General features: G+C 36.7%; 47 protein-coding genes, 3 pseudogenes and 2 riboswitches. Of the genes and pseudogenes, 11 read left to right on the forward strand and 39 right to left on the reverse strand.

The genetic code is table 11. The annotated features are described in order from the left end of the window. Positions 1-136: 136 nt before the first annotated feature. Positions 137-1030 carry an SDR family oxidoreductase gene (locus LCM23_RS24480; protein WP_095370760.1) on the reverse strand — a complete coding sequence of 298 codons (894 nt, stop codon included), beginning with the start codon at positions 1028-1030 and terminating at the stop codon, positions 137-139. Between the two features lie 91 nt (positions 1031-1121). Here LCM23_RS24480 and LCM23_RS24485 point away from each other — a divergent pair. Continuing rightward, a pseudogene (locus LCM23_RS24485) lies at positions 1122-1278 on the forward strand (winged helix-turn-helix transcriptional regulator); the annotation flags it as partial. 96 nt (positions 1279-1374) lie between these two features. Here the strand turns inward: LCM23_RS24485 and LCM23_RS24490 are convergent. From LCM23_RS24490 to LCM23_RS24530, 9 genes are all read right to left on the reverse strand, one after another. Beyond that, positions 1375-1998 (reverse strand): queuosine precursor transporter, encoded by a 624-nt coding sequence (locus LCM23_RS24490; protein ID WP_224939150.1) that lies wholly within the window; start codon positions 1996-1998, stop codon positions 1375-1377. Further along, positions 1995-2495 (reverse strand): preQ(1) synthase, encoded by a 501-nt coding sequence (queF, locus tag LCM23_RS24495; protein WP_095370762.1) that lies wholly within the window; start codon positions 2493-2495, stop codon positions 1995-1997. Before queF ends, LCM23_RS24490 begins: the two co-directional genes overlap by 4 nt. A gap of 100 nt (positions 2496-2595) precedes the next feature. Continuing rightward, positions 2596-2643: riboswitch (PreQ1 riboswitch) on the reverse strand. A 69-nt stretch (positions 2644-2712) separates the two neighbouring features. Continuing rightward, positions 2713-3765 carry a hemolysin family protein gene (locus LCM23_RS24500; protein WP_224939151.1) on the reverse strand — a complete coding sequence of 351 codons (1053 nt, stop codon included), beginning with the start codon at positions 3763-3765 and terminating at the stop codon, positions 2713-2715. Positions 3766-3803: 38 nt separating this feature from the next. Then, positions 3804-5141 (reverse strand): hemolysin family protein, encoded by a 1338-nt coding sequence (locus LCM23_RS24505; protein ID WP_224939152.1) that lies wholly within the window; start codon positions 5139-5141, stop codon positions 3804-3806. A 38-nt stretch (positions 5142-5179) separates the two neighbouring features. Beyond that, entirely contained in the window at positions 5180-5551 is a 372-nt protein-coding gene (locus tag LCM23_RS24510) for a MerR family transcriptional regulator (protein ID WP_224939188.1), read from the reverse strand. A gap of 1397 nt (positions 5552-6948) precedes the next feature. Beyond that, on the reverse strand, positions 6949-8319 hold the full coding sequence (gene mgtE, locus LCM23_RS24515) for a magnesium transporter (RefSeq protein ID WP_224939153.1): 1371 nt from the start codon (positions 8317-8319) through the stop codon (positions 6949-6951). A 242-nt stretch (positions 8320-8561) separates the two neighbouring features. After that, positions 8562-8726, reverse strand: a riboswitch (M-box (ykoK) riboswitch). 95 nt (positions 8727-8821) lie between these two features. After that, positions 8822-10249 (reverse strand): aldehyde dehydrogenase family protein, encoded by a 1428-nt coding sequence (locus LCM23_RS24520; RefSeq protein WP_224939154.1) that lies wholly within the window; start codon positions 10247-10249, stop codon positions 8822-8824. A 363-nt stretch (positions 10250-10612) separates the two neighbouring features. Further along, on the reverse strand, positions 10613-11632 hold the full coding sequence (locus tag LCM23_RS24525; protein WP_224939155.1) for a DUF3231 family protein: 1020 nt from the start codon (positions 11630-11632) through the stop codon (positions 10613-10615). A gap of 117 nt (positions 11633-11749) precedes the next feature. After that, positions 11750-13126 (reverse strand): UDP-N-acetylmuramoyl-tripeptide--D-alanyl-D-alanine ligase, encoded by a 1377-nt coding sequence (locus LCM23_RS24530; RefSeq protein WP_224939156.1) that lies wholly within the window; start codon positions 13124-13126, stop codon positions 11750-11752. Between the two features lie 174 nt (positions 13127-13300). Here LCM23_RS24530 and LCM23_RS24535 point away from each other — a divergent pair, with 174 nt between their 5' ends. Next, positions 13301-13708 (forward strand): NUDIX hydrolase, encoded by a 408-nt coding sequence (locus LCM23_RS24535; protein ID WP_224939157.1) that lies wholly within the window; start codon positions 13301-13303, stop codon positions 13706-13708. 25 nt (positions 13709-13733) lie between these two features. Here the strand turns inward: LCM23_RS24535 and LCM23_RS24540 are convergent, their stop codons facing one another. The 14 genes from LCM23_RS24540 to LCM23_RS24605 form a co-directional block, all read right to left on the reverse strand. Further along, on the reverse strand, positions 13734-14999 hold the full coding sequence (locus tag LCM23_RS24540) for an MFS transporter (protein WP_224939158.1): 1266 nt from the start codon (positions 14997-14999) through the stop codon (positions 13734-13736). Positions 15000-15086: 87 nt separating this feature from the next. Beyond that, entirely contained in the window at positions 15087-15689 is a 603-nt protein-coding gene (locus tag LCM23_RS24545; protein ID WP_224939159.1) for a TetR/AcrR family transcriptional regulator, read from the reverse strand. Positions 15690-15775: 86 nt separating this feature from the next. Further along, complete coding sequence (locus LCM23_RS24550; RefSeq protein ID WP_224939160.1) at positions 15776-16648, reverse strand: acyltransferase; 873 nt, start codon at positions 16646-16648, stop codon at positions 15776-15778. A gap of 282 nt (positions 16649-16930) precedes the next feature. Continuing rightward, positions 16931-17722 carry a 2-keto-4-pentenoate hydratase gene (locus LCM23_RS24555; protein WP_224939161.1) on the reverse strand — a complete coding sequence of 264 codons (792 nt, stop codon included), beginning with the start codon at positions 17720-17722 and terminating at the stop codon, positions 16931-16933. Between the two features lie 91 nt (positions 17723-17813). Further along, a complete protein-coding gene (locus LCM23_RS24560) occupies positions 17814-18668 on the reverse strand; it encodes an alpha/beta fold hydrolase (RefSeq protein ID WP_224939162.1) in 855 nt (284 codons plus the stop codon). A 14-nt stretch (positions 18669-18682) separates the two neighbouring features. Further along, on the reverse strand, positions 18683-19618 hold the full coding sequence (locus LCM23_RS24565) for a DODA-type extradiol aromatic ring-opening family dioxygenase (RefSeq protein ID WP_224939163.1): 936 nt from the start codon (positions 19616-19618) through the stop codon (positions 18683-18685). A gap of 67 nt (positions 19619-19685) precedes the next feature. After that, the gene (locus LCM23_RS24570) at positions 19686-21095 is read right to left on the reverse strand and encodes a PucR family transcriptional regulator (RefSeq protein WP_224939164.1); all 1410 of its coding nucleotides are present in this window, start codon (positions 21093-21095) and stop codon (positions 19686-19688) included. 210 nt (positions 21096-21305) lie between these two features. Then, positions 21306-22217 (reverse strand): 3-(cis-5,6-dihydroxycyclohexa-1,3-dien-1-yl)propanoate dehydrogenase, encoded by a 912-nt coding sequence (gene hcaB, locus LCM23_RS24575; RefSeq protein ID WP_224939165.1) that lies wholly within the window; start codon positions 22215-22217, stop codon positions 21306-21308. After that, positions 22214-22573 carry a non-heme iron oxygenase ferredoxin subunit gene (locus tag LCM23_RS24580; protein WP_095370776.1) on the reverse strand — a complete coding sequence of 120 codons (360 nt, stop codon included), beginning with the start codon at positions 22571-22573 and terminating at the stop codon, positions 22214-22216. The genes hcaB and LCM23_RS24580 overlap by 4 nt, the downstream gene beginning before the upstream one ends. Before the next feature lie 194 nt (positions 22574-22767). Then, positions 22768-23274 (reverse strand): aromatic-ring-hydroxylating dioxygenase subunit beta, encoded by a 507-nt coding sequence (locus LCM23_RS24585; protein ID WP_318247551.1) that lies wholly within the window; start codon positions 23272-23274, stop codon positions 22768-22770. An 89-nt stretch (positions 23275-23363) separates the two neighbouring features. Continuing rightward, entirely contained in the window at positions 23364-24716 is a 1353-nt protein-coding gene (locus tag LCM23_RS24590) for an aromatic ring-hydroxylating dioxygenase subunit alpha (protein WP_318247552.1), read from the reverse strand. A gap of 299 nt (positions 24717-25015) precedes the next feature. Further along, the gene (locus LCM23_RS24595; protein WP_224939166.1) at positions 25016-25180 is read right to left on the reverse strand and encodes a hypothetical protein; all 165 of its coding nucleotides are present in this window, start codon (positions 25178-25180) and stop codon (positions 25016-25018) included. Between the two features lie 154 nt (positions 25181-25334). Further along, entirely contained in the window at positions 25335-25961 is a 627-nt protein-coding gene (locus LCM23_RS24600; protein WP_224939167.1) for a hypothetical protein, read from the reverse strand. Between the two features lie 77 nt (positions 25962-26038). Continuing rightward, positions 26039-26665 (reverse strand): hypothetical protein, encoded by a 627-nt coding sequence (locus LCM23_RS24605; protein WP_224939168.1) that lies wholly within the window; start codon positions 26663-26665, stop codon positions 26039-26041. A gap of 875 nt (positions 26666-27540) precedes the next feature. Between LCM23_RS24605 and LCM23_RS24610 the strand changes: the two genes are divergently transcribed. Beyond that, positions 27541-28854: a hypothetical protein gene (locus LCM23_RS24610; RefSeq protein WP_224939169.1), complete on the forward strand. Its 1314-nt coding sequence runs from the start codon at positions 27541-27543 to the stop codon at positions 28852-28854. A gap of 1356 nt (positions 28855-30210) precedes the next feature. Here LCM23_RS24610 and LCM23_RS24615 read toward each other — a convergent pair. Then, the gene (locus LCM23_RS24615) at positions 30211-30411 is read right to left on the reverse strand and encodes a hypothetical protein (RefSeq protein WP_224939170.1); all 201 of its coding nucleotides are present in this window, start codon (positions 30409-30411) and stop codon (positions 30211-30213) included. A gap of 104 nt (positions 30412-30515) precedes the next feature. On the opposite strand from LCM23_RS24615, the pseudogene LCM23_RS26275 reads away from it, so the two are divergent. Together LCM23_RS26275 and LCM23_RS24620 are read left to right on the forward strand one after the other, a co-directional pair. Continuing rightward, positions 30516-30659 (forward strand): annotated as a pseudogene (locus LCM23_RS26275) (DUF4177 domain-containing protein); the annotation flags it as partial. Beyond that, positions 30654-31332, forward strand: a pseudogene (locus tag LCM23_RS24620) (IS3 family transposase); the annotation flags it as partial. The pseudogenes LCM23_RS26275 and LCM23_RS24620, both read left to right, overlap by 6 nt. Before the next feature lie 51 nt (positions 31333-31383). On the opposite strand, the gene LCM23_RS24625 reads toward LCM23_RS24620, so the two are convergent. Together LCM23_RS24625 and LCM23_RS24635 are read right to left on the reverse strand one after the other, a co-directional pair. Next, on the reverse strand, positions 31384-32130 hold the full coding sequence (locus tag LCM23_RS24625) for a sulfotransferase family 2 domain-containing protein (protein ID WP_224939171.1): 747 nt from the start codon (positions 32128-32130) through the stop codon (positions 31384-31386). A gap of 967 nt (positions 32131-33097) precedes the next feature. After that, positions 33098-33511: a hypothetical protein gene (locus LCM23_RS24635; RefSeq protein WP_224939172.1), complete on the reverse strand. Its 414-nt coding sequence runs from the start codon at positions 33509-33511 to the stop codon at positions 33098-33100. A 588-nt stretch (positions 33512-34099) separates the two neighbouring features. On the opposite strand from LCM23_RS24635, the gene LCM23_RS26280 reads away from it, so the two are divergent. Continuing rightward, complete coding sequence (locus LCM23_RS26280; RefSeq protein ID WP_404826637.1) at positions 34100-34348, forward strand: tyrosine-type recombinase/integrase; 249 nt, start codon at positions 34100-34102, stop codon at positions 34346-34348. A 137-nt stretch (positions 34349-34485) separates the two neighbouring features. On the opposite strand, the gene LCM23_RS24645 is transcribed toward LCM23_RS26280, so the two are convergent. After that, complete coding sequence (locus LCM23_RS24645; RefSeq protein WP_224939173.1) at positions 34486-34788, reverse strand: helix-turn-helix domain-containing protein; 303 nt, start codon at positions 34786-34788, stop codon at positions 34486-34488. 76 nt (positions 34789-34864) lie between these two features. Here LCM23_RS24645 and LCM23_RS24650 point away from each other — a divergent pair, with 76 nt between their 5' ends. Then, positions 34865-35092: a helix-turn-helix domain-containing protein gene (locus LCM23_RS24650; protein ID WP_224939174.1), complete on the forward strand. Its 228-nt coding sequence runs from the start codon at positions 34865-34867 to the stop codon at positions 35090-35092. Between the two features lie 146 nt (positions 35093-35238). On the opposite strand, the gene LCM23_RS24655 is transcribed toward LCM23_RS24650, so the two are convergent. From LCM23_RS24655 to LCM23_RS24665, 3 genes are read right to left on the reverse strand one after another with little or no spacing between them, the layout of a single operon-like run. After that, positions 35239-35640 (reverse strand): hypothetical protein, encoded by a 402-nt coding sequence (locus tag LCM23_RS24655; RefSeq protein WP_224939175.1) that lies wholly within the window; start codon positions 35638-35640, stop codon positions 35239-35241. A gap of 12 nt (positions 35641-35652) precedes the next feature. Beyond that, positions 35653-36198, reverse strand: coding sequence for a replication-relaxation family protein (locus tag LCM23_RS24660; RefSeq protein WP_224939176.1), 546 nt, complete (start codon positions 36196-36198; stop codon positions 35653-35655). Next, the gene (locus tag LCM23_RS24665) at positions 36170-37459 is read right to left on the reverse strand and encodes an FtsK/SpoIIIE domain-containing protein (RefSeq protein WP_224939177.1); all 1290 of its coding nucleotides are present in this window, start codon (positions 37457-37459) and stop codon (positions 36170-36172) included. Before LCM23_RS24665 ends, LCM23_RS24660 begins: the two co-directional genes overlap by 29 nt. A gap of 280 nt (positions 37460-37739) precedes the next feature. Between LCM23_RS24665 and LCM23_RS24670 the strand changes: the two genes are divergently transcribed. The 3 genes from LCM23_RS24670 to LCM23_RS24680 are packed head-to-tail and all read left to right on the forward strand — an operon-like array spanning position 37740 to position 38858. Next, positions 37740-37961 carry a helix-turn-helix domain-containing protein gene (locus LCM23_RS24670; RefSeq protein WP_224939178.1) on the forward strand — a complete coding sequence of 74 codons (222 nt, stop codon included), beginning with the start codon at positions 37740-37742 and terminating at the stop codon, positions 37959-37961. A gap of 47 nt (positions 37962-38008) precedes the next feature. Beyond that, entirely contained in the window at positions 38009-38581 is a 573-nt protein-coding gene (locus LCM23_RS24675) for a DUF5067 domain-containing protein (RefSeq protein ID WP_224939179.1), read from the forward strand. A 10-nt stretch (positions 38582-38591) separates the two neighbouring features. Then, entirely contained in the window at positions 38592-38858 is a 267-nt protein-coding gene (locus tag LCM23_RS24680) for a hypothetical protein (RefSeq protein ID WP_224939180.1), read from the forward strand. Positions 38859-38897: 39 nt separating this feature from the next. Here LCM23_RS24680 and LCM23_RS24685 read toward each other — a convergent pair whose 3' ends face one another. Together LCM23_RS24685 and LCM23_RS24690 are read right to left on the reverse strand one after the other, a co-directional pair. Then, positions 38898-39308, reverse strand: coding sequence for a hypothetical protein (locus tag LCM23_RS24685; protein ID WP_224939181.1), 411 nt, complete (start codon positions 39306-39308; stop codon positions 38898-38900). Further along, positions 39305-39967: a Panacea domain-containing protein gene (locus LCM23_RS24690; RefSeq protein ID WP_224939182.1), complete on the reverse strand. Its 663-nt coding sequence runs from the start codon at positions 39965-39967 to the stop codon at positions 39305-39307. The genes LCM23_RS24685 and LCM23_RS24690 overlap by 4 nt, the downstream gene beginning before the upstream one ends. A 182-nt stretch (positions 39968-40149) precedes the next feature. Here LCM23_RS24690 and LCM23_RS24695 point away from each other — a divergent pair, with 182 nt between their 5' ends. Next, positions 40150-40251 carry an anti-repressor SinI family protein gene (locus LCM23_RS24695; protein ID WP_263624430.1) on the forward strand — a complete coding sequence of 34 codons (102 nt, stop codon included), beginning with the start codon at positions 40150-40152 and terminating at the stop codon, positions 40249-40251. 14 nt (positions 40252-40265) lie between these two features. Here LCM23_RS24695 and LCM23_RS24700 read toward each other — a convergent pair whose 3' ends face one another. The 6 genes from LCM23_RS24700 to LCM23_RS24720 all read right to left on the reverse strand — a co-directional run. Then, positions 40266-41159 carry an N-acetylmuramoyl-L-alanine amidase gene (locus tag LCM23_RS24700; protein WP_224939183.1) on the reverse strand — a complete coding sequence of 298 codons (894 nt, stop codon included), beginning with the start codon at positions 41157-41159 and terminating at the stop codon, positions 40266-40268. Between the two features lie 48 nt (positions 41160-41207). Further along, positions 41208-41447 carry a phage holin gene (locus LCM23_RS24705; protein WP_224939184.1) on the reverse strand — a complete coding sequence of 80 codons (240 nt, stop codon included), beginning with the start codon at positions 41445-41447 and terminating at the stop codon, positions 41208-41210. Beyond that, the gene (locus LCM23_RS24710) at positions 41444-41713 is read right to left on the reverse strand and encodes a hypothetical protein (protein WP_224939185.1); all 270 of its coding nucleotides are present in this window, start codon (positions 41711-41713) and stop codon (positions 41444-41446) included. Before LCM23_RS24710 ends, LCM23_RS24705 begins: the two co-directional genes overlap by 4 nt. A gap of 35 nt (positions 41714-41748) precedes the next feature. Further along, positions 41749-41874, reverse strand: coding sequence for a hypothetical protein (locus LCM23_RS26005; RefSeq protein ID WP_263624428.1), 126 nt, complete (start codon positions 41872-41874; stop codon positions 41749-41751). Between the two features lie 50 nt (positions 41875-41924). Continuing rightward, positions 41925-42200 (reverse strand): hypothetical protein, encoded by a 276-nt coding sequence (locus LCM23_RS24715; RefSeq protein ID WP_224939186.1) that lies wholly within the window; start codon positions 42198-42200, stop codon positions 41925-41927. Between the two features lie 4 nt (positions 42201-42204). Beyond that, positions 42205-42417, reverse strand: a 213-nt coding sequence (locus tag LCM23_RS24720; protein WP_224939187.1) for a hypothetical protein, incomplete at its 5' end; no start/stop codon positions are given.

Genomic DNA, 42417 nt, shown 5'->3' on the forward strand with positions numbered 1-42417 from the left:
AATAACTATTAAAAGTTTGTCCTTTCTTTGCCATAGAAAAATCCCCTCCAAGTAGCATTCTTTCCTTCATGGTAACATGAAGGTTTTTTTGAATGTCTACTTAAAGGGGACATTAACAAGTCGCTCGGCTTTTTTATTAGGAGCCAACAAAATCTCCCCCGTTAACGTGGATGGTTTGACCGGTGATGTAAGAGCCGTCATCAGATGCTAAAAGGACATAAACGGGTGCTAATTCATACGGTTGCCCTGCTCTTTTCATTGGGACATCGAGACCAAATGTTTGGATTTGTTCAGGGGATTGACTGGCAGGTTGGAGTGCCGTCCAAATTGGCCCCGGTGCAACGGCATTGACACGAATGCCTTTGTCAACAACATTATTAGCCAACGCTCGTGTGAAGCTAACAATTGCACCCTTTGTTGCCGAATAATCAATGAGATCTTTTCTACCGATATAGGCATTAATTGAGGTTGTGTTAATAATGCTGGCCCCATCTTTCAAGTGAGGCATGGCTGCTTTTGTCATATAATAATACGACCGAATATTCACGTCAAAGGTTATGTTCCACTGATCTGAACTAATATTTGTAAATTCATCTTGCAAAAACTGTACAGCGATATTATTCACAAGCACATCACATCTGCCAAAGGTTTGGATGGTCTCTTCTACAATTCGTTTACAATGCGCTTCCTCCCTTTGATCACCTGGGATCAGAAGACATTTCCCACCATAATAAGCGATTGCCTGTTTCGTCTCTTCTGCATCGCGATGTTCATCATAATAGGCAATTACTAAATTCGCTCCTTCTTTAGCAAAGGCTACAGCTGCGGCTCTCCCTATCCCACTATCGCCCCCAGTTACAATTACTACTCTATCCTTTAACTTGCCGGTACCTCTATATTGCGGATTATCATATATGGGCCTTGGGACCATTTCGTATTCCATCCCTGGCTGTCTATTCTGCTTTTGTTTAGGAAAGCTAAATACAATTTCCTCACATTTTGTTTCTTTTCCGTAATTTCCTCGTTCCATAGGGCTTCCCCTCCTCTTCATCATATTATTTTAATTGAGAGAAGGTGGTGCAAACGAGAAAATACCTAGCTCTTAAAAATTTTAGGTACTAACATTGAGCACTCAACTTAAGGAGCTTGAAGCTGATGGGATTTGTTCGAAAGAAAGCGTATAGTCTCACAAAAAAAGCAGAAACGCTATTACCTGTTTTAGAGCAGTTATGTGAGTGGAGAGAAAAAACCGCAATAGTTTGTAAAATAGTCCACTAAACTCTCTCGTAATCTATAGAACCTTAAGTAGTGAACTGTATTAAAAAAGTCTTGCTCCAATTAAACGAAAGCAAGACTCTTGTATTTTTCATCAAATTACACTTTTTCCATGATGAATTCACGCTTACGAATCATATGCACAACTAAATAAACAAGTGGTGTGATGCAAATTGAGGCAATAAATTTAAATAAATATTGCGAGAGAATCAATCCCAATAATGCGGAAGTTGGAATCGTTCCGTAAAAGGCGATCGTAATAAATATCGATGTGTCGACGATTTGACTAATCATTACAGACATATTATTTCTGAACCATAACTTCTTCTTACCATGACGCATTTTTAGTTGATGAAAAACATACACAACAATATGCTGGCTAATAAAATAAGACACAAGACTCGCAACTATTACACGAAAGCTACCACCTAAAATCGCCTGAAATGATGCCTGTTCGCCGAATACGGGAGCAGCAGGTAATTGGATGGTGATCATAATAAAGATAATCGCCAATATTTGTGTGATAAGACCAGCTTTCACCGTTTGTTTACCAGCTTCTTTCCCATATAATTCGACGATAATATCAATGATTGGATACGTAAAAATAAAAACGACCACTGCTGCTGGAAGAATCGCTAAATCGCCAAGGCTGAATAATTTCACAGCAACTATATTAGCTAAAATAAGCAAGCCCACATAGATGCCGTTTAAATATAGAATCATCGATTATCCACTTTTTCTGGATAGAGATCATGGTTCATTAATCGATGCTCTGCCATCTTTTCGTATTTCGTTTCCGGTCGGCCATAATTGCACCACGGATCAATGCTAATACCACCACGAGGCGTAAATTTCCCCCAAACTTCAATATAACGGGGGTTCAATAAATCAATGAGGTCATTCATAATAATATTGACACAGTCCTCGTGAAAGTCGCCATGATTTCTAAAGCTAAAGAGATACAGTTTCAATGATTTACTTTCTACAATTTTTTCATCAGGGATGTAAGAGATATACATCGTAGCAAAATCCGGTTGGCCTGTGATGGGGCAAAGACTTGTGAATTCTGGACAATTAAATTTGACAAAATAATCTCTACCGCTATGTAAGCTGTCCACAGCCTCAAGTACTTCTGGTGCGTAATCTGATGGGTATTGGGTCTGTTGATTACCTAATAAAGTTAAATCCGTTAATCCTTGTTCTTCTTTTCTTCCTGACATAAAAAAAGCCTCCTTGAATCAATTTCGTTCAGGGAGCTAAAACCATCTGTCAACTAAGAAACAAAAAACCACGCCCGAATATGGACATGGTTTTTTTCATGCATCCATAGTTTTTTATAGAGGGTTTAAAGCTATGAACCTCTTCTGGATATCTTCCAGTCTATTCATTTACTTTTCTCAGTTTATATAAGCTTGTGATCACTGTCAATCTTTTCTGTTAGGCGTACACTTCGTTGCCATCCGATTCATCTTTAATTTCACCAACAATTTCAGAAAGAATATCCTCCATTGTTACTAACCCGACCGTTTTGCCTTGATTATTTGTTACAAGGGCCATATGTGTACGTGTTTGCTGCATTTTCAAGAAAACCTCTTTAATGGAGATGGTTTCTTTATAGCTTGGTATCTCATGCATAAATTCTTTAAAATCTTCCTTACGTCCTGCAGCTAAACTCGTTAACATTTCCTTCGTATTAATGAATCCGATATATTCCTTCGTCTTAGATGCAACAGGGTATCTGGTATATTCATATTCATCGATGACCTTTAACATACTATCCAATGACTGATTCTTCTGCAGTGTAATCATTTCTTCTTTCGGAATCATAATATCTTTTAATTGACGACCATCAAAGGCAAAGATGTTCTCCAAATAAGCAAGTTCTGTTTGGTTGATTTCTCCACCTTCATAACTTTGTGTGACAATCAACTTCAACTCTTCTTCCGAGTGCACAGTATCATGACCAGCTGGCTCAACACCAAATCGTCTTAAAATAAACGTTGCGGAACCATTTAATAAACTAATAACTGGCTTCATAATGCGACCAAACCAATATAAAGCTGGCGCCAGTAGAAGTGTCATTTTTTCTGCATATTGTATCGCTAATGTTTTTGGTGCAAGTTCCCCAATAACGACGTGTAAGAACGAGACAATAGTCAGTGAGATAATATAAGAAAGTATTGTCGCTACAGCGGCAGATACTTCAAATTCAATAAACAAAGGTTCTAAAATCTTCTGTACAGTAGGTTCACCTAAAGCACCTAAAACAAGCGCTGTAATGGTAATACCTAGTTGGCAGGCAGATAAATAATAGTCAAGATTATGAGCTACTTTTTTAGCAAGTACTGCTTTTTTATTTCCTTCTGCGATCAATTGATCGAGTCTAGACATACGCACTTTCAATATAGCAAACTCGGCACCTACGAAAAATGCCGTAAACAAAATAAATAATGCAACTAAAAACAAGTTTAATATGATTATACTGTCCAATTATTTCCCTCTTCCTGAGGGATTCACCTCCAAGATGATTACGATGATTGAGGGGTTTCCTCTGCTATTTGATCTTCTAAATATTGATGGAACATGACTTGTTTAATTTGATAATTATCCATTTCAGCCACTTCCCACACATGATTATCGTGATGAACCTCGTCACCCTGCTCTACTACTTCAAGATTTTTATATTGTATCCAACCAGCAATTGTGTCGATATCTTCACTATCTTCAAATGTTAGGCCAAACCGGTCTTCCAAATCAGTCAACAACACACGTCCATTGATGATATACTTTTGTTCACCTGCTGGACGGATATCCGCTACTTCATCCTCATCAAATTCATCGCGAATTTCGCCAACTAGCTCTTCAAGTACATCCTCCATCGTTAAAACACCAGAAGTTCCGCCGTACTCATCCATAACAACAGTCATATGGACTTGTTCTTGCTGCATTTTCAACAGCGCATCTTGTATACTTGTTACTTCTACAACAAATGGAACATCACGCATATATTGCTCTAACTTTACTTCCCTGCCACTCACAATGTGACTGAGCATTTTCTTCGCATTGACAACACCAATAATACGGTCTTTATCCCCATTTTCGACAACGGGATAACGCGTATAATTATGTTCATCTAAAATGGCGATCAGTTCATCTGGAGTCATATCCTTATCAATTGTCACAAGATCTGTTCTTGGAACCATGATATCTTTTGCTACTCTTTCATCAAAAGAAAAGACGTTCTCTAAATACTTCAGTTCTGTTTGATCAATTTCTCCACCTTGGAAACTTTGTGCCATAACGATTTTTAATTCTTCCTCAGTGTATGCCTTTTCTTGCGGAGCTGGCGCGACACCAAACATACGCAATAAAAGACGAGAAGCACCATTTAAAGCAAAAATAAACGGCGACATAATCTTACCGAACCAGTAGAGTGAAGGAGCAAGCATTAACGTCACTTTTTCCGAAAATTGAATAGCTAAAGTTTTCGGTGCCATCTCTCCGACTACCACGTGTAAATAAGTTACTAATGCAAAAGCAATTGCATAAGAAGCAACATCAGCAATAGTAGCAGAAATGTTTAACCAACTAAAAACAGGATACAACACAGCACTTACAGCCGGTTTACCTAATGCACCTAAACCAAGGGCTGTTACCGTAATACCAAGTTGACAAGCTGATAAATAATAATCCAGGTCCGCTGCTACTTTCTTAGCAAGAACCGCTTTTTTATTTCCTTCAGCAATTAACTGGTCAATCCTCGACATACGGAGTTTGACTACTGCGAACTCAGACGCAACGAAAAACGCCGTCAGAGCAAGTAAAATTACAAGCATTATTAAATTCGTAATGGTTATTATGTCCAATTATTTCCCTCTAACTGAGGGATTCACCTCCAAAATAGTTAACACTCATTCAATCGTTTGAAACAATCTGATAATTCTTTTTCAAGTAAGCGAAACACACGCTTTTTTTCGATTTCGGAACACTGTTGATATCGTTGTTCTACGATTTCAAGCTTCCCTTTTAAACGATTGATTTCCTCTTGGACCTCTATTACCATGGGGTCTACTCCTTGGTTATCCTGTGTATGAAGTACTCTCTGAATCTCTAGAATTGATAATCTCTCTTTCTTCAAAGCTTTAATCCTTTCTAACGTATTCAGGACATCCTCAGGATAAAGACGGTAGTTTGAAGAGGAACGTTCGACACTCAATAAATTCTTTTTTGTGTAATAATCAATCGTCCGTGATGTTAAACCGCTCAATTTCGCCACCTGACCAATTCGCAATAACGCCTTCCCAATGAAGTAACCCCCTTTCTATATTAAGTATTACGTTTCAGTTTTATTTAAAACCTATGTTTATAGGTTGAAACTTTTTAAGAAAAAACACAAACTATTACGTTATAGTTTATGAGAAAATTATATAATGGACTGTAACTGAAATCAAGTGGTAGCTTTTTCAGTCCACAACTCCCCATTCTCAATTATATTTTAACTGATAACAGCAGATATCTCAAAAAAAGAAACTTCATATTATATACCTCTCACTTGATAAAGAAAGATATGATTGATTATTTTACCTCTATGGTACTTTTCGGAGGATGATATAGAATGATAAACGGGCTGATGAGATGACGGTGCCTAAATTGTACTCAGCCGGAAATATTGCCTTGTTCTAGTGAACTCGAATCAGAATAGGCAAGCTAGCTTTTGTAATAGTTGGAAACGCGGCAATTATTTTGAACCTTCTACTATATTTGACTCGTTTAACAGACAAACGCTTCAAATTTTTCACCGCCTCAGAATCCTGACTCGTTCTTGCTGGAAACGTATCAAATAGCATAGGGTTACTCTATATTTGACTCGTTTAGAAGTAATCGCTCCAAAAATTTGGATATTCTGCAAATCTTGACCCGCTTTGGAAAGGAACGAATCAAACATTTGAACCAACTACTATTTTTGACTCGTTTAACAGACAAACGCTTCAAATTTTTCACCGCCCTCAGAATCCTGACTCGTTCTTGCTGGAAACGTATCAAATAAAAAGGGGGTACTCTATATTTGATTCGTTTAACAAGTAATCGCTCCAAAAATTTGGATATTCTGCAAATCTTGACCCGCTTTGGAAAGGAACGAATCAAACATTTGAACCTTCTACTATTTTTGACTCGTTTAACAGACAAACGCTTCAAATTTTTCACCGCTCTCAGAATCCTGACTCGTTCTTGCTGAAAACGTATCAAATAGAATAGGGTTACTCTATATTTGACTCGTTTAAGAAGTAAATGCTCCAAAAATTTGGATATTCTGCAAATCTTGATCCGCTTTGGAAAGGAACGAATCAAACATTTGAACCTTCTACTATTTTTGACTCGTTTAACAGACAAACGCTTCAAATTTTTCACCGCTCTCAGAATCCTGACTCTCTCTTGCTGGAAACGTATCAAATAGCATAGGGTTACTCTATATTTGACTCGTTTAAGAAGTAAATGCTCCAAAAATCGGTACGCTCAACAAATCCTGGCTGGTTGCGAATATACGGAAACACGCCAAGAATGGTACAAAGTTATCTTTCCCCGATTTCCTAATTATCTTTCTCCGGTTGCTTTTGTTTTGGATTTTCCCCATAAAAAAACACCTCCATTCTTTAAATGGAAGTGTTGGTTCTTTCATATAATTTTGTCCATCATGGTCGTTGCAATAGAGAAATAAATCAGTAGGCTAAGAATATCATTTAATGTAGTAATAAAAGGGCCGGATGCGATGGCTGGATCAATTTTTAAGCGGTTGATAATGAGCGGAACAACTGCTCCAATCACTGCGGCCATACTTAATGCTAAAAATAGTGAGGCACCGACGATAAAAGCAAGCAGCCAATTCCCTTGGTAGAATAGACCAATAATACCTGTTAATACGATCATACATACGACACCGAGCATCAAACCAGTACCCAATTCCCTTTTCACTATTTGCCATACACCGTTTTTCTCTACTGATCCAGTGGCTAATCCACGGACAGCCACAGCTAATGATTGTGTCCCTGTGTTACCTGCCGTTCCCATAATCAATGGCATAAATGCAGCGAGGATGACAATTTGTTGTAAAGTTTCTTCAAAGCGACCGATGATGTTAGCGGTAATCATACCGAAAAACATCAATAAAACAATCCACGGTGCACGCTTTTTTGCGGCACTAAAAGCCGTTAAGTTTAAATCTGTCGCCCCTTTAGAAGCAGCAAATTCTCCAAAATCATCATCTGTCTCTTCTTCTAGTACATCGATAACATCATCGACTGTAATAATACCGACAAGCTTTCCTTCTTTCCCAATGACAGGAACCGCTAGAAAATCATATTCTTTAATCAAACGTGCCACGTTTTCTTGATCTTCATTGACCGGTACAGAAACCACTTGTGTGCTCATAATATCATCAATGATTTGATTAGGCTGTGCAATAATCAAATCTCTTAAGGAAACAACCCCAGCAAGACGCTCCTCTATATCGACGACGTATAAATAGTAAATCGTCTCAGCAGCCATTGCCGTTTCTCTTAGTTCTTCAATGACTTGGGCGGCAGTGGACTCAACTGAAATGCGAATGAATTCTTTCGTCATAATGGCACCGGCCGTTCTCGGTGCATAAGTCATCAGCTCGATGACTTTATTGGCTTCTTCTTGATCCATGGATTGAAGGATATCATCTGCATTTTCTACTTCCATTTCAAGCAAAAAATCGGCCACGTCATCAGCAGACATATAATTAAACATCGCGACAGCATATTGAAAGCCTATATGAGTAAAAACCTCTGATTGATCCTCTAAGTCTAGCCCTTGGAAAATATCAGAGAACTCTTCGGGTGTCAGAAAAAGTAGTAATTGTTTTTGTAATGGCAGTTCCATTTCTTTAAACACTTCTACTTGGTCCGTCGGATGCAATTCAAGGAACGTCTCACGAAACATTTTCAAGTTACGTTCAGTGATATATTTTAATACTTGTTTTTGGTAATCTTTTTTTTGTTTTAATTTTAATAATTGGTTCATTTCGACTCCTCCATTTCGGAAGAAGAGCCTATTTATTCTGTATAAGATGAGTGGTGCAGAACAAATACCCTCCTCTTTTCTCCCTATTGATCAATTCCTGTTTACTCGACCTCGGATTGGGAATACTATCCATCCCGCACCACCTCCTTGTTTTTTTAAAATGAAAAAGCACCTCCAACTAACCGTGGAGGTGCATAAAATGCATAGAAAATACAACATGTACGCGTATTGTACAAGCAGTAATTACCCCTCCATTCGTAGAGCTTTAGCACTGTACAGCATAGGTAAATACCAGCTACATTAAAAACCACCTTATGTCGATGGTTCCTGTTGACCCATTGGCGTCTTTGGACATTTTTGGGCAGTAGCTTATCTCTATACAGGAGCCTCACCTAACGAGGATTCATATGGATTGCCATGTTCACTTTACATCTAGTGTTACATTCTGTCAACACCTTTAGAAAAATTAATAAAGGTCCCCGTACAAGGGAACCTATTAGATTTAAGCATAGTAGCCAATGATGGATTTAGGTTCTAAAAATTCTTCGATACCAAAGTCTCCCCATTCACGTCCAATGCCTGATTGTTTAAAGCCGCCAAACGGTGCTGAGAAATCAGTTTTTGAATTATTGACTTGGATTTGTCCAGCGCGAATGCCTTTGGCCACTTTTTGTAATGTGTCACGATCGCCACCGTAAACGTATCCAGCTAATCCATAAATGGTATCATTAGCGATTTCGATTGCTTCATCCAAGTTATCGTATGTGAGGATACTCATTACTGGTCCAAAGATTTCTTCTTGGGCAATCGTCATATCGTTTTTCACATTTGTAAAAGCAGTGATTTTCGTATAATAACCTTTCTCCAGTCCTTCTGGTTTTCCAGGACCACCGGCAATTAATTCTGCACCTTCTTCTGATCCTTTTTTAATATACGATTGTACCCTTTCCCATTGATCTGCATCGACAAGAGGACCAACTTGAACATCTTGACTTGTTGGATCACCGACTGGGAAGTTTTCAATCACTTCTTTTACAGCCTCAACGAATTCATCATGCATTCCTTTTGGAATGAGTGTTCTTGTTGCCGCTGTACAAACTTGACCTGTATTTCCTGCGACGAGCGCAACGGCTGTTTTTGCCGCTCCTTTAATGTCTGCATCATCTAACACGATAAGTGGTGATTTTCCACCTAACTCAAGAGAAACTTTCTTGATAGTTGAAGCTGCGTTTTCCATAATTTTCTGTCCGACTTCACCAGATCCTGTAAAGGATACGAAATCAATATCAGGATGTGAACTGATGCCATTGCCGATTGTTGAACCTGAACCTGTTACTAGGTTAAAGACACCTTTTGGCAAACCTGCCGCTTCGAAGATTTCGGCTAAAATCATCGCTGCAAATGGTGTATTAGATGCTGGTTTAAGCACTACGGTACTACCAGCAGCAAACGCACTTGCCAGTTTAGTAGAGGTTTGATTCGTAGGGAAGTTCCATGGTGTGATGAGTCCTGCTACACCAATCGATTCCTTGCGAACTAATGTGTTTCCTCGTTCTTCTTCAAATTTGAATGTTTTTAATTCCTCTACCGCTTGTTTAAAGTGTTGTAAACCCATTTGATAATGGACTTTATTGCTTCGCTTAACAGGAGAGCCTAGTTCTTCTGTAATCACTTCTATAATATCGTCTTTACGTTTTTCGTATTCTTGACAAATTCGCTCAAGTAACTCAATTCTTTCTTCCACTGATGTTTGAGAGAATGATGGAAATGCAGCTTTGGCCGCTGCCACTGCTTTATCTAAATCTTCTTCTGTTCCTGAACTAATTTTTCCCATTACTTCTTCCGTTGCTGGATTAATGACATCAATGGTTTTAGATCCCGTTGATGTGACCCATTCACCATTAATATAGTGCTTAGTATAATTTCGCATAAGTATAATCAAGCTCCTTTAGGGATATTATTGATTCTACTTAACCCATTCCCTTTCTCCCCTTTATTAAACATGTCACATTCGTCATGTAACTACCAACTTTTCATCTGTATAACATTTATTCTTTAGGAAAAGATAGGGCTACGTGCTCGTCACGTAATATCGGTGTGGAGGGATGGACGTTGGAATTTATTGCTCATTTGATTCATCTAATCCAAAGATGGTTAGTGAAACTAAACTACTCTATCTACAAGAGATCTAATCGCCTCCTAAGAATAAATAGAGCTAGGTCAATGGCGCAAAGTTAAACGTTCGGCCAATCACAGATAGTAAAAAGGTAAGCACCTTCTGATGCTTACCTTTTTATTCTTTTTCTTTACTTTTTGCCAGTTTTTCTTTATCCAACGTTCCAGGTGGTTGTTCAAGATAACCCAATTCCACCATTAAATTCGCTATATCCTTTGCATACTGACCCACTTCCATAGCTAAACGTTCATAATTGATGATCAGGTCATGCCTTTGACTTGCTGCAGCACCCGTCGCATAGTTTCCACTCCCGGCAGCTGTTAACATCCCTAATTGAAAAAGGATTAATTTATCCGAGAATACTTCGGCAGTTGAATTGGTAATACTAACATCTCCATCAATTGGTGCTTGAAGACCATTGTTAATCAAAGTAACAGCAAATAATTCCACATGTTTTTCTGAAATATCTTTGCCTTGTATACATATCTTTTGTACTTCTTTTCTTGGTGACATTTGGGCAAAGCTTGTAGCTAATTTTAACCCAACAACATTATTGAAAAAATTGAGATGGAGATGAGAAATTTCTACTACATTCAGTGCCCTTTTTCCTGCAAAAGGATTTAACCCTTTGAAATAACTTTTATCATCCACCATATCAATTTCTTTTGGATAAGGAATAACTGGCGATCGGACAAATACACCTTTATTGATTTGGATTTCTGAACTTTGCTCAAATAAATCAGCTGTCGCAAAAAGTGCCTTATTAAAAAGCTTTCTTATATCTTTTCTTGCACTTAACGCAAGAAATCCACTATAACTAAGCATGCCAGCTTTAGCCATGTGATGAATATAGGTCAGCATAAATATATCTGTATAAACTTTCGGTGCATCTCTATTTACATCAGCAGCAGTAAAACCTTTAGGAATAGGTATTTTCTCTTGTACAAAAACACTTTTTACCTTTGCTATATGGTCTTCTGAAATCTGACAAGCAGTTTGTACTAGTTGAGATATCGTCTTATCCTCCACGGTTTCTCGCAAATAACTTAAAAACTGAACGGACATCGTATTTTGCATATAAGATGTCCACAAAGACGCTAACTCCGAAGAAGAAAGGTTAATCTTTTCTTCTGTCATGCGTGCACTTCCCTTCACAATATTCTGACCTTACTATTTGTTATTGAAAGGAGAATTATACCAAATAGGAAAATAAAAAAGCAGCTCACTTAAATTTTAAGTGAGCTGCTTTTAGACTTAGATTAAGTTTTTCACTACTTCTTCTAATTTCATCTCCCTGGAACCCTTAAATAGAATGAGGGCTTCTTTCTTCACGATTTTATTTATAAATTGAACGATTTCCGATTTTGTATAAGGAGACACCACTTTGTCTTCCCCCATCATTTGTTTCGCTTCTTTAGCAATTGCAGAGGCTAATATTCCATATGTGACGACAAAATCAATTTCATTCGGGTCAATTGCCTTTGCCATTTGTTTATGGAGAGTTTCAGCACTATCACCTAGCTCTAGCATATCCCCTAGTACTAATATTTTCTGATGATAGCCATCCATTTCATGTACTGTTTCAATCGCAGCTTGTACAGAGTTCGGACTCGCATTCCAAGCATCGTTAATAATGGTGTATCCTTTTTTTGTTTGAATTGTTTCCATTCGCATGGCAGTCAAATCTAAATTCTTCAATCCAGCGATAATGTTTTCAGGCGTCACTCCCAATTCAAGAGAGACAGCTACCGCTGCTAACGTATTTTTCACATTATGTTTACCAATAATCGATACCTTTAGATCTTTAAATGACTGCTCTCCTGCGATATCAAACTCAAGATATCTTTTGTATTCTTTTACTTTTTCATAGTAGTAATTATTCGTTACTTCATGACCGAATGTTTTAACACGCATGGGTAAATTCACATTCGCTAACGCCTGCTTTAAGTGAGCATCATCGCCATAGTATATAAATAAGCCACCATCTCTTAAACCATCAATAATTTCCAGTTTAGCATTGGCGATATTTTCTTCCGAACCTAGTGTCGCAATATGTGCCAAACCAACCATCGTAATAACTACAACATCAGGCTGAGCAATGGTTGACAGACGATGAATTTGTCCCTTTTCACTCATACCCATTTCTAGAACAAGGACCTCTGTGCCTTCTTCGACATCAAGAATGGTAAGAGGCAACCCGATTTGGCTGTTTAAATTCCCTTTTGTCTTATGGACTTTATATGTCGTCTGTAAGATGGACTTAACCATATCCTTCGTTGTTGTTTTTCCATTACTCCCCGTTACACCGACAACCTTCATATTTAATTGCTCACGATAAGCAGTTGCCAACTCTTGTAATGCTTGAAGTGGATCATCGACGTAAATCACAGGTACGCCTTCTGGTGGATGCTTATGCCCCTTCTTCCAAAGGGTTGCAGTAGCACCCCGATCAAAAGCCGTATTTACATAGTTATGACCATCATCAATTCTCATAATAGGAATAAATAAATTCCCCTTATGTAATGTTCTTGTATCTATCGAAACCCCGTCAACACGGATATCAGCGTATTCTTCTTGCAGACCTGAACCATTTAACATATCCTGAATTTCAACTAAACTTCGCTTTATCATCCTAAATCCTCCACAATGATTACTTACATCAAATTGTAGACCTTTTTGCAGAAAAAGAAAACTCTTTAGTAAGGTAAAGCTGAAATGTTTTAATAGATTTAACTTTTAGAAAAAAAACTCATCCATTCATGATAATATGGAATAAATTATCTAAAAAATACAAGGGGAGATTTTATGGCTACACCTAAACATATTGTCTCAGCAGCAACGATTGTTTTAAACGATCATAATGAAATCCTACTCATCAAAGGGCCACTAAGAGGTTGGGAAATGCCTGGTGGACAAGTAGAAGAAGGTGAATCCATCACAGAGGCAGCCATCCGCGAAACAAAAGAAGAATCTGGAATCGACGTAGAGATCCTACGCTTCTGTGGCATCTTCCAAAACGTAGAAAAATCCATCTGTAACACCTTATTCCTTGCCAAACCTACCGGCGGAGAACCAACCACAAGCTCAGAAAGCTTAGCAGTTGGCTACTTCCCTATTGACCAGGCATTACAAATGATTGAATGGCAAAACTACAGGCAACGGGTGGAGTATTGTTTGGATGAAGGTAGGCACCCTTTTTTTGTCGATTTTTAAACATATTGCGTTTTAACCTAACCTACTATCTAGAGACTGATTTTAGGTTAGTTATATTTGTTTCTTCTTGTTCCTTTGCTATGCTTACTAACCGCGCAAACAAAATAAAACTCACCCCGCCCATTAGACCAATTGCACCAGTAATAACAAGAGGCGGAACCCATTCACTTACAATGACAACGACACCTGCAGCACTGACACCTAAGAAAATGGCAACACCATACAGCGACATGTACGTACTTCTCGCATGATCAGGCACACTATTAGCGAGCAAGGTCTGCTGCATCGGGATATACATCATCTCACCAATTGATGCGAGGAACATAGCAACAATAAGCAGCATGGGAATGGTTGTAAAGCTAAGAACTGTATAACCGGTGAAAAACAGCAAAAGTCCAACCAAAAATGTCACACGTTCCTTCCATCTTTTTATGAGTGTAATTACAACGAACGTAAGAGCAACAACAAGTATAGTATTTTCTGTCTTCAAAAATCCTAGTAGATTCACACCATCTACCTCCATAGGAATGGCGGTAATGATCTGTACTGGATTTGGGAGCTGTTCTTTTAAACGAATACCAATATAATTCGTTAATTGTTCCTCCACTGCTACAATTAATACACTAGCAAAAATAAATATGATAAAAAATTTATGCTTTAATATATTTAAATACTCTTTATACACTTGAATCGTTTGACTACTTTTTTGCCGCTGTACGTTAGGTTGATAGGTTTCTTTAATAAACACCTTTGTCATCAAAATAGAAAGTAAGGACACAAGAGCTGCACTAAGGAGTAGTAAGACAAGGTGGGAAAAAAAGAAGAAAGCGCCGACCATACTACCAATAGCAATCCCTAAATTTCGAACCCAATAAGCATAAGTGTAAATTATTTTTCTTTCTTCAGGGGAACTCACATCAATGATTAATGCTTGATAGGCTGGATTGACGAGACCTGTGCTAAATTGAATGATCATAAAAAATAGAAAAGTGATGTAAGGATAGGCACCAACGGATGTATTGGCAACTGCCGCACCTATATACCCTATAAATACAAACAGTTCTGCAAGCAATATTACCTTCCTTCTCCCTACTCTGTCTGAAGTAAATCCACCTAATAAGGTGCCTAAAACACTTGCCAACATCACACATAGAAATAGAACACCTGTCAGGGCCCTCCCAACTTCTTCAGCAAAATAAATAATGATATAAGGTAAAATCGCCATTGTTGAAATAGATGAAATGAATTGCAACAGTAATCTAATACGGATGGCTGGGTGCAGATTTTTCATACAAATTCCTCCTCTTTTTAATGATTGATTAATCAATCATTATTGAAGCGAATGAGAAGACTTCCCTAACCGGAAAGCCTTTATCTGTTACTCTTCAGTTGGTGCAAAAAGATTTAGTGCAGTGACAGCATATTGTTCCCACACATCACTATAGCGATTATCAGTTGAATTTAAACGAACGCCTATTAAGAGACTCGTATACAATGTAGCAACAATAAGCGGATCTTGTTTCTTAAACACCCCTATTTGCTGCCCGTTTTGTACCAATTGTCCGACCTTCCCACGAAATACATCATGGAACTCATCTAATTCCTTAAACACATCAGCATACCGTTCATGCTGTCCCACAACTTGTACAACCAATTGCAAATAACGATTCATTTCTGCAAATGCTCTAAAATGCTCTCTTAACATCTGTTTTGTTTCCAATAAAGGATCAGCAGACGTCTCATCAAAAAATAAAACGCGCTCCTTCAATTCTGCTAATGGTTCAACAACAACAGTATAAAACAATGCTTCCTTATCTTTAAAATAAGTAAACACACTACCAAAACTAACATTAGCAGCAACAGAAACCTTCTTAATTGTCGTACCCTCATACCCTTCAGTCGCAAATAACCCCATAGCCGCTTCAAGAATCTTCTTTTTCCGGAGCTCCATATTTTGAATTTGTTTTTCCGATAATGGCATTTAAACACCTTCTATAAATGATTGATTAATCAATCATCGATTATTTTATATTTATATTATACCATTTACCAACTTATGTGAAGTGATTATTCTCCTTTTGAAAATATCCCTTTAAGTAATGGCTCTTTCTGTTTCGATTTCATAGGAGTATAAAAGCGATTTTTAGGAGTATTTTCTAAGTAAGGCAATAAGATATTTACTTTCTCATCACAGTTAGCAGCATCAATTAATTGCTTTTCAATAATCTTCATAGGTTCCTTTATACTTCCATCTTCGCTATAAATGAACCGATCATCGACAAATTGCTCTGCCGCTTCCGTTTCATTGTCTGTATACGCATGGACAGATGGGCGAGCCCAAAACACATCTTTGCGCACAATTCGAGCCGGACTTCCTGCTGCTGACACATTGGATGGTAATGATTTTGTCACAAGTGATTTTGCTCCAAGAATAGAACCAGACCCAATATTAACACCTTTTAATATCATCACATCTTGTCCAATCCAAATATGATCACCTAAATAAACACTTTTAGTTGGATTGATGCGCTTTTTCGTTGCTGCATCATAAATCAAATGTGGATCCGCTAACCTTACAACCACACCTGTGGAAAACATATTATCATGACCAATGAAGAGATTCTTTTGCTCTGAAAGAATAAATCTAGCACTCCCATTAAAAGAATAATTGCGCCCAATAAAGAAGGCACTATTATTCCATACTGAAACATTAAATGTCGCACGTCGATTGGATTTACCAATAATGACAACTGAATGGTTGCCATTAAAATGAATATTCGTATTTTTAAATTTGGCGCCACGTTCAACAATTAATGTATTGCCCTCTCCGACAAACTTCACCTTCGAATGATCAAATGCAATTTCCTCTTCTTTCATCCCTATTAATTGGATTTCATTATTTGAAGTTGGTTTTTTAAATATATCTGTGATGGTTTCCATCATTTCCACACCTACTTTTTATTAGCATTAAAACGCATTTATTATACATAAGAATCTATTCATCATACGCATTTTAATCCTAACTTAACGACTTTGTATTTAAGATACTTTAATTTTTACATCACCTGTAATAATCACTTATCAAACGTAATCTAAAATGGTTATTTATTCCTTTATTATGAACAAAAGAAACATATCCATTCTATTAAAGTGCAAAAACCCTTATGAAGTAATCAGACTGATACTTCATAAGAGTGCATAATAGATTATTTTTATGTACCTTTAACGAAAAACAATTTCCACCTTTCCAAGCTCACTGAACTCCGCAGTAAACACATCTCCTTTTTGCGCAACGACTGCTGCGGATAAGGCACCTGATAAAATTACTTCTCCCGCTTTTAAAACAACATCATATTCGAATAACTTATTCGCTAACCATGCTACACATGCAGCTGGATGGCCTAAGACATCTGCACCTGTTCCCTTATTCGATAATTCACCATTTTTATAAAGACTCATTTCGATTTTATTTAGCTCCAAACCACTAACGGTAAATTTCTCATCTCCTAATACATAAAGCCCACAAGATGCATTATCAGCAACAGTGTCTTCTAATTTGATTTCCCAATTGTGAATACGGCTATCTACAATTTCTAATGAAGGAATAATATATTCAGTTGCGGATAAAACTTCCTCGGCTGTCACATGTGGGCCTTTTAAATCCTTATTAAGTACAAATGCAATTTCCCCTTCAACTTTTGGTTCGAAAAGTGAATCGATATCGATTGATCCCTTGTTGGGTATGCTCATACTATCTAATAAGTGACCGTAATCAGGTTGATCGACTCCTAAAAGTTCTTGCATCGCAAAGGATGTTAAACCAATCTTTTTACCAACAACTTTATGACCGTCTTTCACTTTCTGTTCAATCGCTCTTAGTTGGACTTGATATGCATCGTGAATAGTTAGGTTAGGATATTGATTAGTTAGTGGCTTAATCGCTGTTTTCGTTTGTTCAGCATGAAGTAAATGCTCGTATATTTGCTGTATACTAATCGTCTTTTGATTACTCAATGATTAAACTCCCTTTCTTGTGAATATCAAAAAAACTTTGATAGTACATTTTTACACTTGTACTATCAAAGTCAGGTAAGATAAAACAAACTTACTTCACAGGTATTTTACTAAAAAAGTCAATAATGACCTTATTGAACGCATCAACCTTTTCCCATTGCGGCCAATGGCCCGCGTCGTTAATAACGATTAATTCACTTCCAGGTATCATCTCTTGAATCGGCATAGCTTCCTCAACAGTTGAAGTCGGGTCGTGGTCGGTCCATGCTAATAAGGTTGGCACATCAATCTTTCCACACCAGGATGGGTCCCAGCTATATCTTTGTCTAAATTCTATCTCTTGTAAGGCGACAATATGATCAACTGCCTTTTGATAGGATGGTTGTGTATAGATGTTGTATCGTGCCTCTATCAGTTCATCCGTCACTTGACTCTTATCATACATTAGCCATTCAAGTCGCGTTTTCACATTTTCATAGTTTGCTTCTAGCACCGCCTTAACGGTAGACTCCTTTAGTTTTTTCATCACTTCAGTCTTGTTATTCACATTTCCAGGCGTATTTAATACTAAAGCTTTAGCAATGCCAGGGTGATGGGCTGCAAACCAGGCTGCAACCCATCCACCTAGGGATTCACCAGATAAATAGACTTCCCTCAAATCTAAAGCTTGAATTACTCCTAATAGATGATCACTATAGCTATCAATTCCATATGGGTGGTTCGGCTTTTCCGTGTATCCATGCCCAAGCATATCAATACAAATGACACGGAAATGCTCACTTAATCCTCTAATATTCCGAGCGTAGGCTTCGATATGGCCTCCTGTACCATGAAGCAAAATAAGTGGTTCACCAGTTCCTGCTTCTAGCACTCTCGTTCTTATTCCATTGGCATCGACATAATAATTTTTAAAAGCTAAATCGGCTAAATCATTCCAAATTGTCATCTGAACATCCTCCTTTATACTTTATGGAACTTCACAACACCCATTCCTGTTACCCACTCAGGGATGGGTTCATAACAGGCAACCTCAGGATCAAACTCTTGCAAAATGCCAAGCAGCACAAGCCAATTATGTATCTCTTGGCCACCATTCCCCCCATTTTCTTCGATATAATCTGGAGACCATTGTCTAAGTGCCTGATAATCTTTCTCTCTAATGTATCGTAAAAATTTACGATCCCACTCTTCATTGACCGGTCCAGATTTCAAGCTTGTCACACGTGTTTTACGCGTGTTTAAATATTCATCCAGCTCTTCAATCTGTTGACGACCATTTGTCAGAACTTTAATAAGCTCTTGATCCTCAGGCTTTTCACTATCAATCTTCGGAATCGGCACCCAATGAGAAATCCCGCCTGATGCCACAATCGCTACTTTTTTATCACTTTCCCATGTTTCAATTGCCTTACGCACCACTTCTCCGACTTGGAAGCACCGATCCATTGTCGGAAGTGGAGGGGCAGCTGTATTCACCGCAATCGGCACAACTGGAATCCTTAAATCATCGTTTAAAAAGTGGACTGCTTGCGTATGACCATGATCCACTTTCATTCTCATGGAAAAAGCAAAGTCTACATTATTCCCCAATCCTGTATCAAGTACATGCTTCGCTAACGCTTTCTCGACTGGCATTTGATATTCAGGAATTTCCCAATCTCCCCATCCTTCACAGCGGTCAACTCCAATCGTGAAGGAGGGCATGTGATCATAAAAGTAACTATTAAAGTGATCATCAGATATAAGCACAATCACATCTGTCCCCATATCCTTAAGCCATTGTTTCATCTCAGCAACGGTATTTAGAAAGCGTTGTCCTTTTTCACCACCGCCAGCTTCATTTGTCATGATCATTGGGCTATGTGACATTGCTACTCCTGCTACTATTTCAGCCATAACTCCCACCTCTTATGTTTTACTGTTCACTTCATATCACGGCAGGCACATATCCACCCGCCAAAGATTATTCAAAATGTAGATCTCCTAAAATAATGCTTGCCTGCAATGCTAAGAAAAGCTGACTACTTGTTTGGAGATCATTAATATCTGCTTCTAAAATTTTGCCGATTTTTTGTATACGATAACGTAAACCGCCTAGTGATAAATTCATGATTTTTGCTGTTTTACACATATTTTGTCCATTTTTAATGTAGATGTATAATGTTTTGGTTAGTTCTGATTCTTTCCCGCGATCATACTCAACTAACTTTGATAACATCTTGTTACAGAAATGTCGGATGTCTTCATTTTTACCTGTACGAAATAATATCCCCACCGCACCCAAATCATCGAAGTACATGATGTCTTTTTGTTGATTATTCACATTCAATGAAATGAGTGCTTCATTGTATAGAATAGGAATATCTTCAAGCGATGTTGCTTTTGAACTTATGCCTATTTTAAAAGGATTTTGAGGATATTTCTCTTTAAGAAAATGAAGTAATTTCCGTATAAATTCATCGACGTTTATAAAATGCTTCGAGAACATATCTATAGGTAACAAAGCGGCAATGTTTTGTGCATCCTCCGATATGAGAATATTCAGATTACGCTCCATGAAATATCTTGAGAAAACTTCAATCAGATTCATTGCACCAATTGGTTCCTTTTCACTCGGATAAAAATCTGCATCCACTTTTAAAACGAGAAATTGATACTCTTTCCCTAAATCTACGCCAATATGTCTTGCCCTTTTGAACAACACGACAGGATTTAGACGATTATGAATCATGTCTTCTAACAGTCCACCTTTAATGTTTAACCTAAGCTCTGTATCTAAAATGGACTCCTTATTGTAGTTACTTACTGACCCAACCAAATGCATTTGTTTCATTTTCAACCAATCGAGTTCAGTAAAAGAAGGCTTAATAAAGGAGCAATATCCTACCACCTTCCCCTTTGAAATCATCGGTGCTATTAATCTCTTATGTTGATTAGATTGCTCCATTTCGACTACTTGCTGATTGTCTATCAGGTCATTCAATTTCGTCTGCATAGCTTTATTCTGATTGTTTTTCACAATGGTCTTTAATTGATTACTATATTGTTTAGCCAGTTCTGCATCTAACCCGACTGAATATAGGTAATTAAATCCTAAATCTTCAAGAATAATAGGATTATTGGTAAGTTGATAACATACATCAGCCAATCGTGCTTCGCCAACACCGTTTAGGAAGTGTCCAATGGCTTCATTATTAAAATCTACAGCAGCTTGTAAATGATTTTTTTCTGTTAACACTCTATCTAAGCAATTCAAAAGCATTTGTGGCAATCCTGACTCGAATTCCTTCTCCGTGTAGTTAAAGTTGCCAAAATGCGAAGACATTTGTACAAATGCCTCTAAAGCTTCAGGATAATGAACCTTATTTTGCAATATACTCACCCACTTAAGAAAGTTACTAGTTGAATTAGTTACCTGAAAAATTAGTTTTTTACAATTATTCTACTTCCTTTGGAAGTATCTGTCGATTAATGACTAGTGAGCCTAAGCAAAACAGGTAAAACACTATAGTCATATAACTTAGCTAAGTTGGGTTTTCTATTGCTCTGAGCCCACCATTTATCCGCTTATTCGAACGCTCATTTATGATCCTTCAAAAGCTTTAACCTTTAATTTTTCCAACAGACCCTCACTGCCTGTTTTTTTACGAATTCCGCGTATTCCCCAACCGCCATCAAAATTCAATACAGTACCTGTAGCAGGAATATTGTCATCGCGAGAGGCAAAAAACACATAAGAACCTGCATAATCTTCTCCTTGCAAGATACGGCCGACTGGAGATGCTGCTGCGATATTCTCTTTACCTGCTTCCAAATCGTCGTCCTCATACCATTCCTTATACATGCTTGTGACAGAGCGGCTATCCATTTCTAATGAAGCAGGTCCTCTTAAATCTGTCATGGCACCGCCAATCGCAATTCCATTCACACGAACATAAGGAGCCAACTCAAAGGCCAACTGGCGGACTAACCCAACCACCGCGTGTTTTGTGGAAGTGTAAAGCGGTCCTCCACCATTTGTATAAAACCCAGCATTGGAAACAGTAAAGATCATATTCCCTCTAGTTTCAGCCAGTTGTGGAAGACAGGCTTTAGCTGCTAGTAAATATCCCTTCACATTGACATGAAATAATTCATCAAATGCTTGATCTAATTTATCTTCTGGAAGATCGACAAGTGCCATATTATAATCCCAAATGCCTACATTTGCAATGAGGGTGTCAATTTTGCCAAAATGTTCGCTGCACTGATTAACCGCTGACTTCAAATCACTCAGCTGTCGAACATCTCCAACAATGCCCATGACATCATCGCCAAATGTCTGCTCAAGCTCTTTTAGACGATCCACTGACTTATCAAATATTGCTACCTTCGCACCTTCAGACACGAAACGTTCTACAATCGCCCGGCCAACACCGGACGCTCCGCCTGTGATAAAGGCCACTTCATTTGTCAATTTCATCATTGTAGCTCCCCACTCGTGAAAATAAGTCAACCATCCATTACTTTGCTCTTACTTTGTTCTGCTTCAAAGTAACCATCCTCAAATGCCACAAATACATCCTCCCCCTCAACCTTTACCGGATATTTCTTCAAAGGTTTCCAAGGTGGAGCCATCTTTACTGCCCCCGTATGAGCGCAAAACTTCCCCATATGCAGTGAACAAACGATGACATCTCCATCTAAATAACCGCCCTCGGACAGTGACCATTTGGCATGAGAACAGCGATCCTGTGTGGCAAGTACTTTACCATTCACATTAAACACTGCTACTGCCGTATCCCCTTCCACTACTTTTAATCCCTCATCATCTGGTAAATCAGACAAGGTGCAAACCTTTGTATATTTCATTCCATACATCCCCTTTCCTTGTTAATCATGTTTTTAGAAAAGCGCAAGGCGCCCGTAATCGCCGACAAGCATAAGATGAGTCGGCGGAAAGGTTGTTCCTTAACCTTTCCTGCGGATTGGCTTAGGCCATAGAGCCGATGGCGCCTGGAGCTAGATCTGAAAACCCACTAAAAAATTTTACACTTTCTTATATGTCAAAAAAAGACAGATAAGTTATTTGACAAAAGTGTACTCTGATCGATTAAAATCGTGCGGCGGGCTATTTTAAAACCCAATCCTCCCTCTGAACGTCTCAGCACATCCCTGCGCTCTCCTGGAAATATATCTGCCTGATTTTCAGAACGATTACGATACACGATAAAGGATGACACGACTTCATACGTGTTCGGCTCCTCCGTCTCATTAATCATCACATTCGAAATGAGATGCCTTGTGCGCGATACTGGATTCTCTGCCCAGTTCACCCCAGATACTCTTGCCCGAATACGTCCGCGCATCGTTTCATAAGTATCGTCGTAATGCCCACCTTGTCCTATAGCCGTATACTCCTGAGCCATTTCTCTACCTAAACGGTTCATGCGAATCGGCATCCAATAATGAATATCTTTATCCATTAACCCTAACCACGCCTCAAACTCCGAATGGTCTAGTAGCTGTGCTTCCTTGTAATAAAACTGTTCAATTTCATGCTGCAGTTCCAAACTTGGGCTACTGTCTGCCCATTTAAACGGCTTAACCAGCTCTTTTACTTCCATCCTCTTTCACCCTCCTTTGTTTGACTAAACACTACTCACTTAACAGTTGCGGTTGTGGCCGGCTGCGGTCTCAATGTATCCCAACTTGACTCAGACATCATACGGACCCAATGAGAATAAAACCCTCTCGCCACATCTTCTGAAAATACATAGGATGTTTGACCAGGAAATTCCGGATTATTTTTCCCTTGTACATTTAACCCCATTTGCATAGCTAGTGGAGCTGTTTTTGACTTATAGCCACGAAGAGCGTTTTGAATCTCCACCCAGTTCTCTCCATCATCTTGCTCATATACACCACCTGCACTGAATGTGCGGACATTTTGTCTAGCCAGTTCATCCTTAATCTCCTGCGGCGCATCTTTATCAACAATGACAAATGCCCAGACTTCAATTTGATTCGGACCTTTTGGATGCCATGTGCGGACAGTATTCATTCCATAAGGAAGGAATGAACAGTTCGGGAAGATTGTCATATGACTGGCACCCATTCTGTGATAAGGCATTTTAGATTCTAATCGCTCTTTTGCCTTTTCAAATGCCGGACCTTCACTATAATACTTATCTACTAATGGCCCGACACGCACCGAACCTCTTGCTGTATCAAGGTAGAATCCACAACCATGACCGCCCCATTCAGAAAGAAATTGGTGACCTTTCATATGTGGTTGAAAAACAGACAAATCTTGATCTTCCGGCAACCCTGCCACTACTGCTGCCAAATGAGAAGTTGTAGCCGCATGGTACATATCACCAGCAAATTGCTCTGCCGCAAACTTCCAATTACAAGGAATCACCCACTTTTGCATCGTACCAATAACCTCTGTACCTGCCTCAGAGCGGTCCAGCATCGTATCCATATATGGTGTGGCATCACTTAAATACGTCAGCAAATCCGGTGCCTCCGGGTCCCAATTGGCAAATACTAATCCTTTATATATCTCCACACGCGCCTGCAACGGACCCCAATCTTCTTTCTTAAAATCAGAAGGAAACGCCTCTTCTTCAAATGGCACATTCACTAATTTGCCAGCTGTGTCATATGCCCAACCATGATACGTACAAGTGAACGCCTTCGCATTCCCACAATCCGCCCGGCAAATCCTCATTCCCCGATGTCGACACTGATTATGAAACACCTTAATACTGCCATCCCTCTGACGTACCATCACAACAGGATCTTCCCCCATATAAGTCGTTAAATAATCTCCCTTCTTAGGCACATGACTCTCATGACCAAGAAGCAACCACGAGCGGCCAAAAACCCGCTCCAATTCCAACTCATATAACTCCTGATCCGTATAAATACGTGGATCGATTTTCCCCTGCTCTGTATCCACTAGCGAATGAATCGATGCTGATGTCCAATTTCCAGTATTAAAACTCATAAACTAGAACCACCCTTTCCATTAAACTCCTAAATGAAATCGCTTTCTTAAACTAAGTTTAAAATCTTTTCCAACGAAAAAATACAACAACAATTGCTTTTTATGTCTATATTTTCTAAACATTCTGTGTAGTTTTAAATACATTTAATTCCATATTTCTCACAAGTAATGTATAATGCCAGGACAAATGGATGATTATTTAAATATGAAAAGAGCCGTTTTCTAATTGGGAAAACGACTCTGGCTACTTATCAACAAATCGAAACAATAAAGGAACTTTCCTCAGACATCATTCATTTTTACAATTGAGCGACTGTTTTTTTCATTGTCAATCCAAAGAAGATAACCAAAAACAAACCTAATTGAAAAACCATTACTGGAAAGATTATGTTAAATTCGAATGGGATAAGCATTACAGGTATGCCAATTAAACCGCCACCTGTATAGCTAATTGTTCTTCTCATAAAAGCATTCCCCCTAAAGCAATGTTCTTTTTCATTTAATCCTAGTTTACGTGTAGAAATAAATTGTCCCTTGTAAAATAAAAAGAGGCATCCAAGCAGTATAGATAACCCCCAGATAACCTCAAATTATTTATCCAATTTTCCCGACTTTAAGTTACTGTAAATTAAAGAAAACTTGTCCACCTAACATTTCTTCATAGCGAAGTTGCGCATTTTCTCCTGTTTTCACTAAACCAGATATATAACCTTCTTTTTCGTTCCCCACATACATCTCGAAGCTAAAATCAGGTTCCGTTGTTCCATAAACATCCCCACTATAAATATCTCCGCTCTCACTTACCATTTCAAAATTCATGATCCCATCAACATGGAAGGATAAGTCTTCTGTTTCAGATTCAACAAATTTCACTTTTGTTTCGGCTAATACCCATTCATATCCTTCTGGAGCCGCTTCATTGTACTCATTCATAGATTTTAATTTTTGGTAGGCTTCATCCCCGCGAATAACACCTTTTACTGTTAAATCAAATTTAATTGCGTACGTATTACCTTCATCATCATACAACTCATCATCTACTGTAGCCGTTTTCTGGAAAGGTACAGGATTTGTTCGTGAACCAAGTTTTGATTTTGATTCTTCTTTCTCTACTTCTTCTGGTTGTGCAGTTTCACCTTGTTGATTCTCTTCGTTCACTTCTGTATCTTTTGTATCCTGCCCACAGGCCGCGAGAAAAACGACCATTATTAATCCTAAAATAAGTAGTTTGAAACTGTTGTTCAAATTTCTTCCTCCTCTTGAATGAAAAAACACCCTATTCCATAAAACATAAAAAACGAACCTGACTTAAGGCCAGGGTTCTACTCTGTTCCTTCTTCTGTTTCTCCCATTTCTTCTAAAGCATCAGGATAAATAACTTCATCGAAAACCTCTTCTGTTGCTTCATCTTTTACAGATACCGTTACCTTATAATCTTCTGGATTCGCTCCATTAAACATTTGATACATAGAACCTTGTAAACCTAAACCAAATATAGCAAATCCATCCATGCTATTTTCATAAGATTCTTTATCTACCAATAAAGTAAACTCTGTGAATGATTTATTATGAGTAACATCCTTGATTGAGACATAATCTTCGCTACTTTTCATCTCTTCTATTGAATCTGTGATAGATGTTCCCATTTCTGCCATCATTTTTTTGTGTTCAGATTTAGGCATTTTATAAGTGAGAGATCCATCTTCATTTTTTGTGACTTCACTTACTCTCTCTTTTTTAGCTTCAGCAATAACTGTGTCTATATCTTCTCCTTCAAAAAAAGAAGCTGGTAGTGTTAATTCCACATTTAAGAGACCTTTATCGACGTTTACTGCCCCTTCTTTTTCTTCTTGCTTTTGATCTGTTGATTTTTCACCTTCTGCTGATTCATTCGAACAGGCAACAAGAAAAATCACCAATAGTACAAGTAAACAGCTTGATTTTTTCATAAATATTTCCCCCTATCTCTCTCTAATAACTAATGCAATAATGCTTTTCTATTATACTAATATCCACTTTTAGAACATCCATGTATTTATTGGCATTTTTGCACTCAATTTATTATTTTGGACATATTAAGCCGCATATTCAGAAGCCTTTATATTACTTATCGGCATTTCATTAATAAAATTTACAGTTTTTACATTATTCTATAAAAATAACTCTTATGATAAAGACACTCACCCATCTTTTTAGTTATATGTATTGCTCAATTCATGTCGAGATTAGTTTTGCACTTTAACCAATTGGACGATTATAAAAAAATCCCGATTTCACCTTACCGGATTGCTGAAGAAAAATGTTGGAGTAAAAAGAAGAACTTGTTCTGCTGCTACAAAAACGCTTAATAAACTTAGGAGGATGATTGAGGCTATAAAAAATACTGAAGAAGTTGATCAACAAGAAATGAAATAGAGCCTCCTCAAAGTTCAGTGAACCTTTGAAAAGCCTTAATCCTTATTGTTAGCATTGCTATCGTATCATACTTACGAAACCTTATTTACCAAATTTGAGGGCAGATTAAATCATTCCACCTGTGCGTTATCGTTTAATAAAATATTATATTTCACTGCATTTGATTTATAAAATTTAAACTTTATATTTACTTCCTTTGATATGTTAAAAGTAGTAAAAAATGGTCATTTATTTAAATCTCACTTCCAACTTCCGTTCATACCTTAAACAGTACAACATTTTAAGTACCAGTCTATTCTACTTTTACCTAACGAGAATGATATGAAAACTTTGTACCTATATCGTGATATTAGCACAAACAGATTATCTTTTTGATTATATCTTATAGTATTAACCTATATAGTAAGGGGTGATCTCAATATTATCTAAAAAAAGGAGATGTCACCAGCAAAATAAAAGATATAAACCATGTCAAAAAACATGTTGTCAACCAATTATAATCAAAGGAACGACCGGCGCTACTGGGCCAACTGGTGTAACTGGTTCTACCGGACTTGGGATTACTGGTACTACTGGAGTTACTGGGGCTACTGGACTTGGCATTACTGGCACTACCGGAGTTACTGGCGTTACTGGTATCACTGGGGCTACTGGACTTGGCATTACAGGCGCTACGGGAGTTACTGGCGTTACCGGCATTACTGGATCTACTGGAATTGGCATTACGGGCGCTACTGGAATTACGGGAACTACTGGTATCACTGGGGCTACTGGACTTGGCATTACGGGCGCTACCGGAGTCACGGGAATTACTGGTATCACTGGGGCTACTGGACTTGGCATTACGGGGCCTACCGGAGTCACGGGAATTACTGGTATCACTGGGGCTACTGGACTTGGCATTACGGGCGCTACCGGAGTCACGGGAATTACTGGTATCACTGGGGCTACTGGACTTGGCATTACGGGCGCTACCGGAGTTACGGGAATTACTGGTATCACTGGGGCTACTGGACTTGGCATTACGGGCGCTACCGGAGTCACGGGAATTACTGGTATCACTGGGGCTACTGGACTTGACATTACGGGCGCTACCGGAGTCACGGGAATTACTGGTATCACTGGGGCTACTGGACTTGGCATTACGGGCGCTACCGGAGTTACGGGAACTACTGGTATCACTGGGGCTACTGGACTTGGCATTACGGGCGCTACCGGAGTTACTGGCACTACTGGTTTAGGGGCTACTGGTACCACTGGAGCCACTGGCCCTGAAGGACCACCAGGACCAATTGATCCTGGGCTAGTTTTTCAATTTGTATATGAAGCGCTTAGACAGACAATCGCATACGGTACATTATATGGTACTACACCATTGTCTCTATCAAATATTGATCAACTAGTTACTTTTGATACAACACGAGCTCAGTATAATACTGGTAGTAATACTGATACGATATTCGCTTATGTATTTGGTGCTTATGAAGCAACAGCAAATGTAGTCTCGCAAGGAACCGGATCAGCAACTTTACAATTATCTGTTAACGGTAGTATTGTACCAGGCTCCACAATAGTCTTAGGTCCAGACAGTCCAACAGGAAGTACTACAATACAAATTGAACCGTTAGACAATATATCTTTGGTTGTTACTGAGTTAACAGGTGATATTAGTATAACTGATCGCAACTTGAACATTGTTCGCCTTGGTCCTCCTTTCTTTTAATATAGTTGACTTAGATAATAATAATAAATTAAGACCACCTTTTTAAAAGTGGTCTTAATTACTTTTCATATGCTGGTTCTTCCTTCTTCCCCACTCACATAACCTTTTTTATCGGAATTACGACAAAGCAAACGTTACAACTCGTCATCTTATTTAATTAACTATCTGTATATCTTCTGTTTACTTGAAACCTTTCTATAAATACAATCGTAACTATTTATAAAGAGGTGATAAAAAGTGAATACACCAGACAAAAAATGTGCTCAATGTGAAGGAACATCATTTGCCCAAGGAAGTGACTACATAAATATCCGACCATTAGATAAAAAATATACAATTGGTTCTGAAAAAATTTATACTTTCTGCTTAGATTGCGGGGAGGTACTATCAATTAAGATTTCGAATCCAAGTAAATTTAAAGCTTGGGTTTTTTAGCACCTTAAATGGTGCTTTTTATACGACGTTTCCTACCTTTTGTTTAATAAATATTCCGCCTCTTTGTTTAGATACTTTCAGGATTCAGGAGATAAATACGATCAATATTTTATTCTTATATTTATTAGAGAAGGAAATGTAAAAGATATGGAGAGGTTGGCATACTACGCCATTCCAACAGCCAATGGTCGATTCAAGTAGAATGCAGAGATTTTGGCTTTGTATGTATAAAATATCTTCGCATATTGCATATGTTGAACCTTGGTGCACGAAAGTTTTCCCTGTAAAATAACCACCTGCATCACGCATGCCTTCAATAAAATAAACGACAAATTTCTAATTTAGGAACCTCCCTTACTCTTGTGTTTCCATTTCATTTTAAGAGCCTTATAGAAACAAGAACCGCAAACTATGTTTTTATCCAATAACTTCGGCCAAGGTAGCACCCTACCTTTTTACGTGGTTCTCTAGTTTCTTTTCCGCACTTTTCATAATCGACATATACAATTTTATCGGCATTATATGAAGGGCTAAACTAAATTCAACAAACACCTCAAAATCTCGCACGCAGTTTTCACATTCATGATCGAATTAATTATCGCTTGGTAAATCAACCGTACCCTCAGACATATCATTTCCATGTTCGCAGTAAGGGCATTCAACTGTATCAATCATAACTTTACATCCTAGTAAACTTAATAATTCTTTTGTATAAAAAAATGAACTAAATTTGCTTTTCATTCGTCTAACTATCTATTCAAAATAAAGGGGTGAATCAAATGGATGAAAGTCATATTCTCTCTGTAGTTGCAATTGCTTGTGCTCTGTTCGCTATTTACTACGATCGAAATAAGAAGAAAAATTAACTTGCACCTATGTTAGGTGCTTATTCTTTTCTTAGAAATACAATTACTCTTTTATTCACTTGTTTTGAATATATTTTTTATAATGTGTAAATGTCTGATTTATCCAATCCGGATTAATACATATTCTTTCTAATACTTTTGCGACTTCTTCATCTGTTATTGGCGGTGCACCCAAATCCATGGCAGCATCATTATTTAATTCTCTTATAGCTATTCTTAATTGGTTATCCCTTTTCTTTTTAAATCTTTTTTTCAATAGAATTCCCCTAGTAAACTTAATAATTCTTGTAATTCAATGTGAAACCATCCTTAACCTAATTCGTAAATTAAATTATCTTCCATAATTTAGTGGTGACATTAATGTACGAATACAATTTTGTTAAAGTTGAACTTAGTACCTGGAGCAGCAAACCCAAAGAATACTATCAGGATATTATTAACAAATACGCATCTAATGGATGGAGATTTGTTCAAATATTTGCTCCATCAATAAAAGGTTACGGTTACCGTCGTATTCGGGATGAGCTAGTGAATCGTGGGAAAAAAGTAAATCATAAGAAGGTTCAACGAATCATGAAAGAGCTGGGTTTAAAATGCCTAGTGCGGATGAAAAAACATAAATCTTATAAAGGCACAGTCGGTAAAATAGCGCCAAATCATTTAGACCGTCAATTTAGTGAGGACGCACCGAATGAAAAATGGGTAACAGATATTACAGAATTCAAGCTATTTGGTGGAAAAGCTGTATCTATCGCCTGTATTAGATTTATTTAATGGGGAAATTATTACGTATACCATCGGTTCTCGACCAACGTATTCATTAGTTTCGGACATGTTAGAAAAAGCATTAGAATCCTTATCAGAAAGGCATCAATTACTCATGCATTCCGACCAAGAATGGCATTATCAAATGAAACAATATCGCAACTTGCTTCAAGCAAAAGAGATTAAACAGAGTATGTCACGTAAAGGTAACTGTTACGATAACTCTGTAATGGAAAAATTCTTTGGGATACTGAAGTCAGAATTCCTTTATTTTAAGGAATTTGAAAGTGTGAACCACTTTAAACTAGAATTAGAAAAATATATAGAATACTATAATAGGAAACGCTTAAAGGGAAAATTGAAAATGAGTCCGGTACAATACCGAACTCATTTTGAACAAGTTGCCTCATGAAATAACTGTGTCTAACTTTTAGGGGTCACTATAACTTTTCTTTTTTAAAATTCAAAGCCCTTTCATACTATAACCGTAAACTTCAAAATCTTCTTTATAAAGCTCTTCAACTAATTGCATTGCTTCAGCATCATATAGACTCTCATAACTAGGCAAGTCTCCATCAAATTCCAATGGTATTTTTGTTTCTGCATGTCTCCCACCATCCTTCATATAATTTAGAAAATGGTGTGGAGATTTTGATAAATCTTTTATAGGAGATTTTGGAAGGTTGAATCTCTTTTCTATTTTTTTCAATTCTGATTTAAGGTCCTCTAATTTAACATAATGATTTATTAACTCTTCTTCCCCTTGTACATACTGCTGTGAAATATGAGTATCTATTTGACCTGGTTGCACACCTATTTCTTTAATATAATATAAAAACTCCTTAAACGATAGGCCAGTGGTGATTTTCGGATTTAAGTTAACATTTTCAACCGTTCCAATTAGTGTAGCGTAAAACGAGCTAACAGCTCTTTTATATGGATTCCTAACGAGTTTATATATGGTTTTTTGGTTAGACAATAGACTATTGACTAGTTCCTCTCTGTAAAATTGATCTTGAATTTTGGATCTATAGGTATGAATCCACTTGTCCATATTTAACGCTTCAGATAGTTCTCCTGACTGATAATAAAACCATTTCATTATAGTTGTACAACCTGATTTTGGTGACCAATAAAATATAATAGGTAAATTCTTATTATATAGAGGCATTCCCTTCCTAAATGTTTGGATTATTTCATTATTATTCATTTTCAGTTTCTCTCCTTTTATCACCATTTAACATATAATATGAAAAAACCTAAAATTTGAAATGTGCAAATACCTTTAAATTAGAAAAATGTATATTTTTAAAAAAGGTACATATTTAATAATTATTGATAGGTTTATTAAGGAGTTGAAGATATTTGATGACTTGGGAAATGCTCAAAGTATCCATTCAGGGTGATTATTGGTATTCAGAAACCTTAGGATATACAATTACTCATACTACAAAGGGTTTCGTTTCTTCTAATTCGCAATTTACAATTAAAGTTTCGAATAAATTCTTAAGAGCTACTGATTGGAGAAAAATAAATTAAATTTACAATAATTCCATCATACTTCTGAAGGACTTGTTATTACTCAACTCTTAAACTCTCACCAACATAAATCGTGTAATTTTTATCTAGATCGTTCCAGTTTTTAATTTGCTTAATAGTGCTACCATACTTTTTTGCTAGTTCCGATACAGTTTCACCTTTTTTCACAGTATGATAAGTGGCACCAGAATTAAAATTTAATTTGCTACCTATTTGCAATGCATCTACATCAATGCTAGGGTTAAGCTTTTTAAGATTATTAACACTTGTGTGTTAGTAGCAATCCCTGCAAAATACCCCTTATATCCTCTCGCATTACGGTATACCGGTACCAGAAGAACCACCCACATATCCCTTGTTAACAAACCTTGTTTCATCATCTGACCCTATATAAGCATTAGTTGAATTAGTGCTGAAACCAAAACCATAAATTACATTACAGAAGCTCGTAAATCACGGTATACCACTGATCCGTCAGCTTGCATAAACGCTGAACTTGTTATTCTTACTTCTCGATCTGTTCCGATATATCCGTTATATCCCGGTCCAAAACGGAATCCATGAGCCCTGATAGTTCTGTAACTGTAATTCTCTGCAACACCATCTGATGGAGTACTTGAAATATTAACCACCCTGACTTAATTAGTTGATTCCGGAGCCAAATAGACATTAGAATTACTTGTGCCTAGAGCTGCACTTGTTACTAGTAATCTATCAACACTAAATCGTTGAGAACCGCCTGAATTATATCCAAACAGACCGTCAGGATTAACATTTACATATTGCCCATTAGACTGTGCAAGACGGACATTCTCGCCAATGATTTCTAAACTAGTTAGACCATCCGATGAACGGAACTTAGCTCCATACACGTCAATACCTCTCAATGCACCTACATTGATACGGTTAGCGTACACGCTTGCAATTTTAGCAGCTGTTACAGCTAAATCATCAATTTGAGCAGTACCAATAATGGCATCTTGTAATTTTGCACGTGTAATAGACGCATTTGCTAATGCGCCATTCTGAGCTGTTATACTATTGGCAGCCATTAAGTTTGCGGTAATTGAACCATCCACAATTAAGGCTGCATTGGGAAAAAATTTATAAACCCTATACTAAAACAACAATTGAAGGAGTCCATACAACAGCAGGGATGATTTTTAAATATGCAATAAAGGATAAAATGAGAGTCGATAACCCGAAGATATTGAAAATGATTCAATTAAAGATAAATATTTGGAGCATGGGGAGTTAACAGAATTTCTAAATGCGGTGAAAGAGTATGGGATGGAGTTTGATCTAGAACGATTCTATTTGCTAGCATTTTCGGTAATGCGTTCTGGAGATTTATGTGCTCTTAAATGGACAGATATCAACTTTGATACAAACGAAATCCGTATAACGAAAACTATTTATAATCCTAACAATAACATGCACAATTACGAATTGACCCCTCCGAAGACAAAAGGTTCGATCCGAACATTCGTAATGGATGAAGCCATTATGAAGTTAAAAGTTCATAAAGCAAAGCAAAATAAAATTAGACTCCAAAAAAGAAATGATTCAAATTATCATGATGGAAATTTTGTATTCTGTCGAAAAAATGGGTATCCATTTATTCAAATCTTATCAATAGAATGAATCTCATATTAAAGACAACAACTATCACCAAGCCGGCTATACCACACATCTTTCGCCATACTCATATTTCTATGTTAGCCGAGGCAGAAATTGATTTAGCAACTATTATGAAAAGGGTTGATCATGATGACGAAAAAACGACATTGAAAATTTATACACATATTACAGAAAAGATGAAAAGAAATGCAAATGAGAAGATAAGCAACTACTTTAGCGAGGTTTTAAATAACGTAAAAATGCAATAAATGTGAATGAAAAGTGATTTGATAAAAAAAAGAAGGCTGAATAAACAGCCTTCTTCCTTTGATATATAAGGGTTTATATGATGTTTATTACATCATGCCGCCCATTATAGCATAAACTGTTATATCTTTAACTTTAGTTAACACAGTGGCTTTATATCAAAGTTTTCCTCTATTGCTAATGTAACATCATTAACATTAAATTCTATTTTTTTATCTCCTTTCGTTACCTTATTGTTACCCATTTTTGTTACCCGGTTAAATGTCCGGGTTTTTTTATTCCATTTAATTAAATCTTCTCTTAATACTCTTTTTGTTTTACCGATACAAATAACTGGTAGTTCTTTTAGTTCCAGAATCTTAGTCGCTTCAGAAATTGGAATCTTTAAATATTTTTGAATGTCATTAGCGTTTAGCGTTTTTGGTAACTGAGGTTCTGGCATTTTTTTCTCTCCTTTGTCATTTGAATCCTTACCTATACAAAGCTATAATTTAAGCAACTATATAAGGAGGTTAGCTATGGCTCTCCGTAAAGGGAGATGCCGTTTGTATGAACTTCTAGGTGATATGAATCAAGCTGACTTCGCCCGTAGAATGAAAGTAGCAGAATCTACTGTTTCTAGATGGATAAATAACAAGCGAGAAATGTCCTATGAAAATGCTGTACAAGCATCAATCATTCTCAATTGTCATGCTGAAGATTTCTATGAATGGGTCGAAGTTGAAAAAGGCAAACGGCAAAGGTAGGTGGATTTCCACCCTCCCCGGAGTAAAAGTTGCCATATAGGCAAGTATAAAACAATATATTCCTTATATCGGTATTTTTTTCAATCTTTTTCAATGGTAAAGTATTACAATGAATTCCATCTTTTACACATCACTATTAAGCATTCTTAAAGTGATTTAGCTATTTCCACTAATAAATCCATCAATATAGGTAACATTTGAACGATAATATAACCTAATCCAGCTTTCTGAATCATACTGAATCCTTTATCGGAGCTACCAATCATAATCAATAACCCTCCACCTAACATCATTACAAGTGAAATAGGATAACTTAAAGCCTTCACAAGTTCCACCAAGGGGTCAAACGCATTCACAACCTTAGCAGTTATCACGCCATTAATCGCATTAGCAGAAGCCAATGTAACATCCCCAAAGCTTAATGATAATAGTGCGACTCCCGCGACTACACTTACCTTCACTATAGGCTTAATGTTAATCTTCTTAGGCTCAACTTTAGGACGATTCATAAAATCTTGGATACTCATTGTCTCAGTTCGTTTAAACATGATGACCACTCCTTATTTAAAATCGTCTTGAAGATAAATCAGCACTTGCAAACCCTCTGAAAGTTCCATTAACTGTTTTTTACGATAGTGAGTAGTTGTTATCCATATAAATTTAGGTGGTTTTTCAAATACACCTAAATCAATTAACCTTTTATACTTTCGTATCTTTTCCCTATTCACAGACATTTTCTGAAGGTGATCAACTTCAATAATATGATAAGTATTAGCAACTTTGAATATTGCATCAGCAATAATTGATATTTCATCTTTAACAATAAGCTTCACTTCATTTTTCCATGTAGTAGGACATCCATAGGAGATATAGACAGAATTCCTCATCAAATGGTGGATAATTTGATTAGTCTTTTTAAGTACTTTATTAGCTCCTACCCTTTGCCTACCTTCAGCATTGAGATAATATATATTCTCATTCAATCGAACCACATTGAGATAATCTGATAAATCTTTCAATATCCTATTTGCATTCCTAGTTCCACCTAATCTATGGAGTTTCTGTAACTGGGAACGACTAAGAAACCCCAATTTCTTTAAACTCAAGAGTATGTTCTCTTGTCTTTGTTCCTTTGATATTGTTGCTAACATAGTCATCATCCTTTCTCGCTCTAAAGGTGATATTCGGCTTGATTGTTTTATCGATAAATTCATTTGTAATATATGGAGTTTGAACAACATATCTTTCATCTGCCCAGTAAATAGCTCTACCTTGAATTCTAGGTAAACTCTCCGCCCCATCAGCATCTAAAACAGCTCTACTGGCTGCAGCAGTTCTTAATCTGAAACATACTTGTGCATTTACTGTTTGACGTACCTGTGAGCTTATAGCCTGATTAGACGGGTATTGAGTACAATAGACAGTCCTAAATCCTGCACCTCTTCCTCTACGACATATATCCTCGATAAGCTCCTGACAGTCTTTATCATTTGAGATATCTGCAGCTTCATCAATTACAACAAAATAACGTTCAGGATAACCAGCTTCAGTTACATCCTCATATCCTTTTTTAAGTAAGAAATTAATACGATCATTCATCAAGGATTGAGCCTGTTTTAATATCTCTAAAGCTTCCTTTTTATCTTTTGCTAGCCCCTTAACTTGCTCCAACCTTTTGAATCGGTTAAATGCTAATCCTCCCTTAAGATCAATAAGAAAGAAATTAACATTCTTTGTTTGGCGTGCTGTTAGAGTTGTGATGATATTCTTAAGGAACACTGTCTTTCCATACCCAGGACTACCAGCAACAATAAGATTATATTCAGTTTCAAAATTATGCTTTATTAACTTCTCCCTCGTGATACCTACAGGAACTTCCCAACCACTAACCCTTTTAAACAATTCCTTATCATAAAGAAATTTTTTCGTTAATGGCTCCGTCCACACTTTAAATTTAAGCATCCCATCAAATGAAAGCTCTATATCCTTTATCTGCTCTTTATTTTTCTGAAGTATTTCTCTAATTTGAAGGATTGGATTAGTTTTAAGGTTAATGTTTTTAATATCACTGAGATTGATATCTGGTAACTTAGTCTTTGCGTTAATACCATCTTGAAAATGATCCAATTTTAGTTGAAAATCATTAACTGACAATCCTTGTGGAAGTTGAAACACGTACTCTACATAGTTTTCTTTGACCGTTCTTCTATGAATACGTATCTTTCTTCCATCTTTTGATACAAGACCTGCATTATCAGCAATGCGGACAAACTTCTGAGTATCGTTCCCTCCCATCCCCATCTTGTATAAATAAGAAGCTCCCACTACTCCACCAACGAGTGCTGAAGAAATGACTTCTGCTATCACATGTAGCACCACCCTTCCCTTTGCATATTCGTAGAATAGTCCCATGTAAAAGGAATATCGATAGTCTTCCTTGAATCATCGTTATGACAGGATTTAAACTATTCCTTTCATAATGCTAGCTCGGAATTTTAATTGGAATAATCATCTGGAATAGTAAATTGTATGGGCGAATGATTTAAAAATGCACGTCTACATGAAATTTAATTTCCCTTTTTTTGAATTTCTATATCACGAAGGGTTAATTAAGAATTCGTTGAATATAAATATAGGGTGATAAATGATGTTAATTTGTAGAATTGAACAACTCATACAAAATAGTGGATTTAGAAAAAACTATATCGCAGAAAGGTTGGGGATAAGCGTTAGACAACTTAGAAAGTACGAGAAGCAAGAGAGTTTAATACCTATTGATAAGGCTTATTTATTAGCTAAAATGTTAAATATTAAAGTCGATGACTTATATGAAATGGCGGAAGACAGAAAAAACGAAACCAAATTATAGTATAATTCGTATGTAATGCCTAAAAAGACAAAATTAGGGGGATGCAAATGAAGAAAGTATTATTTTTAATGATTGGCATGGGGATGTTTTTAACTGCTTGTGGAAGTAACGAAGAGGCGGAACCTAAAAAAGAAAACGAACCAATTCAAGCTGAAAAAGTAGTAGCAGAAGAAAACGAATCTAATTCAACATTTGAAAATGGTGTTCTTGAAACAGAAAAATATACACTATCAGTGGAAAAAACAGAAGTTATACAAAGCCCAATGGAAGATAAACCAGGATTATTTATTACTTTCAACTTAACCAATAAAACCCAAGATGAAGACATAGTTCCTGATGAAAGCCTTGGACAATTATTATTCCAACAAGAAAATGAAACTTCTCGTGTAGACTTGTTTAGTAATTACCACTTTTTAGATGCATTTGGAGAAGATACAGAGACTTATAACAAAATGGTTGATTTAAGTAATGCCAATGCAAATGCGTTGTTACCTGGAAAGAGCGTGGAATTTGTTCAAGCATATACATTAGATAATGAAGATAATGATGTTACATTTGTAGGCGTGGATGAAATCACACTAGAACCATTAGGTGATAAACAAACAATTAAAATCAAGTAGGTATTTTATTATGAAAATAGTTATCGAAACACAACTTAATGTAGAAGGAAACCGCGGGTTAAGAAGAGGAGAATTTTATATTAAAGATAGTGAATTTAAAAAAGATGCAGATTGGTTCATTTCAATAAAGGCTTATGAATGGATTCAGCAACAAATTGCCGAATATGGTGGTCGTAAAACTGAAATAACTAAAGTGAAATGGAACGAAGAACATGAAATCACGGAGATTGTAAAGCAGATAAGACCCATTGATCCTGTGGATGATTTACCGTTTTAATTATAGTGGAAAATAATTAAACCCCTTTATATAGGGGTTTTATAATGCATTCTCATTTTTCACTTGTAATTCTAGGTATTTTACAGAAGTAACTTCATTTTCAAAACGGTACTTAGAGTATTCCGAAATTATCCTATTAACCTCCTCGGTAATAATTGGAGGTCTATTCTTATAAAGTGACTTATGTAATTCATCGAAGTTATCAATAGTATATAACTCGTCCATTTTTATAAAAGATGGATTATCCAAAGGAGGATAAAACTTTTTTATCCTTAGATTTGATGGGAATAATAATTTTCTTTCTTTTCCTTTTGTTGAAGAAATATTCAAGAGGTCCAGGGTTTGATCTTTCTTGTCGATAACTAGAAAAGGTCTTTTTGAGAAGCAAGGGGCACCGTTAGCAAATGGTAATTTTAATACTAGTACATGGCCAACGATAATATTCATCAAGATATAATATATCCTTGCTCCTCATCATATGTGATGAAGTAAGATGAATCCGGACAATCTAAATTTTCTAGCATACTTACTATTTCATCAGTAAAAGTAACTTCCTCTGAATAATAATAAAAAGAAATTCCATTTATTACTTCGCATTCGTAATCCCCATTATCCTCGTATACTTCTAACATATCTCTGACCTTTTCAACATCTTTCAAGAATACCTCATTATATGGATTGACAATGTTCTTTTCCTTACTATATACCCCTGGAATCGGAGTCAAAGATTCGTAATATGGTACTTTCCAACTTTCTAGTTCATGATTCAAATGAGAAAGTTCCTTTGCACTCATATCTCCGAAAATTTCAACGGTATTTTTTAATGTTTTTAATACTTCTTCGTTGTCACTAATTTCAAAATCTTGGGCTTCCTCAACTAACTCATAATAGGAATTTTTGTAATCCAATCTTACGCTATTTATTACTGTGCCATTTTCAAAAGCCCTCATTTCTTCCGAAAAAAGCACCTCTCCATATTTAGCTGCGTGTATTAGTTGTGAAAAAAACAATAATTTCTGTAATTTCATATTTCCATCAAAAGTGTTTTTTGGTTGATCATAACCTTGCTTAATAAACCATTTTGCTATTTCATGTGCACTGTTTGTCATTTAACATCCCCTCATTTTTTCTGAATATTTAGTAATATTAAATAACCTCATTACTATAATAGAACATTTTGTATAAATTTAACACCAAAATGATGAAAAATTATACATTAAGTATTAACAAATAGGTATTTTTACCTATCTATATGAATTAATGACGTGTAAAAGAACGATGTCTTATTCAACTGGACGAAGAATGGGTAAAGTTGATTATTGAGGCAAAGAAACTAGGTATAACAATAGATGAAATAAGGATATTTTTTAATAGTAAAAAGCCCCTCAAATGAAGGGCTTCTTTTTATTATTTACGTAACTTGTTAAGTAACTGTGTATTTTGTGGCCCTGTACCTTTGTAGTTTTTAATACCATGTTTAGCAGCGAGCTTTTTACGATTAGCCATGGACGAATCAACATTAATTGACTTCAAATAATCAACCACGCTGGTTGTCTTCATATCGCCCTTTTTGGTAGGCTTACTTGTTTGAGTTGCACCTTTTTTCTTCATTTTATCAAGCAATGTTAAATTTTGTGCTGGTGTACCTGAATAATTCTTGATACCGTGCTGAGAAGCAAGCTTCTTTCGATTGCTGAATGAAGAATCAATACCTTTAGACTTCAAGTAATCTACAATGCTATTTGAATCCTTCGCTGCAGGCTTAGAATTAGATGAACTGCCAGAACTTCCAAAGTTCTCTTTTTCCTGTACACCCTCAACTTTGTTAAGGAAATCTGACCATGTAATTCCTTTATATCCAGCTCGCAATTGTGCAGGACAATCCTTGTTATACCAGTCTCTATGCTGCTTAACTCTGCTTATGTCAAGGTTATACTTGTCCAATAAATGTCTAACTAATGCTGCCCCATTATCAATTGTCTTAGCATAATCCCCATCACTATTTATACATAATTCCACATGAATAGATTCAGTATTACCTGGTCCTCTTCCATCTGATGCAGCCCAACATTCAATATCATCATCAAATGATTGGATAATAACTTTATCATCAACTTGATACTGCCAACTAGCATCACGAGAATTTAAATTGGATTGTAAATTAGCATGAGCTTGTGCATCTGCTCCTGGACTTGTGTTGCCCGTTTGGTGGACTGTTACATATTTCTTTTTATTTCTTTTACCAAATGACTTCTTATTGATTACCTCTTGAGAAACTAATTGTTTTTTAATTTTGACCATCTTTACCACTCCTTTTTTTAATAAAAAAGACTGCCCTTGTGGACAGCCTTAAAATTTATCTGCTCTTTTAAGCCAAGCTTTTTGTTGTTTAGCCTTTTCTGTAAAACCATAATGATTTTTATAAATGGTATATAGATTTACACCAAGGAAAATACCAGCTGATAAAACTACACCAAATGCACTTATACTCGCATCTGTTAGCCACTGAAATTCAATGTTCAATGTACCTAGAAACAGCATAATCGCTGATAAAAAACCTACTATTTGTTTAACTACATCATTAATCATTTTTTCATACCACCCTTTACGGAAATTTCAAGACCATGAACTCTTTTATCTAACACGTTAATTCTTTGATGAATATCTTTACGATCTTCGTCGCCTTCCTTCATCTGCTCACGAAATTCATCAATTGATTTCTGTAAATTTTCTATCGCATTACTCAAAGGGTTAATAATTATTCCTTTGAAAAGGACAGAGACACCTCCAAAAAGTATGCCGAGAATACCTAATAGAGATGCCCACTCCTGTAATGTTAATCCAATGATTGTCAATTCGGTTTCCTCCTTTATGTCAAAATAAAAAGACATTATTTAAATGTCTTTTTAAATTTTATATCAGTTGCTTTTAGAGTCCCTGTTGTTATTATCATGTTTACCCCTAGTGACTCATTAGACTTTAAATCAATTAGTTTAGAGTCTGACGATGTTTTCATTATATTCACCTCCTAGAGCACAAAATAAAAAAGCCCTATTTGGACTTGATTTATAATTGCGACCTTAATCTATTTAACTCTTCTTCAAGTTCTTTAATCCGTCTTTCTTCCTCTGTTAATTCTGGTACATCAATAACCTCTCCATCTTTTACTATTAGCTCCGGCTTTCCATCTGTGATAACTACTTTACATTTATACAATTGATGTTCCATATAGTCCTCGATTTGAAAAAAGAAAGGATAAGGTTCTTTAGCTACTATGTTAGCACCACAGTAAGTTTTAGTAACATTGCCTTCATTATCTGTATCTAAAAATGCCTGTAACATATTATCACCCACTTATTGTTTTGATTGTATACCTCATATATGTTGGGACACCTGAAGCATAACTATTAAATTTAAGGTAAACACCTATATTTCTAAAAGTTGGACGCCCTAGATCAATTGTTATAGTTTGAAAAGTGGAATCATCTACGTTGTTATAAGGAAATCCTAAAGTAGCATTCACCTTTACAGTTTCTCCTGAATCCATATTAACCAAATC

Origin of the sequence: Cytobacillus kochii (assembly GCF_020171845.1) — a bacterium.
Classification (GTDB): domain Bacteria; phylum Bacillota; class Bacilli; order Bacillales; family Cytobacillaceae; genus Cytobacillus; species Cytobacillus kochii.

What these genes read in the sequence shown, in the direction of transcription:
- LCM23_RS24480 (WP_095370760.1), bottom strand. Translation starts at nt 1,030, where the DNA reads ATGGAACGAGGAAATTACGGAAAAGAAACAAAATGTGAGGAAATTGTA.
- LCM23_RS24490 (WP_224939150.1), bottom strand. Translation starts at nt 1,998, where the DNA reads ATGATTCTATATTTAAACGGCATCTATGTGGGCTTGCTTATTTTAGCT.
- queF (WP_095370762.1), bottom strand. Translation starts at nt 2,495, where the DNA reads ATGTCAGGAAGAAAAGAAGAACAAGGATTAACGGATTTAACTTTATTA.
- mgtE (WP_224939153.1), bottom strand. Translation starts at nt 8,319, where the DNA reads ATGAACCAATTATTAAAATTAAAACAAAAAAAAGATTACCAAAAACAA.
- LCM23_RS24520 (WP_224939154.1), bottom strand. Translation starts at nt 10,249, where the DNA reads ATGCGAAATTATACTAAGCACTATATTAATGGTGAATGGGTCACATCA.
- LCM23_RS24525 (WP_224939155.1), bottom strand. Translation starts at nt 11,632, where the DNA reads ATGACAGAAGAAAAGATTAACCTTTCTTCTTCGGAGTTAGCGTCTTTG.
- LCM23_RS24530 (WP_224939156.1), bottom strand. Translation starts at nt 13,126, where the DNA reads ATGATAAAGCGAAGTTTAGTTGAAATTCAGGATATGTTAAATGGTTCA.
- LCM23_RS24535 (WP_224939157.1), top strand. Translation starts at nt 13,301, where the DNA reads ATGGCTACACCTAAACATATTGTCTCAGCAGCAACGATTGTTTTAAAC.
- LCM23_RS24540 (WP_224939158.1), bottom strand. Translation starts at nt 14,999, where the DNA reads ATGAAAAATCTGCACCCAGCCATCCGTATTAGATTACTGTTGCAATTC.
- LCM23_RS24545 (WP_224939159.1), bottom strand. Translation starts at nt 15,689, where the DNA reads ATGCCATTATCGGAAAAACAAATTCAAAATATGGAGCTCCGGAAAAAG.
- LCM23_RS24550 (WP_224939160.1), bottom strand. Translation starts at nt 16,648, where the DNA reads ATGGAAACCATCACAGATATATTTAAAAAACCAACTTCAAATAATGAA.
- LCM23_RS24560 (WP_224939162.1), bottom strand. Translation starts at nt 18,668, where the DNA reads ATGACAATTTGGAATGATTTAGCCGATTTAGCTTTTAAAAATTATTAT.
- LCM23_RS24565 (WP_224939163.1), bottom strand. Translation starts at nt 19,618, where the DNA reads ATGGCTGAAATAGTAGCAGGAGTAGCAATGTCACATAGCCCAATGATC.
- LCM23_RS24580 (WP_095370776.1), bottom strand. Translation starts at nt 22,573, where the DNA reads ATGAAATATACAAAGGTTTGCACCTTGTCTGATTTACCAGATGATGAG.
- LCM23_RS24590 (WP_318247552.1), bottom strand. Translation starts at nt 24,716, where the DNA reads ATGAGTTTTAATACTGGAAATTGGACATCAGCATCGATTCATTCGCTA.
- LCM23_RS24595 (WP_224939166.1), bottom strand. Translation starts at nt 25,180, where the DNA reads ATGAGAAGAACAATTAGCTATACAGGTGGCGGTTTAATTGGCATACCT.
- LCM23_RS24605 (WP_224939168.1), bottom strand. Translation starts at nt 26,665, where the DNA reads ATGAAAAAATCAAGCTGTTTACTTGTACTATTGGTGATTTTTCTTGTT.
- LCM23_RS24625 (WP_224939171.1), bottom strand. Translation starts at nt 32,130, where the DNA reads ATGAATAATAATGAAATAATCCAAACATTTAGGAAGGGAATGCCTCTA.
- LCM23_RS24635 (WP_224939172.1), bottom strand. Translation starts at nt 33,511, where the DNA reads ATGGCTGCCAATAGTATAACAGCTCAGAATGGCGCATTAGCAAATGCG.
- LCM23_RS26280 (WP_404826637.1), top strand. Translation starts at nt 34,100, where the DNA reads ATGAATCTCATATTAAAGACAACAACTATCACCAAGCCGGCTATACCA.
- LCM23_RS24645 (WP_224939173.1), bottom strand. Translation starts at nt 34,788, where the DNA reads ATGCCAGAACCTCAGTTACCAAAAACGCTAAACGCTAATGACATTCAA.
- LCM23_RS24650 (WP_224939174.1), top strand. Translation starts at nt 34,865, where the DNA reads ATGGCTCTCCGTAAAGGGAGATGCCGTTTGTATGAACTTCTAGGTGAT.
- LCM23_RS24655 (WP_224939175.1), bottom strand. Translation starts at nt 35,640, where the DNA reads ATGTTTAAACGAACTGAGACAATGAGTATCCAAGATTTTATGAATCGT.
- LCM23_RS24670 (WP_224939178.1), top strand. Translation starts at nt 37,740, where the DNA reads ATGTTAATTTGTAGAATTGAACAACTCATACAAAATAGTGGATTTAGA.
- LCM23_RS24675 (WP_224939179.1), top strand. Translation starts at nt 38,009, where the DNA reads ATGAAGAAAGTATTATTTTTAATGATTGGCATGGGGATGTTTTTAACT.
- LCM23_RS24680 (WP_224939180.1), top strand. Translation starts at nt 38,592, where the DNA reads ATGAAAATAGTTATCGAAACACAACTTAATGTAGAAGGAAACCGCGGG.
- LCM23_RS24690 (WP_224939182.1), bottom strand. Translation starts at nt 39,967, where the DNA reads ATGACAAACAGTGCACATGAAATAGCAAAATGGTTTATTAAGCAAGGT.
- LCM23_RS24700 (WP_224939183.1), bottom strand. Translation starts at nt 41,159, where the DNA reads ATGGTCAAAATTAAAAAACAATTAGTTTCTCAAGAGGTAATCAATAAG.
- LCM23_RS24705 (WP_224939184.1), bottom strand. Translation starts at nt 41,447, where the DNA reads ATGATTAATGATGTAGTTAAACAAATAGTAGGTTTTTTATCAGCGATT.
- LCM23_RS26005 (WP_263624428.1), bottom strand. Translation starts at nt 41,874, where the DNA reads ATGAAAACATCGTCAGACTCTAAACTAATTGATTTAAAGTCTAATGAG.
- LCM23_RS24715 (WP_224939186.1), bottom strand. Translation starts at nt 42,200, where the DNA reads ATGTTACAGGCATTTTTAGATACAGATAATGAAGGCAATGTTACTAAA.